This window comes from Dyadobacter psychrophilus, assembly GCF_900167945.1.
Taxonomy (GTDB): Bacteria; Bacteroidota; Bacteroidia; order Cytophagales; family Spirosomataceae; genus Dyadobacter; species Dyadobacter psychrophilus.
The window spans coordinates 1-54,189 of record NZ_FUZA01000014.1 but is presented as its reverse complement, the minus strand read 5'-3'; the positions used below and the strand labels follow the sequence as shown (position 1 = coordinate 54,189).

The following is a 54,189-nucleotide window of genomic DNA, read 5'->3' as shown; positions in this document are numbered from 1 at the left end:
TAAGCCTGTTGATGCAAAATCGAAAACAAAAAAGACTGCTACTCCGAAAAAGGAAAAGGTCGAGCCAGCTGCAAAAGAGCTTATTGCTGAAAACAAAATAGTAGTTACTACAGCCAAGACAAAATCTCCAAAAAAAGCTAAGAAGAAAACTGAGGCTCAGTTTGTCATACCCTTCTAATGAATGATAAAAAATCTAATATTTGACTTAGATCAGACACTTGTTAATACAAGTAGTGCTGAACAATTTAGAAAAACAGGTCAATGGGCAAAAGCATATTCTGCCATTCCAAATTTTATATTATATGATGGGCTGAGCGATCTATTCAAGTATCTGACAGAGAACGGATATAACATCTGCATTATAACAACAAGCCCTGGTGATTATTGTGGTAAAGTTCTTGCTCATTGGGGCATACCATATAATTATAAGATTTGCTACCATGACGTTAAAAAGAGAAAGCCCGACCCGGAATCCTTTTTAAAAGCGCTCCAATATCTAAAAGCTAGACCGGAAGACGTTCTCTCATTCGGTGACCGCGCTATTGACATTGAAGCGTCCAAAGCTGCCGGTATTCCATCTGTTGCTTGCCTTTGGGGTAGTGCTGAGAGCCAATTGTTATTAGATGCAAAACCAGATTACGCCGTCAATACACCAGCGGAAGCCTTTGAGCTGATAAAGAAATTGTGAATCGACATTTTGCAATTTTACAATGGGGGCGGGCTGCCAGACAACTAACCTATCCCCACCCTGGCAGTTAAGCGCATGCTGATTGGTATGATATAATATTGTTTCTAATATCTGCTCGCTTAGTGTTAGAAAGAAGAGCCGAATCCTGCTAATTTTTCATGATTACCTTCCTGATAATTTAAATATATTAAGTTTTTAAATGGCTGATAAATCTTTATACCCAGTTGGAAGCGTATGAGCTATGTCAAAACCATTTCCTATTAGAACGATTCTATCCATTGTCGCAAAGATGTCCTACACATTTATGATGCTTTCAATTATTTTTGACATACAAGGCAAATTTAGGATTAATATCAATTTTATGGTTGCTAATCGAAGCTTGTATCGCATCATCAATTTTATCACGATTCTCCCTTAATGCCTTGTAACTAATATATGAACCATTAGGATCATTCTCATGTCTTAAAAAAAAATCTATCTCAATATAGCCGTAGATAAGTTCACGAAGATATTTCCTTTTATCATTTTGCTGATTAATAGTAATGACGTTTTCAGCTAACTCACTAATAGATTCTAAAACATCTTTCCTCATACTTCTTCCCTTGTAAGATTGAAATAACATAAATCCCACATTTAGAAACACCATTTTTTTGTCAGAAATATTCACTTTTCTTTCAGATCTATTCATTACATCTAGAACTATAGTATTCATTGCAATACTTAAGCTTACATTCATAAACCAGTCAGCTTCCAGCATTTCGACAACTGCTGTCTTTTGCTCTCTATTATTAATATTAAACTTATCCAGTCGACTTAAAGAGGTGGGAGAGTTATGTGCATTCTTTTTATGAACTAGTAACTTTTTTTCTATAACTTCAACCTTTAAATTGTCCGGTTCGCTTATAGAAGTGAGTGGCAAGGGAGGTAATTTCTTTTCCCCAACTTGTATATCTTGCTCTTTATCCTTAATTCTGTTTTTTAAATCATCATGTCTGTTTACCGGAGTGGGCAAGGAAGGTAGTGTTTCTCTATTCTCTGGTATATCTTGCTTTCTATCCTTTCGGGCATTTTGCAACTCATTATGTTTACTAATTAAGTTGATTAGAGGAAGTTTATTGTTTTCTTCAACTGATATCTTTTGTTCTCTACCCTTATTTTTTAAATCTTCGTGCCCACTTATTGGTGTAAACAAATCTAACTGAGAATTTCCTGATAAATTAGCGTTCCATTTATCTGCCTTAAATGCAGTTTCTTTCTCATCTTTTTTAAAAAGATTGTTGTAGTCATAGCTGACACTATCCAATATTATTGTCGAGTTCTCTATTTCAGAAACATATTTAGCTGCTAGGATGTGAGAGTTAATAAAGGAATCAATTTCACTAATGGTAGGATATCGAATAAATCTTCCAATCAAATCAGATATTTTATTAAAAGCCTCATTATTGTAATCAGGTTTTTGATGAGTTAGAAATGCACTGCATAATCTGGTTAATTCTTGTCCATCAATTAGTTTAACTTTATTTGCAATAGCTGTACTTATAGCCTGGCCGGTATATGTTGAATTCGTTACGACAGCAGCATACTGGCACTTATAATATCCTTTTCCTCCCAGAACTTCGTTGATCGCTTGTACGCCGACACTTGATATTTGCCGTTTACACTGAATTGCAGTCTTCTTTGAATCCTTTATAGCTATAATATCTGCTCCAAAATCCCCCGACTTCTTAGTTATAGTGACCTGATATCCCATCTGACAATATAGATTGCCGACAAACTTTTCAAATTCCCAGCCTGTTAGTTGATTTACATGTATTTCGCCATTCTGCATTGAATAATAGTTATTCCATAAGATTCTTTTCAAAGCTTCATCTTTAATCTCTCTAATTTTTTCAGTCTTATACTTTGATAATGCCCATTCTTGCTGTGCTATCTGGCGATTTTTTTCCGTCTCTATATTTAACTTTTTTTGATTTTCTATTCTTTCAATTCTTTTAACTCGTCTATTCTCTTTGTTATTTTGGTAAGTATCATACAAATACACACATCCCTTAACAATAAATATAAGTACGCCTACTTTGAGTAATAAGAGTAAATAATATATAAATACTTCCATAAATTCTCTTATAAATGAATATCAGCTATATTAATATAGTATCGTTGTAACAGTCATTGTGAGTGGTTTAAGGCCTGCTCTGTAACATATTACCATTATTTGGGTAAATTTAGTTTACAGCCTATGCTTGTGAGTAGCTAAATAGGTAATTTAGTTGTGGTCAGTTGTCCAAATGGGAACGATAGGTTCAATACATCTTTTTGCTATAACGTAGTGCTTCCTCATTAAAACTCGATCACTTTCCTGATTATCTTAGATAATTTCGGTTCTTCGGCAAAAGCGACAGCAAAGTAGTCGTTCGGGAAGATTATGTTTTTAAAGATGATCAGTGTCACATTACCAATGTGGATCACATGAATGTTCTTTTCTTTTTCTTTACTTCCTCCGCTAATGAAGTGACCAACGGAGCCTTGTATTGCTCATATAACTCAAACAGGTACTCAATCCGGCGTGTCTCGTCGGCGAAGGCTTGCTTGCGATAGCATTGATCGACGGCCCGGTCAAGATCCTGATGGGCTTTACCTAACGCCGGCGGCATCGTCAGCGGGTCGTACAGATCGGCCAGGCTACTGCCAATAAACGAAGCCCGCACATCGAGCACTTTTTGGGCCGCCACCTCTACGTTATTGGCCTGCTTGTCAGTAGGCGAAAGTGGCCATGGAAAGTTATTATAAACAATACTTCCTGAGTACTGATACCGGCTTTCTAATCTACCACACGTGTATTTTGTCCAGGTCATATGCATGGCGGAACACAATAGGCCAAACAACATTAGACTTGGCTCGGCAATCAAATAATTCTTGTTACTCGAAACTACCTCAGGCCGCATAAAACCGATGGGAATATACTTTCTCCGCTCAGACGAAACTTCGGGAATTAAGATGTATTCTGTTTTTGGCTGTGACACAAAAAAGAAACGTCCCGGAGTAGAGGCTGCTTTCCTGGTGGGCTCGGCGGTACTGGCAAGTCTAAACTGCTTGACCTTTTCAAGTCGGGAAAGGACAAGAGGCATTTTGCGTAGTTCTGACGGGTTAACTTGCTCCAGCCACAAACACCACCGCCAGTTGCCATTGATGAATTCTTCTGAGCCAATAAATGGTCTTATGTAAGGCAATGACGCAGGTTCCGCAGCTACTAATTTATCTTTTGCCTCATCTGTCAAAAGCAGATTTCCATCGTCAGTGGGTTTATTGCCACAACGCATCTCAGGCATACCCAGAAAAGGAGTACGTCTTTTCTCCACAACCACATTTGGGCCAGCGGCCAAGTACGGGTTAATATTTGCTACAGTCTGTTCTAACGGTTCGCTGGTTGGGGTTACATAATCGTAAAGTAGCTTAGTGTTTTTTTCGGTTTTAGAAAAACCCACAATGACGCAATGAACTGCTGCTTTGCCGCGCGCTTCATTAGCCCATTTGAAAGTACGGTGAGCAAAATTTATTTTAACACCATAGACCTTGAGAAGTAGCGGCCAAAGAAGAGCCACTTGCTCTCCCTGAGTTATTGAGTTTGTGGAAACCAGGGCAACATCAATTTTAGATTCTGAATAGCTGTGTAGATATTGAGCTGCTTTCAAAAACCAAGCCGATACATAATCTAGATCGGACGCGCTTTTAATTCCTTTAAAAACATCTAGCATGTCAGCTTTTTGGCTGCTTTTTTGATAATGTTTTCCTACGAACGGTGGGTTACCAAGTATAAAATTGTAGTGGGTCGGCACCTCTCCTTCTTTGGGTTCAGGCAGTAATGATTGCCAATCGGTGCGAAGTGCGTTGCCGTGTACTATGGTAGCCGACTTACGGAGTGGAAGCCGGACGTAGTATTGCCCAAACTCTTCTGATATCCGCATGTTCATTTGGTGGTCCATGAGCCACATTGCCACCTGCGCGATCTGCGCCGGGAACTCCTCGTACTCGATGCCGTAAAACCGGTCCACATCAACTAGCACCAAGGCATTAACAGTGACGTACTGCTGCCCTTTCTGCAACACCTTGATAACCTCAATCTCCAATAGTCGAAGTTCACGGTATGTAATGATTAGAAAGTTGCCGCAGCCACAAGCCGGGTCTAAGAATCGCATGCTTGACAGCTTCCCGTGGAAGGCGGTCAATTTCTTTCGGTCGCTCTGTACGGTTCGGAATTCACGCCACAGTTCATCCAGAAACAGTGGTTTGATAACCTTAAAAATATTTTTTTCAGAGGTGTAATGCGCCCCGAGGTTACGCCGTTCTATTGGGTTCATGACAGACTGAAACAGCGAACCGAAGATAGCCGGTGAGATGCGGCCCCAATCGAGTCCACAGCAGTCTAGCAAAATTTGACGCATCGTTCGGTCAAAGGTTGGAATCATCAGGTTTTCGGCGAATAGCTTGCCATTAACGTAGGGGAATTGCGCAAGGGCGTCGTCCAGATTTCTGGGTCGTTTGTCAACGGGCGTGTTAAGGACCTGAAAAAGCATCGCCATCTGTTGCCCTAGATCGAAGCCGTCTTCGCGGGTATTCTGGGTCAGGTAATCAAGGAAGATGCCTTTATCGAAAATGCTGGTATCGTCGGCAAACAGGCAGAACAAAAACCGGACTAAGTACACTTCGAGGGTATGCCCTTCGTAGCCGACTTCTTTAAGCTTGTCGTGCAGGCTACCCATCATCTGAGCAGCCTTGATGTTAACAGGGTCTTCTTCTTTATAGGTACGTTTCTCGTAGCCCAGCATGAAACCGAACTCTTTAACGTACTGATGCAGTTCAGCCAGCGGAATTTCATGATAGCTATTTTCTTCATTCGTAGCTATCTTTTCTTCCAAGTCGTAAAGCCGAAAACGTGCGAAATCAGATACCAGCACATAGCGAGGTAATTCGTGATCTTTCAGCCCCACAAAATAGTCAACCGCTTGCTTATAGGCATCGTCTAAGCTACGGCCACGTGACTTATGTTCGACGACTAATGTACCAGTCCAAAATAGATCGACAAACCCCTTGCTCCTACCCGGGCGCTCGACGGCCTTTTCAAATTGCGCAAGTCGTCTGCGTGTTACACCAAATACGTCGAAGAAACCATCCCAAAAAGATTTGGCTTCGGCATCTTCCGATGCCTCATCTTTCCATTCGTTCGCAAATCGTAGGGCGCGGTCTTTTATTTCAATCCAGCTAAGGGCCATTCTTTGTTAATAGGGAAAAGATAAAGAGTAACAAAAAACAAATAGGGAAACTTAACACTATTAGGTCATACTGACAAGCGAATTTTGCTTTATTCATTCGGTGCTCTTGTCTTATTGGTCCGTATTGGTAGGAGCTTTCCTTCTGACGTATCACTACTCAAGGGCATAGTAATTCAAGAACCAAATCATATATATATTATTGGGAACAGATTGGAGAAGTAAATTATTTTTTGTTGAAATCTAAATTTCCGTCCCAACGCCTAATCTTCACTAAACTGTTTATAATGATCTATATATCTAGCATACCATTCTTTAGTGTGTGAATCCCATTCTTCATATTCTCTTAAATCTGGAAGCGACAAAGCGATATTATCAATTTTTGAATACGTATCTTTAAGAATAGTCATTATCTGTTCAGCCACTGGTTTGAATTCCTCAAAGTTGGAAGTCTTGGTTTTCAGTATTTTACGCATTTGGCCTTGTAGTTCTTCCAACCTTCTGAGAAGGTCCGCAACATCTGTGTTTACTATTTCTACATGAATCCTTTCTTTTAAAAGAATCTCTCTGACCATGATGGAGATATTTTTCAGATCATTTCGATCATGCAGTGACTTAATCATAGAAAGCTCCCTCTTGGAAAGCCTGACTCTGATATTTACTGATTTTCTATCATTATCATTTGACGGCTTACGCCCGGCACGTTTCGGATTGCTTGACATTCAATAAGTTAAATTATTGTCACACATAAATTAAAAAGGTGTCCTACCATTTTTCTTTTTCAGGCTAGATCTTTACGCAATGAAAAATTTAGCCAAAAAAGAAGAAGAAAAAGAAATCCGGAACATCAAACTCAGTGCCGGAAAATGGTTTCATATCGAAGCGGAAAGTCTACCTGAATCTTCTCTACCAAAATTGATAACAGGCATGATCGTTATTCAGGTAATTGCCGGCATAATGAGCATCGGAATAGCTGTGCTTGGCATAGATAAAGCAGCATCATTAGTAAGAGTATGGTGGCCATGATTTCGAAACTTTCTTTAATGGCAGGTCTTTCATTTCCCAAGACATCCAACTGGCATATCCTGATTGGCAGCTGTTAGCAGAGCTGTGCTATTAAATGGCTAACTTGTTATAATCATTTGGCCTATCTGAGCAATTGATCCGTACGCATTCAAATGCCAATTACTAACAATATGGTAATGTATGCTGTATGTCCTAAAACAAAATGTTAGGACGAAAATCAAAAGCCCATCCCGCGACCGCGTTTCTGCTTGTGCTGTGGATCTGGTTTGACTTGCTGCGATTGCTCCTTTTTAAATTCGAGGTTCTTGTCCAACCTGGCCTGTAACTGTTTAGCGGTAAAACCCACATCCTGCCCCTTGATCGGTACGCCCTGATAGCTGTAACTGGAATATTTCAGCCTATCTTCTTCGATCTTGTATTTGCACTCGATCCCTTTTTCTTTCAACCGTCGCTCCATATCTTCCGGAGTGTCAGATTCCTCTTTTAAAGCAGCCTTTATTGCCATGTTAACGACCTTTTGTGCTTCCTCCTGGTTGACAGCCACATGCCGCAATTTGCCTTCTTCCAGTTTTTCCAGCTTGGAAAAGCCCAGCTCCTGGGTGATCTCTTTACAGATCCGGACATTGCGTGCATAATTGTGCGAAGTTTCCAGTGCCTTGCTCCCATCCGTCGGCACACGGTTAATGTAAACATGGATATGCTGGTGGGGCTTGTCATGGTGCTCATAAACGGCAATCTGGTGATCCTTAGGGTCAGCGCCCATCTTTTGACAGTACCGGTTGGCCGTCTCGATCATCTGCTCCCGGGTGGGTTTTTCTTCCGGCTTCCAGCTAATAGATGAATGCCACACCGGTGTCTTGCACCGGCTGTAAGACGCCTCCTGCTGCATTTCGGCGGCAATGCCCTCTGGATCTCGCGAAACTACGTTGTGCGTCACCAGCAAATCTGCTTTGCCCATGATCTCTTTTCCTTCCACGGTATAGCCTGCCCCGTAATGGATCGCGCCTGAAAAGCTCGATCCGATCGATGTTTTGGCGATCATGCTTTTAGTATTTTTTTAAGTTGCTCCAAAACTTCAAGCAAAGGCTTCTCATAAAAGAAGCCTTTGTTGGCATAGGCCGCCAGCTGGTTCAGGTTGGTGCCGATACCTTGCAGGTTGCGCTTTTCCTCCTTCTCAAACCGCGCCTGCACTTGGTGGCCAGTGCTCAGCCGACGCAGGTATTCAGACACGCTCAGGCCGGCCAGGATCGCGTTGGCTTTGATCTGTGCATGCTCCTGTTCGGTAACCCGGACAGGGATCATTTTACCCTTGTTTTCCCGCCTGGCTGCACCGGCCTTGCGGGCTTCATAATGCGGATTCTTTTCTTGTTCTTCCATAGCTAAAAGTATAAAAGCTGTCCGTGACAGCGGGGTTTGGGGCAGCGCCCCAGCAAGTCAAGGGAGGCACGACCGGTGTGTTTGGAGATGCAGATTTGAAGCGAAGCGGAAAATTTGTATATACAAACACATGGCTTGCTTTACCTTCACACAAACAACAAACGCACGAATATAAGCGCTAGTAACTCCTTTTTTACTTTTTTATTTGTCATTTATTGAATATTATAGTTTCTGTTCTATTTTCGTTTTATAGTTGTTTAAAAAATGTCTTTTTGCTGTCCTATGGATAAGAAGTATGTCTTGCAGGCATTTGAAATGAAGCTGAAAGGTCGCTTTGATCTGCTGGCCAGGTACTATGGCGATTACCTCTTTGACATTCCCGCCCAGATCATGATACGTCAGGTCAAAGATGAGCTCGGTATTAACATCACAGAGGACGCCATCTATAACCTGAAAAGAAGACGTAAAACCAAGCAGGCCGCCCAGCTTGCCCCGCTGGTAGCTGCACCAGGCTCGCCAGTCAGCCAACCATCGGACCTGGCGGCACTCCCTCCTGCCCTGCCTGAACAGGATTTGGGTACAATCGTTGAAAAAGCCACAAAAGAACCAAAAGGGAAGAAAGATCCAGGAATGGATTTTACTGATTTCTGATATTGTACTTTATTAATAATCAATAACTATTAGCATGAAGCAAATTAATCTGGTATTACAGTCAAAAGGTGGCGTAGGCAAATCCCTGTTTATATGGTTTGTAGCACAAAACCAGAAAGAACAGAAAACAAATTTTATTGACCTGGACGAATCTACGGGCACATCCATCGGGCGTCTGGGCGCGGTAGTCGGCAAAGATCGTGTCCGGAGTTTCTCGATACTCAATGAGTACAAAAAAATGGAACGGGATGTAATTGTTGATCTGCTCGATAGGTTGTCCAAGGGAAAATCTGAAAATTATTACATGGGGTAAACTAAAGAAAGGGAGAAAAACCGTCACGACTTTCGCGTAGGATTTTTATTTACCATTAGTCCGGAATATTGAATTCTAAGGCGCTAGATTTAAATCCATGATCGAGCCCAGGTCAAACATTTTGTAGTCCTTACCATCGGAAAAGTCGTATTCCCCCACCAGGTTAATATGTGCCCAGCTGTGGGTAGAAGTTGCAAGAATTTTTTTCAATAAGATCTGCCTGTCCTGTTCGGACTCAGCTGCTACCAGTTTTTCGGATAACAGCAACAAATTATAAGTGTTCACCGCATTTGCTATCAGCCTCTTACAACCTTCTGCCGTCAATTGTTCTTTCCGGGTAGCCCAGATCAATTCCTGGTTGTTGCCAACAGTTATGGCCTTTGAAAAATTATTGCTGCTCTCAATTTTTGAAAGGGATCCGGACACCGATTTACGGATTAGTTCATCATCCATATATTGGTAGACGTATGCGGTTTTGTAGAGCCTTCCCAAATCTTTGAGAGCCTTGTAAAGCGGGTGTTGCTTCGAATATGAATTTAAACGTCTGAACAATGTGGACGCTTTGGCATAACCCAGCTTGATTGTGCAAACGAGCCTCAAAATTTCGTCCCAATGATTTTCCAGGTGGACCAGATTAATTTTGAGACCCGGAACAATCTTATAATTCAACTCACGATAAGTTCGCGCTTCGTCAATGGAATAAAGCTGTTGATGATGAAACCTTGCAAATCTGGGACGGAATTCGATACCTAAAAGGCCTGTCACAGCAAATACGGGCTCACTGTCGAGTAGGCGGGGGACGTTGCCGCCCCCAACCCCTCTAAGAACCGTACGTGAACCTTTCAGCTCATACGGCTCAAGTTCGTCTTGCGTAATGGGTAGCGTGGTAACTCTGGTGGCAATTGGCATGAACAAGCATCAGATTTCCGATATCATTACGGCCTCCAGTTAGTTTAGGCTGAATATGATGCAGGTTTGTCTGATCATCCACTTGTAGGACACCTTTGCACATCGGGCAATAACCGTTTTGTTTGCTGAGAAGCTGTGCTTCGCGCCGGCTCATGCGTAGTTGGGCCAAGTCCTGACTGCGCTGTTTGAAGTACGTTTCATCGATAAAGATGTTCGCTTTGATTCTCAGATTTTTAACTCGAATAATTGGGATGTGCTCACACTGCGGCAAGCGGGTTTGCCCGGTTACAAAGTTCCATTTCCGTTTCCCTTCGACACGCCAGTAGCGGTTTTTGATCCATCGGGCCGATTTGCGTTTATGCCGGCGCTGTGCCCACCACCAAAGCCGTTTGAAGACATGGTTGTCTAATTTCTCGAATGCCCGTTGTGAGCAAACTGTTTGATAATATTGGCACCAGCCCAGCGTCACCGGACGCAGTCCAAGGATCAGATCATCCTGTGTGCGCGCAATCATTTCCCGTACTATCTGGCTCACTTTGGTTTTTACGGATTTGAGCGCATCAGCGGTCGGTTTAATGATTACTTTCTGATCAGCATAGCGTCGTAAATGAAAACCCAGAAACTGGTAACCCTGATCAATATGCCCCAATGAGGTTTTCTGTTCATTTAATTCCAGTCCCCTCTCTGCCAGGAACTGTTTGATGCCGCCGATCGCTTCCGTAAGATATTCGGCCCGTTTAGCGGTGACGATGAAGTCATCCGCATAGCGGATTACGTGCAGGCCACTTCGTTGATAGTGTCCCCAATGGCTTTGCTGGGTGTAGCCATGGCAGGTCAGGTGGGCCGCTTTGGCGGTGGCCTGCTCTAGTCCATCAAGGGTAAGGTTGGCCAGCATCGGTGAGATCGGCCCTCCTTGCGGAGTACCCTTGGTGGTTGGGTAATATTTGCCAGCGATAATGACCCCACAGTTTAACCACTGCCTGAGTATTTGCTTATCCATTGGAATATGCTTGATTAACCACTGGTGGCTGATGTTGTCAAAGCAGCCTTTAATATCGGCATCCAATACATATGCTGTCCCTTTGCAATGGCTGTTCCATAAGTTCTCAATAGCATCATGGGCACTTCGGTACCTTCGGAATCCATACGAGCGCAGATCGGCGGCTCGTTCCGCAATCGGCTCCAACGCCTGTCCCCATAGCACCTGCATCGCCCGGTCATACATCACCGGAATACCTAACGGGCGTGTCTTGCCGTTGGCTTTGGGTATTTCTACCCGCCGCAAAGGTTTGGCCCGGTACTTTCCACGATTGAGCTGTTGAACCGCTTGCCATTTCTTTTCTGGCATGTTCCATAATTGCCCATCTACCCCCGGTGTGCTTTTTCCGTCATTCGAAGTTACTTTTCTGACAGCTAACACTTTGGCCGAAAAACTTCTTGCCAGCAGTCGCTGCAAGGCCCTGGCCCGTTTTCTGTTACCCGTCTCATACGCTTTCATAATCTTGAACTGAATGTGTCTTACATGCTTTTGCGCCTTGGCCCAGTTAATCTGGTGCCAGGCGGTTTTCATGCTTAGTGCGGTCGTTTGATCCGAAGATCTCATTGGCTTACTCACGCTAATTCAAACTCTTTTTTCGTTCATTTTTATGTAACAAACCATACAGGAAGTGGGCGTCCTTTCGGACCGGGTCAAAGCTGGAAACCCTATGTCATCCATTACAGATAACCATTCGCTTTCTCCTGTGTTCCTTTACCCCCTGCGGAATTCGGCTTTTCTTACGATCCGCTTACTCCCCTGACGGGAGACCTCATGGGGCTTACCCTGTTGCCGTTTAAACACGCTCCTGACGGCTGGTAGGCTCTGGCTATTCTCCGAGGGGGCGACAGCCCAATCAAGCAAGGAGGATACAGTCTCGCTTGTTGCCCCTTCACCTTTTGGTCACAGCGTATCAATTAGTTTTCGCTGTCTCACTCTAACGAAGTTTACCACCAGTTCACACCAAGTTAGCCATGAGCCGTCTCTTCTTAGTTCTTCCGTTGGCCACTAATTGCTACTAGAAAGCTACATTGTCCCAAAGGCTTCGCACCGGGCTGTTACCGGCCCCGCACGCTTTGGTAAGAATACCCCATTGGGCAGGGGTAGCGGAATTCTACCGCATTGCTTAATCGACCTTGCAGGTCGCACGAAACCATGCGTGTCTGTTGAATGTGCGTTGGGAATGATCACTTCATTGTGGGTCAGACCATCCAAAACGTAGTGGGATTCGGGTTCTGCTGCACTGAATACTGTCGAGTAAAATAACTGTCCAGCTTCATCCAGAAAGGAATACATGGTAACACCCCTGCCATTACCAAAGTATTTAAATGACGGAGAAGCGACCAACGACGCAACGGACACATCAAACTTTTGGCCATCACTGGAAGTATGAACAAAGTCAGCATCTTTTCTATAATGCTGGGTAAGTGGTAAGGCATTGCTAAAAGCAAGTACCTTGTCATTTGCCTGTATTACAGTCTCTGGTGAAAAATATTGAAGTGCAGTTGTTTCCAGCGAAGTGGTCCGGATTCCTTTGGACATGAACGAGAATTTACGAATACCGATATTGCACCCGAAGCCAAGAATTGCAGCAAAGAACAAATTCTCTTCCGGGCGTTTAGGGATATGATCAATTCCACCGTGAATTAGAGAAGAAATAAAGCCGCTTGCATTTTGGACGGTTGAGAGAACTTCGACTAGTGGAATGACATATTCCTGGGGATATAGCGATTCCAGATCCGTGACTTCTTCCAAACGCTTATCTTTCATCAAGTGCCAGTCACCGGCGGGATCGAAGTATACCTGTTTGTTACTGCCTGCTTCTATATGCTCATTGGTTAATTTAATCTGGGCATTCAACCTTTCATTTAATTTAACCAGGGTTTTTCGTGAATCGGCAAAAGCTGTTAAACCGGCTTGTTCAATCAGCTTTTCCTTTTCTTTATTCCAAACTGCAGACGGTATTTCATATTCGTCAAAACTGCGGTAATCATACGATGAATCGATTGGAAGCGCACCAGACTTGATATTATCTCTGATTTCCTGAAACAGGAAAACTTTATATAAACCTGTCCGTAATTTGCCTTCCGTAGTTAATACCCGCTGCTGTTGCTCCATTCCTAAAAAATTAGTTGGTACCAATGCGCGCGTTAGAATAGCACCGTTTTTTTCCTTGTAGTACTGAACTGCTGTAAGGATGTCCTTTCCAGAAGAAGTGGCACTTGGGATCAGTGCTTTTACAATATCGCTAACCTTGCCATTTAACTTGGATGCATTTTTTTCGAGCATCTGATAAAAATCTTCCCGGTCGTTTATCTTTTGGTTGGATTCCCTTAAATCTTTAAGGCGCTGCTGGTCTTCCTGTAAGAGTTTTTGAGATAACCGTTTGTTTTTAAAAAGCTGTTCAATCAAGGTTACTTTGGCCAACGGTTCCATTGTAGTATCAGCAATGATTTTTTCAATGGCACCCAAAACATCAATGTGGGTGGTGCTGCGGTGGGCTACGCTGCTGACTAGCTGCGCGGTCTGCATCCTGTTCTGATACAGTTCTTGTTTTACTAAGTTCTCACAACCATTGACATAGTTAGTAACAGAACTGTTTAAGGTCAGGATAAGTGCATCGCCCAGCATATAGTACTGGTGAATGATAAAGGAAATCAAAAGCAGATAACGGTTGGTGCTGCGTGTAGCTATCTGCGGTACCTGGTTATTGATTACATATTCGGCATAGAATTGAATGGTTGCATCCGACAGCTTTAAGCGCTTTGCAACTGGTAACAGCTGCAAATACATTGTCTTTAAACTTTGAAAGTTTGCTACACGCTCATGGATCTGTTTTGTCTCCATGGACTGTGAAACGCGCTTAAAAAATGTAATCTCATAGCGTTTCACTTTTAAATGCCTCTTGCTATCTTCTTGATAAGAACTGTGTTCAACAAGAAGCTGCTCCAAAAGTAAGATATCAGCCGCTGTTAGATATTTGCTTAAAATAGACTCTAGATTTTGCTCGAAGCTGTTAAGCGCTTTATCCAAAATAGTTTTCAGGCTTTGGTAAGTTGGAATTTCGATATGATGTGCCTGAAGGAAATCTACCATCCCTTCGAATATCAAGTATGGCCTGGTCTGTACATGGGCTAACCTCTGTGTTTCTTCGATCAAAGCTTCAACTGATAATTTTTCAAAGGCGGCAAAACCAAAATGTCCAAGAATATCTTCCCGGTGCCTAAGTGAGGTCCTTCCTTCATAATCGCTCATGTGAACCGCGTTGACATCAACCGAAATTCTTGCAGCTACGAAATCGACGTCACTTTGGTGGAAACGGCCTGATCCAAAAAAACGACTAACAATCCGGAAGTATCCGACCTGCAAAAGAAAGCCAACCTTATTCGAAGGTGTTTGCAAAGTTTTGACATATTCAGCTGCCCACTGGGGAGCATCTAAGAAGATCGACTTCTGGTCAGCATTCAAAACTGGTGGATTGTCAAATCGTTGCCGGGCTTCGGAAGTCAGGCATTCTTTTCTTGGCATGAGACGATTTGTGTGTATAAAAAAACGTTACTCAGAATGTACAAACCTGTTCTGCACTTTCGAGCTTAAAGAGTGGCCTAAAACAAGACATATTTTATCAATTTAGTAAAATAAACTTGTATACCAATCTAAGTACATTAAATTTGGTATCTTAGATGAATTAAAGTAGACAAAAGGTGAAAATTGGATATGCACGGGTATCGACCCAGGACCAAAATTTGGAAATGCAGCTAGATGCTTTGCAGAAGGCTGGGTGTGAAAAAGTATTTCAGGAAAAAGCCTCCGGAATAAAATCCGATAGACCGCAGCTCGCTGCTATGCAACAGATCCTTCGTGAAGGGGATATTATTTACATTTACAAACTGGACCGGTTAGGACGTTCTTTGAAACATCTTCTGGAAATGACTTCCGATTTTGAAAAAAGAGGAATTGGCCTGGTTTCTATTAATGATTCTATCGATACTACGACTGCCCAAGGCAGACTAATCTTTAATATTTTTGCATCCTTGGCCGAATTTGAAAGAGACCTGATCAGGGAACGGACTAAATCCGGACTGGAAGCCGCCCGTGCACGTGGGCGAAAAGGAGGACGTAGCCGTGGCCTTTCGAAAGAAGCTGAAAAAAAGGCGATGTTAGCACAAACGCTTTACAATGAACGCAAGCTGGGGGTGAATGAAATTGCTGCCGATTTGGAAATCTCTAAAATGACACTTTATAAATATTTGCGTCATCGTGGTGTTATAATTAATAGTAAAATATAGGTTGCTATATAGCTTCATTTGGCATAAGGCCCTATTCCTGTATCTCTGCATTGCGATTGAGGTATGCAAAACAGTCATTCATTGAGATGGTCTAAAAAATCTATTATAATCATCCATACTTGTAATTAACATAACAACCTTGATGTAAACCCTTCCAATTAGGTAACCGTTTTTTTACATGTTATACTTATCATGTCATCTATTCTTTTTTCTAGCTTAGGAAATTCTTTTCAAAACATCCTCGCTATTAAAAATACTACTTCACATCCTACCAAACGTACGCTCATCAATTTTCGTGAACTATTTTTTGTAAACAGAAATTCCTCAAAATTGGCCCAGAGTTTTGTGACAACTTAATGATCGCAAAACATGAAAAACAAAACGTTGCCACTGCTGGCCATCGTAATTTTGGCCGCCTGTACCGAAAAAAAACAAGGTACAACTCCTCCAGAAAAAACGGTTGAAGCTTTTAAGACCCTACATCCAAAGGCAGTCATTGAAAAATGGAATGATGAACCCCCGATCTGGGAAGCCAAATATTCCGAAGGATCTGAAAAAGGAGCCGTTTCCTTTGACCAGAAAAATGATGTCACTGAAACTGAGCTTGTCTTGTCCGAGAATGCACTGCCCAATCTTGAAGCAATTAAAGGATATATAACCGCCAACTATCCTAAGGAAAGAATTCTTCGGTGTGAGAAAATTGTCAAGACCGCTGGTGATACGACGTATGAAATCCAGATTACCGGCAAAGAGCTCATCTTCGATACCGCCGGAAATTTCATAGCAGAAGAACCCGACTGATGCCTTCCTAACCTGATCCAGTTTATGTCTTTTTTCAAATATTTATTGGTAATTAGTTTTCTGGGAAACTTACATCCGCTTGCTGCGCAACGCGACCTGACCTATTATACGAGCAGAGCCAGAGAAAATAGTCCGCTGGTCAACGACAATGTCAATCTTGGTAGAGCGAACCTGATCGAGGTTGAGCGGTTGAAAGCTTTTTACACCAAACCTCAAATTGGTGTTACTGCCACCTATCTTTTTGCCCCAATTGTATCCACCGATAACGGCCATACCCGGTTCGAACCCAATTCAAATGGTGCCAACCGTTATTTCGGTTACGACATCGGGGCGTCTAACGGCGGTCAGTACCTTGCCCAGCTTACGCTAACACAGCCTTTGTTTAACGAGCAGCGCGCCCGGATTGCAGGCGAGCAGTTTAAGGTCAGTGCGCAGATTAACCAGAATCTGGCTGCCATTTCAGGGCATGACGTGGAAAAGCTGGTTACAGATCAGTACATTTTGTGCCAGCAGGATTTAGAGCAAATCCGTTATCTGGATCAGCTTTCCCAGATGCTTCCGCAGCAGCGGGCTTTGGTTCAAAAACTTGTGGAATCAAGTATTTATAAACAATCCGATTTAAGCCTTCTGAATCTTGAATACGAAAATATGCTGGCGCAGCTGGCTGCTTTCCGGGCAAGTTACCGAAGAGACCTGATGGACCTGAACGTGTTAAGCGGTATCAACGACACGACTTTGGTTAATCTTCAACTAATAAATTTGCAACTCGCGCGCGAACCTGAAAACTCAGTATTTCTGGAAAAATACAAATTAGATAGTGCTAACCTGGCCGCACTGCAAAATGTGTTTGAGCTCAAATACAAACCGCAGCTCAACCTGAATGCAAATGCCGGACTCAATGCCATTTATGCTCCGACTATCCCCCAGCGTCTGGGAGCCAGTGTCGGGCTTACGCTTGTTTACCCCCTTTTTGATGGCCACCAAAAGGTCATTACCAGAAATAAAACCCAGGTGCTGCAAAAATCAGTTTCCTTTTCCAGACAGAATTTCATCAATCAAAATACAGTCAGGAAAGCAAAGATCCTTGCAGAACTCGGCTCTTACGGCCTTAGAGAAAGCCTTGCCCAGCAGCAACTTGCTGAATACGAAACGCTTTTAAACACTTATAAAAAGGAGATTTTAACAGGCCAGCTCTCAATCATTATCTACCTGACAACACTGAAAAACAGGGCGATTATCCAAAGGGACTACGCGCTGCTCTCTGCCCAAAAGCAGGTACTGATAAACGCTTACAATTACTGGAACTGGTAAAACCCAATTTAACTATTATGAAACGTATTCTTTTGTTCTTCCTGGTTTTACCTTTTTTGACAGATAGCTGTACTCCGGCAACCAAACCTGATGCTGCCCAGACAGAGTCTGCACCCAAAGCTCAGGTCAAAGTTATTCATGTGCGGCAAGGTTCCATTTCCGATGATTTGACCTTATTTGCTACCACCTACTACTTGAAAAGAAACATTGTGACTGCCCCGATCCCCGCCTTTATCACGGGTGTCAACGTAAAACTGGGTGATAAGGTCATTAAAGGTGATATTCTCTACATCCTGCAATCAAAAGAAAGCAGGGCGCTAGGAACAGAAGCCGTCAAGATTGATTCTACCCTTTCAGGCTTTGGCATCATCAAGGTCCGGGCATCTGCATCAGGGGTTATCAGTACTCTGGACAAACAGCAGCCGGGCGATTACGTTTTGGAAGGTGGTCCTCTGTGCACGATCGCTGAAAGCAGTGATCTGGCCTTTATGGTCAATGTTCCCTTTGAATATGCCACTTTTGCCAAAACGGGTAAGAGCTGTACAATCATCCTGCCGGATAATAAATCTTACCCGGGCACCTTTTCAACGGCGCTTACAGCGATGAATGTCTTGGCACAGACACAGACGATTCTGGCCAAAACAAAACAAAGCCTGTTTCTTCCCGAAAACATGATCGTAAAAGTGATGGTGTCCAAATCCAGTTCGACCGGCAAGCAGGTATTTCCAAAATCAGCGGTATTAACCGATGAAATGATGAGCGAATACTGGGTCATGAAACTCATTGATGACAGTACCGCCGTTAAAGTACCCATTCAGATCGGAAACAGAAACAGCGAAAACGTCGAAATCATCTCTCCTAAATTCTCGCTATCGGACCGGATTATCAGCTCGGGAAGCTACGGATTACCCGATACAGCCCTAATCAGCATCTCTAAATGAAAAAATCACTTTTTGTTCTCTTTTTGCTCTCCCTGATGCTGCTCAAAACAGCGTATGCACAAAATGCAGATATCAACCTGTTGAAGTTTGTAAACCTGCACCGGAACACGGGTACAGATGGCTTTTTCCGGGGAATAACAAATTCTGCGGCTCCTGTAAGTTTGGGCATTCCGATTGCAATGCTTGGCCTGGGATTGTTAAAGAAAGATTCTCTTTTAAAAAGAAACGCGATTTACATCGGAGTCTCGGTGATTTCTGCTTCGGTAGTGACCGATGCCCTTAAATATTTGGTTCACCGAGACCGTCCTTTTGTGACATACGCATTTATTCAAAAGGCTACGCAAGGCGGCAGCCCTTCTTTCCCCTCCGGGCACACCACCGATGCATTTGCTTTGGCAACATCGGTCAGTCTGATCTGTCCCAAATGGTATGTGATCGCCCCTGCCTACCTGTGGGCGTCCTCAGTTGCGTATTCACGTGTAGACCTTGGGGTGCATTATCCGACAGATGTACTGGCCGGTGCAATCATCGGAGCAGGCACCTCTTATTTATGTTACAAAATAAATCAGCGGTTAGCTGCCCGGCGCAAATGACAGAAATATTCAATTACCTGGACATGGCCTGGCTGATTAAAATCAATGCAGCCCACGCACCACTACTGGACCGTATCATGTGGACGGTAAGCAGCAGAATTGCCTGGGTACCTTTTTATCTTTTGATTATTATTCTTTGGATCAAAGATCTGGGAAGAAAGGCCATTGTTCATCTTTTTGTTGCAGCCCTATTGATACTGATCAGCGATCAGTTGGCTTCCTCGGTAATTAAACCCATCTTTCACCGGCTCCGACCAAGTCATACACCTGGCATTGAACATATGCTGCATTACGTGAACCAGTACCGGGGCGGTAAGTATGGCTTTGTCTCATCACACGCGATGAATGTTTTCTCGCTGAGTTTTTATATGATTTTCACGGCCCGAAAACAAGTGACAATGACTGCACTGATCATGCTTACCTGGGCATTTCTGGTGGCTTACAGCCGTGTTTATCTGGGAGTCCATTTCCCTTCGGATGTACTGGTTCCACTGATGATCAGCCCACTGCTTTCCTGGGGAGCGTCCAGCATTTATTTTCATTTAACTGCTCATTTTTTTAACGCCGGATCCATAACCGGCCAAACCCATGGAGAATAAAAATTATCTTCAAATATTCAGCAAACCCATTCTGTTTATCGGTTTGTTGCTGACGATGGCAGGTATTTTTTCTTATACCCAAATGGAAACGAACCTGTTTCCCGAAGTAGTGTTTCCAAGGATCACCCTGATTGCCGATGCCGGACAGCAGCCCATTGACCGTATGATGATCACGGTAACCAAACCTTTGGAAAGTGCGGTCAAGAAAGTAAAAGGTGTTCAGGTCGTAAAAAGCTCTACCAGCCGCGGCAGCTGTGTCATAGACGTGTTCTTTGATTGGAACACGGATGTCTATGGCGCAAAAACCCAGGTAGAAAGCCGGATCAATGAAATTAAAAACTTTCTGCCTGCTGGAGTCAGCATTGCTGCCGAAGCCATGAATCAATCTGTATTTCCAGTTTATGGATATACCCTGGAGAGTAAAAAACACAGTCTGGTCGCCCTTCGCGATAAGGCGAACCTGATCGTTCGGCCTTTATTCTCTCAGGTTCAGGGAATTTCCAACGTGGTTGTCAGGGGCGGGAAAAACAAAGAGTTTGTCATCACAACGGATCCTGTTAAAATGTCGCTGCTGGGCATTACACCTTCGATGATCAGCCTGGTTTTCAATAACAGTAACTATGTGCTTTCCAATGGACCGGTAGAAGACCTGAACCGTCTTTATCTGTCGCTAACGGATGTCAGGTTAATGGATGTGACAGAGCTTGAAAACCTAGTAATTAAAAACGACGGAAGTCGGCTGGTAAAACTAAAAGATCTTGCGAAAGTCGAAGTGAAAGAGCAGGTGGAATTTTTGATTGTCAATGCCAACGGCCATGATGCTGTGCTCATTGACCTGATCAAGCAGCCGGGTATTAATCTGATCGATTTTGCCAAAGAATGTTCTCAGAAGGCGGCAGAAATTCAAAAACAGCTTCCCCAGGGCATGGTGTTAAAACCCTATTACAACCAGGCTTCTTTTGTAGGAGATAGCATAGATAGTGTAATTAGGACGATCTATGAAGGATTATTTCTTGCCATTTTGGTTATGATCGTATTTCTTCGCTCCTGGCGGGCGAGTCTTGCTGTGATGTTAACCATTCCTGTTACGCTGGGTTTTACCATGCTGGTACTTTATCTGGCCGGCATATCGATCAACATCATGTCGCTGGGAGCAATCGCGGCCTCTATCGGACTTATTATTGATGATGCCATTGTTATTATTGAACAGATCTACCGAAAGCACGAAGACCATCCCGGTAAAGACCGGTTTAGCGTCGTTAAAGAGGCTATTCTCGAACTATTTCCTGCGATGGTCGGCTCCTCTCTGGCCACGATCGTGATCCACTTTCCGTTCCGGCTGATGAGCGGACTGGCCGGAAGCTTTTTCCGGGAACTGTCTGATACCATGCAGCTGACAATGGTTACGTCCTTTCTGGTTACCTGGCTGCTTTTACCTGTCTTTCATATGCTGATCGGCTTTAAAGAGCCTAAAAAATCTCATCATGTTACTGGTCAGCAGCAAATGAAAAATCTAAGGTGGCTCACCTGGTTTTTTAATAAACCCATTGTGGCAACCCTGCTGGTGATCGTTTTCATGTTATGCGGCTGGTGGAGCTATGGAAAGCTCGAAACGGGTTTTCTGCCGGATCTGGATGAAGGCACGATCGTGCTTGACTATTTTATGCCTGCGGGTACCTCGCTTCCCGAAACGGACCGCATACTTCGGCAGGTAGAAAAAACGATCATTGCCCATCCCGACGTGGAAACGTACAGCCGAAGGACCGGCATACGGATGTCATTTAGCACCGTACCGCAGAATTACGGGGACTATTCCATTCAGTTGAAAAAGGTGCGGACCAAAAAGACGGTTGATGTGATCGATGAGCTGCGAAAACAAATCAGTTCACAGCAACCTGTACTTAACATTTCTTTCGGACAGCGGATTGCGGATCTTCTCGGGGATTTGATGAGTACACCGCAGCCCATTGAAGTTAAATTCTTTGGTGATGATTACGCTACGCTCCAAAAAATCTCACAGCAGGCCGCAGGTATCATTTCAAAGATCAGCGGTTTGGAAGATATTAACGATGGTCTCAGAGTCGCCGGCCCGACCTTAGTTTTTACCCCTGACCAGGCGCTCCTTGCCCAATATAAAATCTCGCTGCTGGATTTTCAAAATCAACTGGCCGCCTATACCGGTGGAGTCACACTGGGGATTAATGCCAACCAGCCAGTACCTTCTCCGGCACAGGCAGCCATGACGGCGGGCATCCAGGTGGGCCAGATGCAGGACGGAGAACAGATGCGGCGGATTGTGATGCGCTTCGCTGAATTGAAAGTGAACGATCTGGAGCATATTAAAAACCAGCTGATTTTTCTTCCGGATGGCTCAACGCGCCCACTTACCTTTTTCAGCGGCGTCCAGATTGTCCCCGGAGAAACCGAGCAGCGGCGGGAAAACCTGAAATCCGCTGTGGTGCTCACTGCCAGGCTTAGTAACCTTGACCTGGGAAGTGCCATTACAGAAATCCAACAGGCACTTAACAGTAAACTTTCACTTCCCAAAGGGTATACAATTGCGTATGGGGGTGCTTACTCCGAACAGCAGCAGTCTTTCCACGAATTGCTATTGATCCTGGTTCTTGCTTCCCTGCTTGTATTCGGGGTATTCATGTTCCTTTTTAAAGAATGGCTGCTTGCCCTTTTGCTGCTCTTTATTTCGGTGATGGGAATCTGCGGATGTATTACCGGTTTGTATTTAACCAATATCCCCCTCAATGTCAGCAGTTATACGGGTATTATCATGATCGTAGGCATCCTGGCTGAAAATGCCATTTTTACAGTAGCCCAGTTCCGTGCGAATATGGCGCAGTCCGGTAAACTTGACGAATCGATCAACTATGCGATTGCGCTGCGGATCCGGCCCAAGCTCATGACAGCGATTGGCGCTATTCTCGCCCTAATGCCACTTGCCTTGGGACTCGGATTGGGCGCGCAGATGCAGCAGCCTTTGGCCGTAGCGGTTATTGGGGGATTTGTTTTCGGGCTTCCCATGCTGTTGCTGGTATTTCCAACCTTTATGCGGCTGATTTACAGAAAGCAGCTGACTGACAAATAAATTGTTGATGCCTGACGTACACAATCGTGCGCCAGGCATCGCTGTAATCATCTCAAAAGTTGTTTCCCTATGAAAAGATCACTTTGCAAAATTTGCCTGTTAGTACTTTTTATCTCCTGTAAAAAAGACCCGGTCAGCTCCGGTTCCCAATCAGATTCTTTTTCAACAGCCCTTGATAGGGGCGTTATTGAAAATAGTCAGATCAGCGAAGCTTCCGGGATTGTGACCAGCGGTTTAAGCAGCAATGTTTTTTGGACCCACAACGATTCAGGGGATACAAACCGGATTTTTGCCATTGACAGTCTGGGGAAGGGGACCAGATCAGTAACTGTGGAAGGCGGGGTCAACCGCGACTGGGAGGCCATCGCCATGACTACTTTTCCCGAAGGCCCCTTTCTTTACATCGGAGATATTGGAGATAATGACAATACGCATGGAGACTACTGCATTTACCGCATTGCAGAGCCTGCTGATGGAGTGGCAAGCACGGACAGGGCCCAAAAAATTATATTTCAATACCCGGATGGCCCGCGCGATGCAGAATGTTTACTTATCGATCACCAAAGCAAAGATATTTATATACTTTCCAAAAGGGAAAACAAAAAACGGCTCTACCGACTGGCTTTCCCACAAGTGTACGACCGGCTCCTAACAGCTGAATTTATAGCCGAAATGCCCTTTTCCCCAGGAACCGATGTAGGCTCCTACATCACCGATGGCAACGTTTCGCTGGATAATTCACAGATTATCATTAAAAGTTACCTGCATATCTATCACTGGCGACTTAAAGGCAATGAGACGATTGCTCAGGCGCTTGTGCGTCCCGCTTCGATTCTTCCCTACTCGCTAGAAGCTCAGGGAGAAGCACTAACCTTCACAAAAAATGTATCCGCTTACCTGACCCTGAGCGAAGAAAGTGACAAGAAACTACCGGTTCATTTGAATGCATATCAGCGCAAATAAGAGCTTGCTTTAAATGATTAGCCAATTAAATTTATAAATAGTATGTGGTGGACCTATGCCTTATTATCAGCTTTTTTTGCTTCTCTAACAGCCATACTGGCTAAAATCGGTGTCACGGGGGTCAATTCTGATCTGGCCACAGCCATCCGTACGGTAGTTGTTTTGATCGTTGCCTGGGGAATTGTATTCTCCCGAGGTGAACTTAAGGGCATTCATGAACTTTCAAAGTACACCCTGATCTTTCTTGTCTTATCCGGGCTGGCCACCGGTCTTTCGTGGATATTTTATTATAAGGCGCTTCAAATTGGAAAAGTATCACAAGTGGCCCCAGTGGATAAACTCAGTGTCGCCTTAACCATTCTGCTTTCGGTTCTGATCCTGAAAGAGGCATTAACCCTGAAAGCAGCCATCGGCGCTCTTTTAATCGTTGGAGGGACTTTGGTTCTGATATTATAAAATTGTGAAGCATACCGCCCACTGGCTGATCTAAGCTATTTTTACTAAATCCTAACCAGAGAATATATCAATGAAAAAAATCATCTTTTTTGTTCTGTTAGCCGCAGCAAGCACGCTTGCATCGGCACAAAAAACACCCGGTAACGTTGTTGTCGTGACCCTTGACGGGCTGAGATGGCAGGAGCTATTTAATGGCGCAGACAGCCTTTTGACATTTGACAAGGCTGCCGGTTATAATACCCGTTACATCCAAGGCAAGTTCTGGGCCGGCTCATCAAAAGTAAGAAGAGAAAAGTTGATGCCCTTTATGTGGACCCGGATCTTTTCAAAAGGAGTCTTACTGGGTAACCGCACGCTCGGCAGTCAAGTGAATGTATCCAACCCACACTGGTTTTCTTACCCCGGTTACAATGAGATTTTTACAGGTTTTGCCGACTCCACGGTAAATTCAAATGCAAAGAGCCCAAACAAAAATGAAAACGTGTTCGAGTTTCTTAACAAGTTGCCTGAATTTAAAGGCAAAACAGCATCATTTGCATCCTGGGATGTTTTCTCTTCCATTTTCAATGAAAAACGCAGCGGCTTTCTGGTTAACGATGGTTTCAGGGATTTGCCTGGCAAGCTAACCGAAAAGCAGATCGCCCTGAACCGTTTGCAACATGAACTGCCAGACCTGTTCCATGGCAGCGAAAGGCTGGATGTGACCACATTCCGAATCGGACTCGAATACATGAAAATCAACAAGCCCAAGTTGATTCATTTCGGTTTTGGGGACACTGACGAGTTTGCCCATGGCGGGCTCTACGACTTTTACCTGGATGCCGCACATAAATCGGACGCCTGGATCAAAGAGCTTTGGGAACATATTGAGTCCGATCCTTTTTATGCGGGCAAAACGACGCTGATCATCACCACGGATCATGGCCGGGGTCAGGCCAAACAGGGATTATGGAAGGACCATGGAAGGCAAGTCGATGGTTCAGATCAAATCTGGATTGCCTTAATAGGTCCTTCCATTAATTTCCAGGGAGAAAGCACTCTGAAAGCGCAGTACTACCAGGGCCAAATTGCAGCCACCATTGCAAAACTGGCAGGCAAAGAGTTTAAAGCAAATCATCCTGTGATGCAACCGCTGCCGGTCATAGCAAAATAAGCTAACCTAAAAACGCACCTTAAAACAGTGAAGACCATCTTCAAAAGAATAGCCAATCATCCAACCGTACAGATCCGTTATCTTTTTTACGATGGCAAGCCCAAGGCCGTTTCCTTTTGAAGCGCTACCTGTTTTGGCGAAGCGTTGAAAGAGCTTTTCAGCAGCCAAGACTGTGCTGGTTGCCCCCGTGTTGCTTATGATCAGTGTCGAGCCTTTTAATTCGATATGAATTACACCATACTCCCGGTTATGGGTGAGCGCATTCAAAAGCAGGTTGCTGACAAGAATTTCAACGAGCGCCATATTATATACGACCCAGTGACTTTCCAGTTTAACATGCTCAAACCGGATATTTTTTTCTGTGGCCTGATCCTCGAAAAAATCGATTGTTTTTTCAATGACCAACGCAAGATCAAAACGTTCGGCTGTGTGATAGGACTGATGATCAATTTTTGATAAAAGAAGCAGGTTTTTATTCAACCGGTTTAACCGGGCCAGTAAATCGTACAACGGAGACAGCGCCGCCAGCTGGCTGGCTGTCAGGTCAGGCAGCTGTAAAAAACTATCAAGCTTTGCATGCAGCACAGCCAGGGGTGTCTGAAGTTCATGTGCTGCATTTTCAATGAATTCCTGCTGGTTTTCATAGGTTACTTTACTACGATCGATCAGGTTCTGGACGGACTGGTTAAGCCTTGAAAACTCTTGAATGGCAGGATCCGGCAGATCAGGTTTGTGGGTTTTATCAATTTCGTACTGCTCAATCGAATCCAGGGTATTATAAAAAGGGAGCCAAAGCCGGTTTGAATAATATTTTGTGATATAGAACAGGCCCGCCAGAAGCACGACCAATAGACCGCTGTAAAGCAAGGCGAGACTCATAATCAAATCCTCCGATTCTATCAAATCATTTTTGACCGACAAAGTGTAGGGAAGGTTACCTATTTTGACCGGCGACAACAAAACCCGGTAGGGTTCCAGTTCTGTGATCAGACTGTCATAATAAAACTGAAAAGACAGCGAATCGCCCTTAATAACAGGTTCTTTCAGGATTTTCATATCCCTGTTAAAGCGGTTCCACTGATCGATCTCCGATGCATTCAGGCCTGGTAATATATGCAATTTAAACTCATCAGCTCTGAGCACCAAGCCTTCATCCACATCGTCCAGATGCAGCTTTTGTATCAAGAAATAGAAAAACGGAGTACTCAGTAAAAGAATCAGCACAGCATACAGACCATACCCTCTCAGCGTTTGATGTAAAAGTTTACGCTTTACATTATCCATTGATAACCAAGCCCGTAGACTGTTTTGATGTAATCTTTTGAACCGGCAGTAATTAGTTTTTTCTTTAAGTTCTTCATATGTGTATAGACGAAATCATGGTTATCCAGCATGTAGGCCATATCGCCCGATAAATGCTCGGCTAGCGATGATTTGGAAAGTATCCTGTTTTTGTTGGCTATCAGATACAGGATCAGTTCGAATTCTTTTTTTGTCATTTCTACCAACTGATCATTAACCTTGACTGATTTTGCCATCATATCAATCTGGATCTCATTCAATTGAAGCATATTATTTCCTTCAAAATGTTTTCTTCTGAAAAGAGACTGGATCCTGGCCAGCAGCTCAGACAAATGAAAAGGCTTGGTCAGATAGTCATCCGCTCCAAGCTGAAGTCCTTCGAGCCGGGTTTCCAAGGTATCCTTGGCCGAAATGATAATCACCCCTTCCGTCTTGTTTTGCTTTCTAAGTTCTGTGAGCACTTTCATCCCGTTTCCATCCGGCAGCGACAGGTCAAGCAGGATACAATCATATTCAAAAAGAGAAATATTTTCCAGTGTTGTCTCAATGGTATTTGCCCACTCGCAGGTCATATCATTACTGGTCAGATACGTTTTCACATCGTGGGCAAATCCGGCTTCATCTTCTATAAGCAATACTTTCATTTTGAAAGTTATAATTAATTTACAATTATTTTCATGTACAATACCACAACTCCGGGTAGAAAATACGTCCCTATTCCTGTCTTTTGTGTCAGCTTACGGCCCCAGTAGACATTTACTCAATTTTTTGCAGCATCGCTTTTGATGTATCCAGATTCCATTGCTTCTTTTTGCCTAAATTCTGCTGGCAATATTTCGTGTGGAATTTGTGTGATTCCAAAAGATCGATGGAGCCTGTAAGCCATTTTTTATCATCGATTTTGCCAACCCGCAGTTCAGTTTCTTTTCGCATCAATCCGTCACGGTAAAAGAAATCTTCTGTGCCTAAATGATACAGGTCCGCATCGCAGATAATCTGCTCGAGTAGGGTCTGCGGTCTTTGCGGTAAAATTGTTGCCAGGATGCACTGCTGAATCTGCATCAGCATGTCTGCATCCGGCAACCTTTCACTTAGATATTTACCAGCCAGCTCGGCACTTTTGTACTCATGCCCCGCAGCACCGACAGTCAAATAGCCCAGATCATGAAACCAGGCTGCGGTGCTTACAACAAAGGTATCTGCTTCACTGATTTGATAATAAGCACACAATTCCTGCACATGGGTGACTACCTGCAAGACATGGTTTACAGTATGAAAAAATAACGTCTGGTCTTCAAAGCTTTCATAAAGGCTGACAATAATGCATTGTATTTCAGTCAAAAGTTTGCGGGTCGCCATAACTATTTTCAAATATGGATCAAACCTAGTGGCCAATTTTGAAGAATTTCTGGATGATATCCGCGGCAATCATAACCGGTGACTATTTACTGGGAAACCCGGTCTGGTAATACTATTTCCATGCGATGACCAGCAGTCCGGCAACAATCAGAATAGCCCCTGCTACTGTTTTGATTGAAAGCGGCTCTTTCAATATCCAAACTGACAAAAGCAGCGCAATCACGATACTTCCTTTATCTATCAAAGCAACCTGGGAGACCGGACCTACCTTAATGGCACGGTAGTAAAAGATCCATGACAAACTTGTCGTAATACCTGAAACGGCCAAAAATAGAACCGCAGATTTGTCCAGGTTACGAAACTGCCTGACATCCTGGAAAAATAAAGCATTTGCCCATATCAATATAAAAACGACAATTGTCCGGACGGCAAGTCCGGTATCGCCGCTTACATTTTTAAGCCCAAATTTGGCAATGACCGAGGTGAGACCCGCAAAGAGCATCGAAATAACGGCATAAGAAACCCATTTTTCCATAACATTATTGATTGGACTGGTAAACGATTTGATAGGTATCAGGGTTTTCTAAAACCATGAAAGTGTTTTTGAGAAGGTCATCATTGAGCCCGATAAATGATGCCAGCTGCTGCGGCTCACCAGTTACTTCGATACAGACCGGCAATCTGGGCGGCACAATCTCGGTCGTTGCAAAAACGAGTTTGGTATCCTTTAAAAATCCGGCCCGTACCGGAAACATAATAGCCTGACGTATGCCGGACTCTTTTGCCTTCTTTAATATAAAGTTTGCCAGATTATTGCGCCACAGCCGCTGCCAGAAGGTTAAACCCGGAATGCCTTGGCCGGTCCCAAGGTAAATGCGCAGTGTAGTTTGCCTGAGCAAAATAAAATCAGTGTTTTCCATGAGCAGTTTTTTTAGGGTTAGACCTTAGGTCAGCCAAGTTTTTACCTTCATGCTGGCTGTATAGGACGTGTTTGGATTGGCCAATGAGTTGGGAGCCATAAATGCCGCGGTGTCCGGAAAAGAAGTAGGCAATTATACATGCGATAGCAACATACACGCCGCATTCGGCGCCAAATAATTCAATGCCCATCAGTATACATGCAACTGGTGTATTGGCTGCACCTGCAAAAACAGCTACGAACCCCATTGCCGCCAAAAGCCCTGTAGGCAATGGGATAAAATAAGAAAGTGCATTTCCAAGGGTTGCGCCTATAAAGAATAATGGCGTGACTTCACCACCTTTGAAAGCTGCCCCCAAAGTGAGTGCTGTGAAAATGATCTTAAGCATAAAATCATACGGTGGCAGCTGCGTTGTGAAAGATTCTAAAATGACTGGGATACCAAGACCTATGTACCTGGTGGTCCCAAGGCCCAGTACAGCAAGGGCAACAATGGCGCCACCAAACATGGGCCGGAAGGGTGGAAATGAAATTTTTCTTTTGAAGATACTGCTTATAAGATGGGTAAGGCTGCTGAACAGAACTGAGCAGGCACCAAAGATACATCCGGCGATTACAGCATATAATACCCTTGAAACAGAGAGGTCAGCCACTAATGGAATATGGTAATGTGTATGTCCCACATGCCAGGCTTTTGTAGTCATATCGGCAAGTATGGCAGAAGCAAAAGCTGGGATTAACGCCTCATATGTTATCCGGCCAATCAAAAATACTTCAAGACCGAATATGCCTCCTGCAAGTGGTGTGCCAAACACCGAGCCAAAACCTGCGGCAATTCCTGCTATGAGAATGAGCCTGCGGTCCCGTGGGCGCAGCCCGAAGATCCTTGTAAACTGGTCTGCGATAGATCCCCCGATCTGCAGAGCGGTACCTTCCCTGCCGGCTGACCCACCAAACAAGTGCGTGGCAATCGTCCCGATCAGAACGAAGGGTGCCATTTTTAAAGAAATGATTTTGGAGGGACGGTTGATGTTTTCCAGCAAAAGATTGTTTCCTGCTTCGAGCTCTTTTCCAAAATAATGGTACATGCATCCGACGACAAATCCTGCCAGCGGAAGCAGTGAAATGATCCAGACGTGACTTTCTCTATAATGGGTAGCCCAGTCCAGACAAACTAGAAATAATGCAGATGCAGAACCAACCAGAACGCCGACTAATGCTGATAGCAGAAGCCATTTCACCGTAAAAAATACAATGGCGTTGCGCCAGAAAAAAGAAGCGAGATTCTTGGGAAGACGGAAACGGAAAGCTGACATTTTATATATACCTATTAGATGAACAAAATTACTTTTTGATCCTAATAGGCGCCATCAGCCGTGTTAAGGCGGTTTCCGCAGGAAGACACCATTTCCTGTAATTGTATACAAAGTAAAGAAAGATACGGCAATATAGCAAGAGATCTTGCTTATCAGTAAAATCCATGTAATATTTCGGACAACCAAAGATTATTATAAGTTGTGTTCTTGATTCGCGTCAAGGCTCAGAATTGAATGTACCATATTACGGAACGATAAAAATATTACATCAAAGTCGTGACGGTTTTTCTCCCTTTCTTTAGTTTACCCCTACATTGATTTTGGTGCACCTGAATCGGCTGAATTCCTACGCCTGCTGCAAGAAGATGACCTGGCTGATGAACTGCGCAGGGAACTGGCAGATAGGGACACTATGCTGCGTTTATTTGTCATTGTTGCAGGACGTGATGCCCTGGCTTCCTGCGTAAATTATTACAACGCGGTGTCTGCTGGAATTGCCGGGCAATTTCCTATAACAATGGTGGTCAATATGGGCACTTTTGGCGGTAAAGAAACAGCTGAAAAGGCGGTTGAAAAACTTAAAGAGCTTGGGATAGATTGCAAACAATTTGGTGACCTGGGTAGTGGTGGTGCTGTTAAGGAAATAATAGACCTGATCAGCCAGCCTGATCCGGACCCGGCATCCCTGGGTATGATGTCCAGGATCATGTACCGTAAAAAACAGCAGGAAATACAGGAAATTATTAGCTAATGGAAAAACATACAAACCTCGCCGCGGAACGCCACAGGCTGGCACTCCGCTTTAACTTATCAGAATCAGCAATTGAGCCCGAGATCGTACCACTGATGTTGGCTGTCGAGAAATCCGTTGACAAGATTGAACAGGCCGCTGCGAAGGTGAATGAAACGATCAAGCCGGTTACTTATAACAACCACTACGGGTATAACGCTTCTGCCTGGACTATATGGTGGGGGAACCTGTCTACCGGCATTGGTCAAAACATCGTGGCGGTAAGCTTGGTATTTTCCGCTTTTCTTTTATGCTGTCTGGGCGCCTTTATGATAAAAGATGCCATGGCTGATAAGGAGAAAATTGAGCTTGCTGAAACGAAGTGGAATTTCATTTCCAGGCACTTTGTACAGAATGAAAACGGAGAACTTTTCATTCCAAAAGAAAACTATCTGGTCACGGAGGACAAAAAAGGCATTATACTCATTAACCGTGAGGAATAAATGGTAGACTAACTTCTTAATTAGCATATTTATGGCCCAAAAAGAATCAAATGGCGTTTATGATATCAATCTTCTATTTAAAGATGTATCGGATGATATCCTCACAACATTTCTGGAAGGAAAATTAAACTTAAAAGAATATGCTAAAAGCGAGCTTAATAACAGAGGACGTCCTTTTATTAAAAAAGCTAAAAAAGACGGAAATAACAGAAATTTAGATGCTTTCCTACAAGCATCAAATGAATTCTTAGCTATTTGTGACAATATATATGGTCTGTATCTTGACAGTACTCAGGGTTACAATTCTATCTTTGATGGTATTTTACAGGATCAAAAAAATGATCATTTAAAGACAGACGAATATACTTATGTGTATGCAAGCCCAGACGGCTTTGATAGAAACAGTTATGTTTTACATAAATCAACCTTGGGCAAAGTCAAAAATAGAAACTCAATAAACGGAGAAAACTACCTAAGCCTGGCAGCGTATGCAATCGTTTTAATATTTGAGCACTGGGAAAGAGAATATAGGGAGAAAATAAGCGTTGCCGTAGACCAAGATAGAGAGCTAATTCAGTTTGACGTTTTAGGAAGCATGAGATTATTCAGAAATGACATATTACATAACAACAGAATTATCACAGAAAAAACTGCAAAAGACTTAAAAAGCTTTGATGTAAAGGCTGGTAATAGCATTAATATCACGTTCTATGACCTTAGTAATTTGATCACAAGAATTAAAGAGTCGTTGACCGTGTACTGTATTAAGGTATTTGATCACGATCCTGATTTTGAGATTACTGAATACATTCCGGAGCGAGAATAAACATGCCTAAAATCCAACATTGGCTTTATTTAACAGCAAAATTACCTCAGCAATAGTAGTAAACTAGTGTTTTTATCTTGTCTATATCAACCATTTCTATATCAAAAAATGCTTTGGCGATTACATATTAGACCCGATCCTAAAAACGGGAAGACACATGACGACGTTGTTGATTATTGCATAAAAAATAACATCTCTGGGATAGGTTGGCCGGTTTCTGAGGAAGTTAAAAGCCCAAGTGAATACGAACAGGCAGTACGTAAAAAGTATAACGGGTCTGTTCCATCCGTTATCTTTGCTAATAAACCTGTTCCAGGAGAATATATTTGGGCACGCGATCTGAATGGGAAATACTACTTAGGATGCATTAAATCTGACTGGTTCTATTCAAATGATCCATTGCATATAGAATTGGATATTCCCAATCAGAGAGAGTGTGAATGGATTGAGATTGGAAGCGAAGAAAATATTCCTGGAAAAATTATTGCCTGCTTTCGTCCGGCTAAATCTTTCCAGGCAATCCACGAACCACTAATGCACCAATTTACTAAATGGGCCTTTTCACGTGAAATTGACAGAAATAAATTTGAAACTGATTTAACAAGTGAAGGAATTACTGAGGCAACATTTTTTAAATTTATCGGTGCCGACGACTGTGAAGATGTTGTCGGTCTTTATCTCCAAAAGATTAAGGGGTATTGCATAATTCCCAGTTCGTGCAAACCAGCAACCATTGGATATGAATTCATTCTAAAACATTCAATCACATCACAAACAGCTGTCGCCCAGGTAAAACAAGGGAATGTAGGGCTTGATGAACGGCTTCGAGGGATTGCTGACCACATTTATTTGTTCTCAACTAACGGAAAAGTTCAGGCTGATTCTGATGATGTCACAGTACTGTCAGCAAGTGAGTTATTCTATTTTGTCTGCAAGCATAGAAATATATTGCCTTCCAGAATCAATTATTGGCTTGATTTTCTGACTTAATCTATCAAGACACAGCATTAAACCTTTTTGGAACGTGGCTTAGGCTTTTGGATGTTCTGAAACGACCGATGGGTGTTCCCTGCTGCCGGTCTGTAATCCAGCTTCAATTCGTACATGTGCTTTTCGTTCATATCTTTGAACTCGTGGTACTGATAGGACATGTCGCCGTGCTTCCAGTCGGGCATCTCCCCCATTAGGTCAAGCATTGCACGCTGCCCGTTTCCGTTACTGTCCAGATGACAATAATGATGGATAGTTCCGGCCAGCAGCGTGTTCAGATATTCGGCTGCTTTATGGATCATTGCATCACCATGCATCACGATAAAGTTATATGTGCCGATCTCGCTATGGTCGGTCGTGATGAACGTCAGAAAGTCCATCATGGAGTAAAAAGCCAGCCACGTCTTTGTATGCCAGTCCTCAGTTTTATGATCGCTGTTACGTGCCCGGATCACGGAAACGCCCTTCCCTCCTACCGTGGTTTTCTTATAGCCGCTGGTCGAGAAAAGTTTCGATCGGACCTCGTAACCCTCCTGCTCGTTAATCATTCCGAAGCCATAAAGCAGAGATTTGGGATCTTCTCGCAGGGCGAATTTAATATCGGTCAGGTAAGGCGCAGCTCGTTCAGGATTGATCCCGCGGCTGGCCAGGTGCTTTGCATGGGCAGTCAGCTCACGGCGATTGTACGGCTCGAAATCATCAACAGCGACCAGCGTGTAGTGAGGCAATTCGGGTTCCATTTTTTTGAACTGCACTCTGTCGGGCTGGACAATATAGCCCGAACCCATGACCCCCGCAATATATCCGATGGATGCCGAAACGTCACGGGCATTCTTGTATGTGATCGGCCAGTCGATTATGTTCCCTCCTACCCCCAGCCCGTGGTCATACCAGGCAAACCGGTCCCGCGTCAGCACGAAGCTAGCGTGGCTCTCTTCCCGGATGGCATACCAAAGGCGCCCGGCTTTCAGCTTGCCGGTGTAGCCCTGGCGATCCAGGAACTCATCGAGTGGGATGGATTTGGCATCTTTGATGTTCATTTATCCTCTACCTTAAAATGGTAAATTTCCCAACACGCAAGATTGGGACACTTATGATTTCTAGCAGCATGCTTTAAAATACGAATATGTTTACGGTATTCTGGCATTGAATTGACGCTAGTCCATGCGTCAGGATTTTTCTCGCCAGCAGCGATCAATATTGTTCTATCAACCGGGCATAATGGTGGCATTTTGATTTTCCCAATCAACCACATAATCTTTAAAAATACCGAAAGGCTCTTTTGAGAATGAGAAATTTTAAATCCGTTTTCATCAAAGTACGCATGATATCTTTCATTCATCAAAGACTGTAACTCCAAAATATCATTCTCATATTCTTTGACTGTTACGACATCAATATACTTTCTAGATATTCTAAGCAGTTCGCTCGAACAAAAAGCTTTGATCTCTTTTCTTCGAAACGTGCTGGCGTCCTTATTATAAATGGGATTACGTTGTAGAGCCGCATCAAATGAGCTTGATAAAGCGGCTTCAACAGTTTTAGTCGGATTATATTTCTCAATAAATCTCAACTTCTTTTCAAAAATCTCAGGCGTGCTACACATGATATAGATAAAATCAATAACTAAGAAGTTAGTTCACCGCCCCCCTCTTTCCCTCATCAGTTTTCAACAATTTTTTCAGCTAATAATAGTATTTTTTATTTGTTTTTAAATAAAGGGTTGTGGGACAAAATCACGGTGCCTTTCTCGAGTAAATCACGGTGATTTCAACGACAAAATCACGGTGCATAACCTACTTATCCACAAGCTTTTACACAGACTTATCAACATAAAATTGCTATTGTACCGTGGTTTACTCGTTATTTAATATTTAATATACTGATTTACTGATAGTTATGCTTATTATTGAGACAAAAACACGGCAATACCGTGAAATAGTCGTTATTCTGGATATAATTAACTTATTAACAATTATTTAGCAAACATAAATAGCTGCTGCGGAATTGGAGTTGGACTGTTGTGCAGCAACATCCCGCGCGTGCCTTTTTGCTCGATCTTAGCGTCTGTATACAAGGTTCTTACCAAGTCCCAGGTCTTCTTGAAATTTGTCCTAAAATCAGTCATCCGCGTATATTCACCCCCAAACTGGTCTTTTAACGTTTTCCATGCCAGAAACTGCGGTTTCCCCTTTGGAATGCGGTGCAGACGGTGCGCGAGAAAGCAATACAGATCAATGGCGGTCGCGTTATTGCTCAGGGCGGCAAGGTGAAGCTTTGGAAGCGGCACAGCATGCTCGACCAGATTTTTAAAATACTGCTCCGACAATTCGATCTGTTCTGGCCAGCGTTGCTGGTTGCTGTCCTTGAATACGGTAAACCGGCTTACGATCGGCATGTTGGTGTTATCCTGCCACTCTGCCCCGTCAAAGGTCAGACGCATGATGGAATTAGATAGTCGCGCAATTTGATCTCGTACGCCCGATATTTGGCTCCCTCCGTCCGTCATTCCGATTTCCTTGACAAATTGTGTCAGATTGTTCGAACTCACGTCTATGACCCGATTTTGGGTCTGCACGGCGATGGCGTTCAGGTTCGCCAGGATGATGCGGGCCTTCGTACCGTATGGGAGTCCGATATATTCGTTTTTGTGCGTGGCAGGGTTCATCACCGGCAGCGGGATCACCGTCATAGTGAACTTGCCGCTTTCAGTCTCCCAGACCTCACTCGGAGTCAATGGCTCCCGGCGCGGCAGGAACACCTGACACATGGCCGCAGCCTGAAAGAGCATTTCACGGTCGTCCGGTTCTTCCTGGTAAGCTTCATAAATGAGCTTTGACCTGCGAACAGCAACTTTTGAGGTTCCGTCTGGTTTTGGTTTAACATCTTTTTCTACGTCTTTTTTAGCACTCATTTAGCGTTTACTTTAACGTTAAAAATAATGTTAGTTTTAACGCTCTATTGAACGCTATATTTTCGGCGTTCCCGCTCGATTTTCTCCTGTACGGCTTCAATAACCCAATCGTGCACGGATATCGAGATCTTGCGGCTGCGGCTTCTGGCCGGGCGTTTGTCGCGCAGTTCCTTGATCTTTTCCATTTCATCAACCGTCATAATTAGCTTAATGCTTTTGGTTGAATTTAGATCTGCAGATTCAGATTTGCTCTCCACCGTAGTTTTGCCGCCTTTATTGACAACAGCTTCGATCTGTTGTTCCGATACCTTCTTCTTAGGCGGTGACGTTGATATTGACATGACTAATGCGTTTAAAAAGTTCAGTAATTTCGTTAATGGCTTTTAGGTCGGCCTTCTCCCCCATTTCAAAAACTGTCAATCCGGCTGATCCGGAGTTTGGATATGCCTTACGGTTTTTGACCGGACAATCTATGAATGTCATCTGCTCGATGGCCGACAATGCTTCCGCTGATTCCCGGTTATCCGCTGAAGTTATATCCGCACGGTTCAGGAATGTGTACGCAATTAATGGCGTCGCGCGCGTCGCCTGTATTTCTTCCAGAATTTCAGTGAATTTAGCCAGCGTCCAGATATCATGGCTGCGTGGCTGGATCGGGATGATTGCAACATCGGATGCGAACAAAGCAGCACGTTGACTGGTCGTGTCTCGCCCCCCTGTATCAATCACAATATGGTCGTATTTTGACTTCATGGTTTCGACCTGTTTGCGCAGATTTGCACCTACAAGCTGCACCAATGTATAACCGACATTTCCATCAAGAGTTTGCTCACGCCATGCGGTAAAATCGCTTGCGGTGCCCTGCTCGTCAGCATCAATCAAAAGGACATCAAAACCCTGTTTAGACAGCCACACGGTAAAATGCTCCGCAATTGTGCTGCGGCCACTCCCACCCTTTTCGCCTGCGGTTGTGAAGATCATGATACGTTTGTTTAGACATTAATTTTAACGCCAAAATAGATGTTTATTTTGGAATAGCAAAATATGTTTAAAACAAAGCCATATTTAACGTTTATAAGGTGGTTTTTTTAACGTCAAAAACAAAGTTTATTTTAACATGTTTTGTAACGCTTAATAAAAGCTTCAAATGTCACATGCAGATACGCTTCCATTTGTATATTTTTGTATACTACTCAAACCTCTCTCTAAAATGAAAAGATTTACCCTTGCGCTCCTCCCGATCCTTTGTCTTACATTATGGGCTTGTCCTAAAGATGACCCGAAAGACGATCCAAAACCTGATCCAGCAAAAGAAACAAGAGTGTCTTTATTAGAAAAGCACAAAAATGGGATATATCTGCTGTTTGGAAGTAAAAATACAAATCCAAGTAACGATCTGACTGAATTCAAAAATCCTGAATGCGGTGTGATTAGTGAATTCAAGAATTTGAAATTTACCCTGGTTGATGATATACCGAATGACAACCACTCTTGCGGCAGTAAAATTCTGGATGGTTACCTGACGCTCAATATTGGAACATCATTAGTTATTGATGTTTCATATTATTCCGATATCAAAAGCATTAATATGCGTGTAGTAGATGGCTGTACACCTGGTATGACTGTTTCCCTAATTGATATGGATGGAAAGATAATTGCCGAAAAAGTTACTTCTTACGCTGACTACTTTGCTAATTTTCGAACTCGGGAAGGATTGGATCTTAGTAAAATTAAAGAGATCAGAATATTTAAAAAATGTGAAGGTGGACCTGCCAATATAGACATATTACCATACTGAAATAAATCGTTACTTAGGTCTATTTAATCAAGAAAGGTGCGCAATTGCCAGCTTTCTTGATCCGTTGTGATTTGCTTGTTCATGCGTGCGGCTTTGTGGTAAACGCTCATAGGGTAGGAGGGACGAAGTGCTTGTCCCATTCTACAAATGGGATACTCAGCGTTGGGTGCTGGACTTTTCCAGTTCGCGATTGAAACATTTCTCAATTCTGGCAAATCCATACCGAGGTCGCAAAGTCCGAAAGCAATGTCATAATAAGGATCCAATTCGGATAGGAGCCATGATGGCGCCACAAGCATTGTAGAAAATACATCCGCGCTAAGAAAAAATGATGTCTGAACTAATGCAGATCACTAACTTGTCGGACTAGGTGGATCAATTCGGGGTAGAAATGGTTGATCATGAATTCTCTTCCTCAATTTTTCAATGCATTTGTGGACATTTCGAGCTGATTCAAGGGATTCTTTCATTCCGTGGTTGTATAGGGTAATTTATACTCTCTGATTAATGGCAAGCATAAGTAACTTCTTGAAATACAGTGATATATATATTATTAAAAAATCCAAGATTTAGTTAAAGTATGAGGTATTCAGGTGTCGGCACAAGCCTTCAATATCTGGGTATATTGATTGATTATTAATTCCAAGAATTGATACTTTTTGTATTAGAGTGATCTTATCATTCGGCTTAACAATGACCTTTCTAACCATATGCTTCATATCGGCATTCTCTTCAAGTGGTATGAATTTACCTAGCTTTGAAGAACATTTATGTACAGTAAACCATCCGGCTTGGGCAACTATCCTGTCGTTGTTCATAGGAGGCCGTAAAATTCGAGTGTGAGTAATTTTAAACGGCGATTCATTCGCTTCATAGTCTACTAAAAAATTTTTGCTAGCTTCTAGGATATAAATTACTGAATCAGTGCTGGACAGAGACCTGCAAGCAAACCACAGGGCTATAAGTGGATTGCTCGACCAATCTAGAAGTCTTGTCCTTAAACCAAAATGTTGTGCAATAACAAGCCATTCCCAATCCGTTTTGGGCTCTCTTGAAAGCAAAAGTGGTGCGCGACGTTTCAGCTCTCTCAACATATCCTCTTCAGTTTTGACTAAACTTTCATCGTTTCTCTTATCATCGCGAGCAATTGAAGGCAATAAAGGCTTGTCTTGATCTTGACCACGAAAAAGTAAAATGTCGTTTGAGGACGTTAATGGCTCAATGATTTTCAAGTATTGATCTAGAGTAGAAATTTGGGTTGCATACATAAATGAAAAGTTCGTCTAGCTTATAACAAATTAAAAATACGATCTCTAAATTACTTAATTTCTGACGTTAACATAGGTTGAAAAAACCCCAAAACTTATATTAGGTTGACATGTAGTGTTTTAGTTTACACCTGTTATGACGATTCTTACGTCAAACATAGGTGTCGGGGTTGGAGGTAATTGGTCGAATGACCTGTTGAACATCAAATGTTTTACAGGGTTAATCAAATAAATTGATAGTCGCAAATAACGTCCGATCCGTGCGACTGTTTTAAATCATGATCAGCAGGGATGAGTGTCTCACGTCCGAGGGTTTTCTGAGACACAGTATCAACGACTGGTTATCAAGATCATCATTACTTTCCTATAAATAGGCTTTCTGTTCAACAGTTAAAGCAGTATCTTCCTGTCTCAGTACATCTGGATAAGAAGAATGGTATTAAGAAATATTAAAGAGCGGTGTAGCTGTATGAAAGCGTCAATATACGTAGGGTACGAGGAAATCGGAAAGACTAACTTTTCAGTCACAGACGAAAGCATGGGTGCCATTGGGGGCAATTTGTTTCCAAATGAAAATTACGAAAAGTACAAACACCAAATTCAAAGACACTTTGACAAGAAGGGCATTTCTAATATCGAAGACCTTAATTACAGAATTGTTCTGGAAGACAATACTGAATTGAAACCATCAGGAGGTATTGGCATCATTGACTGCGTTGATTTCAGCGAAATACTTGTTGAATCGGCAGGTTTAGACCTTTCCAAGATTCTGAATAAGCTAAAAGACGCAGATGGTATTAATTAACTCCACATTATTCTACACTTTTCAAGTAAGAGAAGGTTGGAATTCACAATAAAGCGTAGTCTCAGGAAACCTCCGTTTTGAGAGACTGGTTGATATATCAACTTACTATATGTTTAGTTATACAAAAGTGTCTTAAATTGTTGTCTCATATTTCTTTGTCGCTTTTTCGTACCTTTGATTGAATTAGTGAGACAAACAATATGATTTTTGGATATGCAAGGGTTTCCACTCAGGACCAGAACCTAGACCTTCAAATTGACGACCTAAAAAAGTTAGGGTGCGAACGCATCTTTCGCGAGAAAGTGTCATCCGTCAAAGAGCGGCCGGAACTTAACAAGCTTTTAGATACAGCTAGGGCAGGGGACACCATTGTCGTCTGGAAGCTCGACCGGCTCGGCCGTTCCTTAAAAGACCTAATCCATTTAGTTAATGAATTCCAACAAAACCAGATTGGCTTCCGGAGCCTGAACGATGCTATTGATACAACCACAGCACAAGGCCGGTTGATCTTTAACATCTTTGCTTCACTGGCCGAGTTCGAACGTGACTTGATACGGGATAGAACAAAGGCCGGCTTGTCAGCTGCCAGGGCACGTGGTAGAATGGGAGGGAAGCCTAAGGGATTAAACAAGGAGGCCCAGTCCAAGGCACATGCTGCCAAAGCGCTTTATGACAAGCAGGATAAAACTGTGGCCGAGATTGGCAAAGTCCTTGGGATTAGCCGGGCAACAGTATATCGTTATGTTAAGGAGGTGGAACATGGGCTCGCGACAGCAAACACAAAATAACCACAACAGCAAGTGGTATCCACTTTCCATGCATGTGTATTTGCTTTGCTGGCCCTTTTTGTTTGGCATCTGATTTATATATTGCACACTGCGTTATTCACCAATCCAAACCCATTAATGAAAGCTAAAAGTATCCGCTTCTTTTCACCACAGGAAAATGAGCAAAAAGTAGACAAGAAAGCAAAGGCAAAATCACTTCCCAAAGGCTATATTTCCGCTGCTGGCAAGATCGTGTTCCCGTCATTGACCATTGAAGAGCTGGGGATTGAACCCGATACAACCAGGTTCCTGGTAGGCACTGATGACGGCAAACGTAAGATCAAAAACCTTTACCTGGTTCCCACAAATCAGGATGGCGCTTTTTCTATCACACGCTCCGGTCGCGGCTATTCCTTGCCCCTTGATTTAATCCTTAGTAAAGGAGGTATCGATTATGGTAGTCAGAAATATGTGTTCACCGCTTCAATCTTTCAGCATGAGGGTTCAGTTGGCTACGCACTGGAAATCTCACCTGAGCAGGCATCTGAAAAAGTACCCTATACCGGCAAACCACGGGGACGCAGGCCAAAGGATAGCCAGCAAACAGATGATCAGCCCGTAGAATAATCAGGTACCCTTGCCGGTATCCACTAAACGTTAATCACTTTGCCGGTCTCCGGCCTAAGCCATTATGCATCATACAGCATTTTTAAGTGAGTGGGGCAACAACGCACTTGACTTTTCCAAAAAGGGCCCGTCCGGGATCTTGCCAACAACCCATTTCATTGTTACTGCCCTTATCATCGGCAGGGCAGATGTTGAAAATGTCCTAGCAGTGCTTAAGGCGGTTAGTAAACGTCACTTCGATGGTGGACAAATTGACTCAGAAAAGACCGGTAATAACCATATTAAAAGGAAAGAAGTGCTGGAAGACCTGGAAGAGTTGCCATTCCAGGTTTTCTCAGTTATCATCGATAAGCGCCAGTTGATAGGGGAGGGGCTCCGCTACAAAGGCTCCTTTTTCAAGTTCCTGCATGGCCTGGCCGACCGGGAGTTGTTTAGGATCTTTCCGGATTTGGAAATGGTTGCCGACCGAACCGGGGATGAAACCTTTATGAAAGGCTTTATTAGTTATGTGCAGCAGAACCATATCGCCAACCTTTTCAACGAATCCTCCTTTGGCTTTGTGGCCGCTAACGATAGCCCAATTGTCCAGCTCGCCCATTTTATTGCAGGGACGCTCGCGCGCTGCTACGATGAAACAGAAATCACTGATCAAAGAGGGGAGTTTATCCAAATTCTCAAACGCAAGGTTTTAACCATCAGGTTTTGGCCGGATGCCTTTGCCCATAACTTGATCAATCAGCCACAGCCGGGCCCCAGTTTCGATCCGCTTTTATCGGAGCTCAGCGTCAACCTGGCCAATGATTTTCTGCATCGCAAATCCGTCGACAAGGCCCCCCAGGCCATCGACCAGGTAAGCAGCCTGAGCTACCTGCTTTTTCATTTCCGGCATATTAGCCCAACGCGTTACATCACCAGCTTTGAGCTCATAGAGCATATCAGGGCCAGAAGGGGAAAGAATGTTTCGCTTCATTATTTTCAAACGAAAGTGATTGCTCCACTCCGGGACGCCGGTGTGCTGATTGCCAGTAGCTCGCGTGGATATAAGCTGCCTGCAAGCCAGCAAGACTTATATGATTTTATAGGCCATAGTAACACGATCATCGAGCCCATGCTTTCACGCGTAAAACGGTTCCGTGACCAGATCTATATGGCGACCGATGGCAAGATCGATGTGCTCGCTGCCGATGAGTATAAAGTGATCCGTAAAGTAATTGATTGATAAAAGTCGTTATTGAGCATTTTTGAAGGTCGGTTGTAAACAGGTTAGAAGGGCGCAGTTTGTACTTAATGACACATCTTACCAAGTCAACAAAGCTTTTGCTTACTCGAAGCATGGAAATACACTAGCGCTCACTTCAGTATAATTCTGTTACTGCAAGTGGAACAATTACAAGCTTACAACTAGACATTCAAGTCCAGAGATCATTCAGGAACTGCCGTTAGTTAAATCAATCGCACCGGCGGCTAACTGCATTCGTGCATTGGCTTTGGTATAAGGTAAATAGCCGGAAATTGACTGGCATGACTGATTATCAATTTATCCGGGAGATCAAAGAATTCAAGCTCGACCACTTTATGGCTTATATGGGATGGATTGGAAACAAGCCCCATAAGATTTACACGCGCGAAGACCCGTTGCTATTCTTTGTCTATGATGAATACACTGACAGGCTCTTCGAATTCAAACTAAGGGACTCGGGCAGTTTAAATAAAGCCACCATTTATAACTGCCTCGTTAAAGCTTACCTGGCCTTGCCTGACAGAGAAATTTAATGTTTCGAAGCAATGTAGGCCTGCCTCAATAATATGGTTAATTTGACCGGCGGAATTTACAGCTCTATAAAAAGTCGGGTAGTATGAAGTGATCAAAGCTAACCTTCCCAGGACCATGCAATACAAACCATTTGACGGAGCTCAGAAATGATGAAAGTGCTTGTAAAGTCATTTTCGAGCTTATGACAGCGGGGGCCGGACCTACTGAGTTTGGCTTTGTGGAAGACTCTGAGCTGGGTTATTTTCAAACAGACCTGCTAGATTAACAGACGAACTGTTCTGCCGAAGCCAGGGCATGGAGCTCCATCATAAGAAACAGAGGAATGCCACTATCTGTCTGAGACACCAAAAATGAAATTTCGGTACAACCCAAAATGATACCTTGTGCACCGCAAATAATTAAATCTTGCAGGATCCGGCTAGATTCCTGCCGGTCCGGGGCCAAGACCTTTCTCTGGGCTAACTGCTTACCCACGATGCTCGCTAGCGAAGAAAATTGCCGTTCGGATTTCTAAGCAGAAAGACGTTGACTGAATTTTAACTGACGATGTCGAACTTCGCGAACAAATGATTAATAACACATCAAGCCTGTTGACAAAAGCTAGGTACAATGTAGAGGAATATCGAAAGTGGTTGGCGTCAGCATAGGTGTAGATTAGCTATTTACTTCCACGGAGAAACATGAATATACAACTAGAATCAAAAACAATATATATAACGCAAAGATTAAATTGGATTTAGTCTTTTCTACGAAATATTGTCTGTCAAGGCCTCTTTTCAATTTCTTATAATCCCTTTGTGAATAGTTGTCGACAATCGACTGAAAAGTTATGTCAGTAGGTAAATTTTTTGATATATGTTGTTCAAATTCAGCTCTTAATTTCCCTGAAAAGATGCTCGTATAAACGTTATATTCTGATTTATATTTGGCGATTTCATAGATCACTTCTTTAAGCTGAACCTCATTTTGTTTTCTTTTTTCATAAAATTCGAATAGTGTTTCAGAAAGCTCCTGGTAATTGCCCTCGTTGTTGCTTCTCTTTCTATCGTAGATTTCTATATTCCTATTTATAACTTGTATGTACGATTCAATACCAGCCTGTTCTTTCTCTTTTCTCAATATTGCCCCGTTCTTTTCCAACTGTTTATTCTGTAACCACATGTCTAACAGTTTCCAGTTCAACTGACGTCCAGTGACCTGTTCAGCTTCAATCCGATATGCATCTTCGTGCTCATTAATTTCGTTGTGTAACTTAATTTCTTCGTTAATAATTTTTTGCTTGATGGCATCTTGATGCTCAAACATTTTTTTTAAACGAAGTTCTTCCTCTGTTGCTTCGAGTAGTTGCTGTTTTCGAATTTCTTCCTTACGCGTTGTAGTGGCTAGTTCAATGTCTTGTCTAATTATTATATCTTTCTTTAACTTTTCAAATTCCTTTTCTTTTTCATAGTATGCGTTTGGGAATAATTCCACTTGGGCCACGACTCCTTCTGGCTGTTTAGGGGAGTGAATTTGTGGTTGTATTGCGTCGGATTCGTAAAGTTCCTCACATTTAAGTTGTAATAAAAAATGAATAGTTTCTAAGGTTAATCTGGAGCTATTTACATCAGGGCTACCATTTTTAAGTACTAATAACAGCGCTTTTGTAAACATCGTAAGGTTGCCTTCCCGAGTTACCATTGATACTTCATCCTTTGATGAAGACGCTAAGATCGAGATTCCCTTTGTCGCTATTCGTTTTTTCGCAAGGTTAACTTTTACTAATTCGAAATAAGACCCTTGCATTTGTGAAGCTAGTCCGGCAGAGAAGCAAGCATCTAATATAATGACGATTCTTAACCATGCTGCGTATTCGCCAAAAACGGAATTCAGCGCGCCGGCTTGTATGCTTGACCATGCTTTGTGTGAATTAGTAGTGTCTTGAATGGCCAAATAGTATTCATTTTTTTCGAATGCTCCATGCCCTACATAGTACATTATTAAATCAGTTACGCTGGTACCTTCTTCGCGCAACTCATCAACTCTTGTTCGAATAAAGTTTCCTATATCCTTTAGGATACTACTACTACTGCGGGGGTCGTTAAAACGATTCAGCAGATTATCAGGATTTATATTAAAGCTTGATTTTCTCAAAAAATACCTACTTATTTCATCCGCAGCATTCGCGAATGCAATATTACTCTCAAATGACGATTTTGGAAATTCGCTAGCGCCTAGGATTATCACTAGAACATCCGATCGAGGAGTAGAATATCCTTCCTGGTCAAACCTCTGTATGGCCATTTCGTAGGAATTTTTCGGTTATGTCTATTGCTTGGAGTCCCGTAAAACCTTTTACGTCTAGTTTCATTCCGTTTGGGCCTTCAATGACAATTCTTGTGTCTCTATACTTAGTGAGAATAGCCTGTATCCCTTTCGCAATACCGCGTGCAAGTGCTAGTGCAGCGGGTGTGCCCAAAATTAATAGGACCGTTGCGCCTGCATCCTGAGTTCTAGCATTGTCTCTTGTTTGTTCTACCTGTATATCTTCGCCGAGACTCCGGATGAGAGTGGTCAGTTCTGATGCATATTGGTTCGCGTCTTTTGCAACCACATCTTCAAATTTTATTATGTATTGATTTTCCATCTAATTTTAGCTACAAGGGTTGATTATTAGGTATTTAAAGACTTTTGGGAGATAAGTATACTTGCCGATTCTTATCTTTAATGGCAGGCTTAAATAAACTTATAGGTCTATGAGCAGTTGTCTAGGCCGCAATCCGTCGAATTATTGGGTCTAACTGTCGGCCGTCCTTGACAAGCAAACCAAGAAAATCCGCCATCGTTCTGATAACGTGTCCCAGATATTTCCACTTAATATTTCTCATATCGTCCACATGTAATAGGTCGTATGTATGTGGACAAATTAACTAATGCACCGGACAAACTAAAATCAGTGAAAAAATATGTATCTTAGGTATAGGTCAGTAGAATACTAAATATGAGACGACAGCCAAAACTGATAGCCGGTGTTGACATCTCGAAGTACACTCTTGATATAGCACTTATTTCAGATAAAAATGAAACTGCATCCTTCAAGATAAACAACTGCGCGGCAGACCTTCGTAACTTCGTAAGAGGTATAAAGGAACAGTTTAAACTAAGAAATGCTGATCTGGCGTTTTGCGCGGAGAATATGGGACTTTATGGTATTTTTCTTACGGATGTACTAATTAAAATGCACATTCAGCTCTTCCTAGAATCACCGCTACAAATCAAACGATCGTTAGGGCTTCACAGGGGGAAAACTGATAAGGCAGATGCTATTCGGATTGCGGAATATGCCAGAAAAAATTTCACTTCACTTCGTGAGTGGACACCACCCCGGCCCTGTATTAATAAAATGCAGGAGCTTCTTACAATAAGAAAACGTCTTTTAAAAGTGAAGGTAATTTTAAAAGGAAACTCCAAGATTGAGCGTCACTATCTGGATTCAGTTTCTGCAGAAAATCTTGCAGCGCATAGCTTTCGAAGTCTGGATGCCGTCACTAAAGACATTTCTGCGATCGAAAGTCAGTTAACTACTATAGTTCAATCTGATGAAACACTATCTCACTTGTATGACCTGGTGACTTCTGTACCAGGTATTGGTAATGTCATTGGGATTCATCTACTTATTTACACCAATGAATTTAAAGATTTTGCAAATCCAAAAAAATTTGCAAGCTTTTGCGGTGTAGCTCCATTTCCATGGTCATCTGGTATTAGTGTTTTAGGAAAAACAAAAGTATCATTCTATGCCAACAAAGAGCTAAAATCACTATTACATATGGCTGCAATGCAAAACGTCAAAAAAACAGATAGTTCGCTAGCAAAGTATTATCAAAGGAAAGTAATGGAAGGCAAGAACAAGATGAGTACCCTTAACGCACTTCGAAATAAATTAATCCATCGTATCTTTTCCTGTGTTATGAACAATAGAAGATATGAGGAGCGCGTGAGTTAACAGATATTCTCGAGCAAAGATTTATTGCCAAAAATTAATGGCGCATAGCTTACCCTTAGTCGAAATGATATAATTATCCTAAGAGCAACAGAATGTTTCTCCCACAAGTAATAGTTGCAGGTTGCGGGCCGTTTAATTTAAGGTCTCTGGGCGAAACCATCCACATACTTAAACATTGAGCGGCCTAGTCACTGAGGAATTACTAATGGGCGTTTAAGGCCAGAAGAGCCTAACAGAAATATAAGTTTACCTCAGGCGCAACGATGAAGTAATGCGCCGTAGCCAGAATTAGGAATTACCTGTTTTGAGTTTTGGTGATTACGGAGTTGCAGGCCGCTTGATATTAATAAAGACAACAAGTTACTGTCTGAAAAACGAAGCACTTACACCATGGAGACATTGGATTTTGCTAGTTTCAAAGCACTTGTTACGTATGATAAATAACCTTTGATGCATGGCTGCTGGCGCTGTCGAATATATTTCTCTGTATCTGTGGCTATTTCGCTTGCCAATATAGATAAGGATGCGCTCACGTTGTCCCATCGACTTGGGCAAGTGGACTTTAACTTTAACACACATTAATCACTGACAACTATGGCCATGCGGACATTAAAATCAAAGGATATTGAAAATGTCAAAATCAATATTTGAGGTATTTCATCCAGGCGGATCGTATATCTGAAAGGGGACTATGAGGTATCCTGGCTTTTATAATAATATTGTTTCTGATACTCATTCTGTCAAAAGTAGGGCTATTACCTTTGATATTAAACAGTGTCAAAGATGTGCCTGCTTTTCTAAAAAAATGGCTTTCAGGTCTTAGTTCTCGTGTCATCAATGTTAGGTCATGAAAGGCAAAGTGTTATCAATAACCGGTTACTTCTTTGCCGTCAGTTTAATAATCACCGTTTGACCGAATCCAGCACTTCCGCTTAGTGTCAAAATATTTGGGGCATCTAAGTAAAACGCAGGATCGGCCGTATCTATCATTCGTTCTGAAAACCGATCCATTACCTTCGCAAATGCAACCAGACTTTCGGTTGTAGCCAACCCATCTTTATTAAATTGAAGGGGGAAGGTATCGTTCTCTTTGACAAATTGCCCTAATAGCAATCTCCATTCCGCTTTTGTTAGCGACATAAAGTGCCGTTCATGAAGGAATCTCGCCAAAACGATTATTTTCTTTTGGCGGCTATTTAATTCCCGTATGGGATATAGGTTTATCAGCATAATGAATGATCAACTTATTTATAGTAGCGTCAATGAACTAACTGATAATCAAGCCTTTTAATTATAATATACATTTGAGGCATAATCCTCGCATTTTACAGTTTTAAGAGGTAGCCGCCTTAGATACTCAGAATATCGAAGGTTTGCTACAAATAGTACGAAATCATGTTAAAAATTGCCTTTAATCGATTTAAACATAGAATTTCAGAAATAGTTATGAATTATATTTTAAGGTTTTTGATAAAAATCTTAAAATTTCTGAAAAAAAGTTACATTGGAAAAATCCAATTTATCATGTCAAACAAATTAACTTTTTTGCAAAAACTAATTGTCATAAGTTATCACCAACTACGTTGTTGTAATTTGACAAAAAAGTGTTTTTCTCGACAAAAACAAATATTTGAGTGATATTTTTTCGATATTTTTAAAATAATTGCACACAAAAAACACCGCTTTTTTTGCTCTGTGGCGCGTCCTGGTAAAATTATAATGGTGGACATGCCAAACCAGGAGAAGTCCTCTCAGATCTGAAATTTAGCAGGAAGAATTAGGTTTTTTCACTATCTTTGAAACACTAGCGAATGCATCAGATGAGTACTAGCTGGTGTCCGGTCTATGAAAGATAAAATGACATGACCTCTAATCGAATGTATAGCAAGCTCCGTGATGGAGCGAAGTAAGTAAGAATGAAGATTACGAAGATATAAAAATTGATCCATGCTTAAAGCGCAAAAAGCTCCATAGGTTAGCACCCTACGAAGCCTTTACGTCTTAAAAATGGTTGGTATCAGATTGGACTTGGACCTCCAACTGGTACTCTGATGAATGCGATTGCTTATAAACAAAGGTAAGAACAGGATTTTCTACTGCAAATTTAAACCCTTGTTTTTCAACTTCGTCACTGCCTCTATCAATTTTACGCTGAGCAGAGCACAGGTTTTACTATATAACAAAAACGCATTTTGACGCTAATTTAATTCATTGATAAACTATCAGTTACGCACTGATCCACCAGTCTGATCCTCACGATTGAGGATCCTGACTATGAATTAATTTTGTTTTACAGTAAACAACTTGTGTCATGCGCCTCAAACAAACGCGTATCCATGATGTGAACATCTTTCTTCACGCACTTCCAGATGGAAGTAAATTCCAGATTTCTCTGACAGACGTAGAACTCCATCACAAGGTACTTTCAGCTATTGGGTTCAGTTCACAGTTAAATCCGGGCGAAAGATTATTACCCAGGCCAAGGGGCCCCGTATCGCTTTTTAACTCTGAGGGCCGACAGGATCCTCAAAAGGATCAAAAAATGATACGATGCTACAGAGATGGCATGATCAAGGATTGGCATGGGCGATGGCACCATGTTGAAATTCCGTATAAACGCTATCCGCGTATTACAGTTCCTGCTCCTGGTGAAGAATTGACGGTAGATGTTAAGGATGGAAAAACAGTTGTCGTATCGCGAACACTGGAATATCGTCCGAATGATGCCAGGCAAAATGAAGCCATCAAGCATACGATCAACTTATTTCTAGAACTGTTTGGGGAATGCGATATTCTTTCAGACAAGTTACTACAAATTCACAAGTTTAAGATCGAGCGTAGGAACTGGCGTGTATTGCCAACCGGTGAGTACCCTTGGGAGAGAGCGAAAGATATTCTTAAAGATATCACCAAATCCCTTTCAAATGCACAACGTAGGCTAGTTGATTATCGCTTTAAGCATATTTCGGGATTCAACCCGAGTAAACTTATTATTGGTGAAGCTGGCTTTGACGGGTACGTTATATTCTGTTTCGAAAATCTCAACCTCTATCTCCTCGAAAGTAGGTTCACAGACAATGCGACATACATATTTGGCGAAGATTGGGAATCCTTGTGTCAGCTAACAAAGGCTGAGATCTTAGACGAACATCTTCAAAAATACCGACTTGTACACAGAGGCGGTTGGCCACAAAAAATAGCTGGATTGCTGAATCTTCGGCAAAAAGCAGCATAATATTTAGCAGTTACGGGCTATTCCGTAACTGCTTTTCATCCATTTTTTAAAAAATTCACAATCATGCCTAAGAAAACAATATATCGGAGATCAGACAACGGGCAGTTGACGACAAAAGAATACGCAGAAAGTCACCCTAAGACCACAGAAAAGGAACGGGTAAATGTGCCTAATAAGAATACAAAAACGAACTAATAAAATACTATTAATTTGATATAAAGCATGTTAGCATTCGAATCGCTAACATGCTTTTTTATCATCCATTTCTTGATCATCCTTTATCCGACAGTCCAGTCCCCCCAAAATTAAATTTAACCCAGGCTTTCCCCAAGCGGTCACGCACAGTCCGGACAGACATATTTTATCTTGCGCCCACCTTCTTTTTGTGCAGCTTGGCCGTGGCTTCATCGTCGCCGGCATTCCACGCAACCCAGCTCAAAGAGCACTGTTAGGTCCGATGTAGTGCGACATCTTTTGTCCAGTCTCTTTTGCCACCAGGTGCGCCGATGTCACTCGGAACCAAACCTATTTTACCATGTCGTATAACTACTGCATATGCTAAGTAGGGTAGGGCTTCGCCACATATCCATGTGATGTTCACATGTAGACGGCGTATGCATGTGAACAAATTAAATGTATAACTACACACTGAAGTGTAAAGTATATCCGATCATTAAAAGCTATGAAAGCTGTAAGGCTCCTTATAGCCCGCCTTATGCATCTTCACAGCTTCTTCAATCCTGCGCTGTCGTAAATGCCTCAATCACGCTCTGCAACAACAATAATAAAAGACTTCTACTGTGTGGCCGTCGTGGTCGATTTCCAATAATTGCATTTGTTCTCACCTTATGATAACCCTGTATAGGATAGGGTGTACACAACTTATTCAGAAAAAACTAAAATACTTATTTGAAAAATGATCGTGTTATTAAATTACAGCAATAATCTACTTTGAAAGCATGGACAAACCAACTGATATGACCTTTTCGGAGCTGGAAGCTCAAATTGAACAGCAGATTGCAGACATACACGCCTGTATAAAAAATATAAGCAATCTGACCCTTATTCAGGAAGCCGAAAAATATGTAGACATAATAGAGAGCAACATCCAGTACTATACGCAAGAGATCTTGTCTAGTAAGCTAAGTCTTGCCGAAACCGAGTTCTCAGTAGATGAGGAAACGGTTGCTAATCGTGGTGGTGATGAATACCAAATATTTAAAATTACACCCTTGTTAAAACAGGAGAAGGCTAAGAAAGCTGAAATAGAGGCCGAGGTTGAAAGACTTAGAACTAAGTCAAAGCACTACCTGAGAAAGAAAGGAGAAAACAGAGAACGCAGAATCTTTGCAGACCTTGAGTGCATAGCTGCTATTACTGAAACTATTGGTAACTGTGCTAACAACATAACCACTCTTCGAAAAATCATCCCGCTTAAAAGTGAATACCTATCGCTTGAAAGAAGCATATCAAGCGATCAAACTTTACTTATTAAAGAGACAAAGGAGCTTGAATTTTTAGGCGACAATTATCAATTCTTTAAGGAGTTGTATGATACAAACTTTCACAGTGTAAATGAAAGTAAAAAACAGCTTTTGCTCGATAAGCAACGCTTTAAAGCGATTTCTATGGAGCTTAAGGTTTTGTTTGATAGTCTCATTTATTAGCTAAGTGTGGCTTAGTAACGAGGGTTAAAGGATATTTGAAAGCTTTGCCTAGGTATTTACCAGGTAGGATGACCGTATCATTCATATCTAAAACCTATTATATAGCATTTTAGATGACTTATCGAATAAGTCAAAAACTGGCTAGTCAAACGGCAGATTGCTAAGCTGCTGGGTACTGGTATTTGCTCAGAACAACAAATTTAAGATGGAAACCGGGATTACACGCAAATTATTAATGTGCTGATAACTAAATGAATTAATATATTTCGGTTACATTTGTTCAAAAATTACTTTGCATAGTACAAAATCCCCCTTCTAAAAAATATGAAACTTAAAGAGGCAATCGCAGCTTGCGAAATTGATGATAAAAAGCCAGTTAATGCATTTGGTGTTTATCAGCCCTATCACCAAGGTCAAAACCCCAAATTTGATGATTTTAGTAAAGAAATTCTTAAGGTCAAGAATATGGAGGATTGGATTATCAAAGAGGTATCTCTAGCATTAGATGCTCGCTTCAACTCGGGCTTTATGATCGCTGTTGTACCTTCGCATGATCCAGAAAAGCACATATCTGGGATAAGAAAGATCGCCGAATTTTTGTGCAAAGATGGAAAACGTGGAAATGCCACAAAATGCTTGGTTAGACATACAAAAGTTGCTAAAATGGCTTCTGGCGGGAACAGGCAGGCGCAAGTTCACACAAACTCTATAAAAGTTGAAAATCCGGAGCTTATTAAAGACAAATTTATTATCTTGTTAGATGATGTTACAACAACAAATAATTCGTTATTCGCTTGTAGAGACATTTTAATGAAAAACGGTGCGAAAGGTGTATTCCCCTTTGCACTTGCTCAAACAGCTTCAAATCAATAGTTATGCAGATAAATAGTGACACCGTATTAAAAATTATGAGTCTACCGAATGTAGGCCGTAAAACAGCGTTCAAGCTGCTGAACGCTTTAACTTATAATATTAGCTCTGACAATGACCTGATCGATTTTATTAGGGAAAATGCGAATTTTCTCAGAAACCCATTAGTACAAGCTGATTTTACCAAAGCATTTGATAGAGCTGATGACACCATAAACAAATCACTGAATTCGGGTATCCGAATTATAAATTATTATGATCCAAATTTTCCAATATTGTTAAAAAATCTGGACGATGCTCCATTGCTTGTTAATGCAAAGGGCAATTATACGGACCTTAATTTGAAGCCCTCCGTTGCTATCATTGGAACGAGAGATCCATCTGATCACGGTATGAAGGTTGGAGTTCGCCTTGGTGAAGTGTTTGGAGGAGCTGGGTTTAATGTTGTGAGCGGCCTAGCTATTGGATGTGACACAGCTGGCCACACCGGATGCTTAAACAAATTTGGTTATACAACTGCTGTTTTGGCTCATGGTTTGGATAGCCTTTATCCAGCAAAAAACAAATATTTAGCGGAGAAGATATTAGATCAGGATGGTTTGTTGATCTCAGAGTATACAATTGGCATGAAGGCACAATCGAACTTCTTTGTTGAGCGCGATAGGATACAGGCCGGTTTGTCTCAAGCTGTTATTGTCGTTGAAACTGATATCAAAGGTGGTACAATGCACACGGTTAAATTTGCTGGTAACAATAAACGGATCGTCGCTACTTATAACCATGATCCTAAATATCTGTCACATCCAAAGACACAAGGGAACCAGTACCTAATCAAAAATGGCACTGCAAAGCCTCTATCTACGCCTGAAAGCATTGAAAATTTAAAATCAACGCTCTTGGATTTCTATCACATGCTGCACCCAAGTATCGAGGTTGTTAAGCCTGCTGCGGCTGTTTCCCTTGCACCGACAGCCTCACCGATTGAAGCAAAAGCGCCGGAAGTTGTAGTGGAAGCGATTGTTAAGCCTGTTGATGCAAAATCGAAAACAAAAAAGACTGCTACT

At 42.4% G+C, this 54,189-nt stretch carries 54 protein-coding genes and 1 riboswitch; of the genes, 30 read left to right on the top strand and 24 right to left on the bottom strand.

Annotated features, from left to right (window positions below):
* Positions 1-181 precede the first annotated feature (181 nt).
* Positions 182-688 (top strand): HAD family hydrolase, encoded by a 507-nt coding sequence (locus tag B5X68_RS27345; RefSeq protein ID WP_082217957.1) that lies wholly within the window; start codon positions 182-184, stop codon positions 686-688.
* Positions 689-1,001: 313 nt separating this feature from the next.
* Here the strand turns inward: B5X68_RS27345 and B5X68_RS27340 are convergent, their stop codons facing one another.
* The 3 genes from B5X68_RS27340 to B5X68_RS27330 form a co-directional block, all read right to left on the bottom strand.
* Complete coding sequence (locus B5X68_RS27340) at positions 1,002-2,801, bottom strand: restriction endonuclease (protein WP_082217956.1); 1,800 nt, start codon at positions 2,799-2,801, stop codon at positions 1,002-1,004.
* 349 nt (positions 2,802-3,150) lie between these two features.
* Entirely contained in the window at positions 3,151-5,955 is a 2,805-nt protein-coding gene (locus B5X68_RS29320; protein WP_082217955.1) for a DNA methyltransferase, read from the bottom strand.
* Between the two features lie 260 nt (positions 5,956-6,215).
* Positions 6,216-6,674, bottom strand: a complete 459-nt coding sequence (locus B5X68_RS27330; RefSeq protein ID WP_082217954.1) for a plasmid mobilization protein — start codon at positions 6,672-6,674, stop codon at positions 6,216-6,218.
* Positions 6,675-6,753: 79 nt separating this feature from the next.
* On the opposite strand from B5X68_RS27330, the gene B5X68_RS27325 reads away from it, so the two are divergent.
* On the top strand, positions 6,754-6,978 hold the full coding sequence (locus B5X68_RS27325) for a hypothetical protein (RefSeq protein ID WP_082217953.1): 225 nt from the start codon (positions 6,754-6,756) through the stop codon (positions 6,976-6,978).
* A gap of 217 nt (positions 6,979-7,195) precedes the next feature.
* On the opposite strand, the gene B5X68_RS27320 is transcribed toward B5X68_RS27325, so the two are convergent.
* Together B5X68_RS27320 and B5X68_RS27315 are read right to left on the bottom strand one after the other, a co-directional pair.
* Complete coding sequence (locus tag B5X68_RS27320; protein ID WP_082217952.1) at positions 7,196-8,020, bottom strand: relaxase/mobilization nuclease domain-containing protein; 825 nt, start codon at positions 8,018-8,020, stop codon at positions 7,196-7,198.
* Positions 8,017-8,355, bottom strand: a complete 339-nt coding sequence (locus B5X68_RS27315) for a plasmid mobilization protein (RefSeq protein WP_082217951.1) — start codon at positions 8,353-8,355, stop codon at positions 8,017-8,019. The genes B5X68_RS27320 and B5X68_RS27315 overlap by 4 nt, the downstream gene beginning before the upstream one ends.
* 264 nt (positions 8,356-8,619) lie before the next feature.
* On the opposite strand from B5X68_RS27315, the gene B5X68_RS27310 reads away from it, so the two are divergent.
* Positions 8,620-9,006: a hypothetical protein gene (locus B5X68_RS27310; RefSeq protein ID WP_141110444.1), complete on the top strand. Its 387-nt coding sequence runs from the start codon at positions 8,620-8,622 to the stop codon at positions 9,004-9,006.
* A 34-nt stretch (positions 9,007-9,040) separates the two neighbouring features.
* Positions 9,041-9,319 carry a P-loop NTPase family protein gene (locus B5X68_RS27305; protein WP_082217949.1) on the top strand — a complete coding sequence of 93 codons (279 nt, stop codon included), beginning with the start codon at positions 9,041-9,043 and terminating at the stop codon, positions 9,317-9,319.
* A gap of 75 nt (positions 9,320-9,394) precedes the next feature.
* On the opposite strand, the gene B5X68_RS27300 is transcribed toward B5X68_RS27305, so the two are convergent.
* The 3 genes from B5X68_RS27300 to B5X68_RS27290 form a co-directional block, all read right to left on the bottom strand.
* Positions 9,395-10,228 carry a Tn3 family transposase gene (locus B5X68_RS27300; protein WP_082217948.1) on the bottom strand — a complete coding sequence of 278 codons (834 nt, stop codon included), beginning with the start codon at positions 10,226-10,228 and terminating at the stop codon, positions 9,395-9,397.
* Positions 10,176-11,798, bottom strand: a complete 1,623-nt coding sequence (gene ltrA / locus B5X68_RS27295) for a group II intron reverse transcriptase/maturase (protein WP_170916747.1) — start codon at positions 11,796-11,798, stop codon at positions 10,176-10,178. The genes B5X68_RS27300 and ltrA overlap by 53 nt, the downstream gene beginning before the upstream one ends.
* 492 nt (positions 11,799-12,290) lie before the next feature.
* Entirely contained in the window at positions 12,291-14,792 is a 2,502-nt protein-coding gene (locus tag B5X68_RS27290; RefSeq protein ID WP_082217946.1) for a Tn3 family transposase, read from the bottom strand.
* A 176-nt stretch (positions 14,793-14,968) separates the two neighbouring features.
* Between B5X68_RS27290 and B5X68_RS27285 the strand changes: the two genes are divergently transcribed.
* The 10 genes from B5X68_RS27285 (at position 14,969) to B5X68_RS27240 (ending at position 25,470) form a co-directional block, all read left to right on the top strand.
* On the top strand, positions 14,969-15,553 hold the full coding sequence (locus tag B5X68_RS27285) for a recombinase family protein (protein ID WP_082217945.1): 585 nt from the start codon (positions 14,969-14,971) through the stop codon (positions 15,551-15,553).
* Positions 15,554-15,922: 369 nt separating this feature from the next.
* Positions 15,923-16,354 carry a hypothetical protein gene (locus tag B5X68_RS27280; protein WP_082217944.1) on the top strand — a complete coding sequence of 144 codons (432 nt, stop codon included), beginning with the start codon at positions 15,923-15,925 and terminating at the stop codon, positions 16,352-16,354.
* Between the two features lie 24 nt (positions 16,355-16,378).
* A complete protein-coding gene (locus B5X68_RS27275) occupies positions 16,379-17,665 on the top strand; it encodes a TolC family protein (protein WP_082217943.1) in 1,287 nt (428 codons plus the stop codon).
* A gap of 17 nt (positions 17,666-17,682) precedes the next feature.
* Positions 17,683-18,606 carry an efflux RND transporter periplasmic adaptor subunit gene (locus B5X68_RS27270; RefSeq protein ID WP_082217942.1) on the top strand — a complete coding sequence of 308 codons (924 nt, stop codon included), beginning with the start codon at positions 17,683-17,685 and terminating at the stop codon, positions 18,604-18,606.
* Positions 18,603-19,199: a phosphatase PAP2 family protein gene (locus tag B5X68_RS27265; RefSeq protein ID WP_082217941.1), complete on the top strand. Its 597-nt coding sequence runs from the start codon at positions 18,603-18,605 to the stop codon at positions 19,197-19,199. The genes B5X68_RS27270 and B5X68_RS27265 overlap by 4 nt, the downstream gene beginning before the upstream one ends.
* A complete protein-coding gene (locus B5X68_RS27260; RefSeq protein WP_170916746.1) occupies positions 19,196-19,798 on the top strand; it encodes a phosphatase PAP2 family protein in 603 nt (200 codons plus the stop codon). Before B5X68_RS27265 ends, B5X68_RS27260 begins: the two co-directional genes overlap by 4 nt.
* Positions 19,788-22,898 (top strand): efflux RND transporter permease subunit, encoded by a 3,111-nt coding sequence (locus B5X68_RS27255; protein ID WP_082217939.1) that lies wholly within the window; start codon positions 19,788-19,790, stop codon positions 22,896-22,898. The genes B5X68_RS27260 and B5X68_RS27255 overlap by 11 nt, the downstream gene beginning before the upstream one ends.
* Before the next feature lie 69 nt (positions 22,899-22,967).
* A complete protein-coding gene (locus B5X68_RS27250; RefSeq protein WP_082217938.1) occupies positions 22,968-23,861 on the top strand; it encodes a hypothetical protein in 894 nt (297 codons plus the stop codon).
* Positions 23,862-23,903: 42 nt separating this feature from the next.
* Positions 23,904-24,317 (top strand): EamA family transporter, encoded by a 414-nt coding sequence (locus tag B5X68_RS27245; protein WP_082217937.1) that lies wholly within the window; start codon positions 23,904-23,906, stop codon positions 24,315-24,317.
* A 70-nt stretch (positions 24,318-24,387) separates the two neighbouring features.
* Entirely contained in the window at positions 24,388-25,470 is a 1,083-nt protein-coding gene (locus tag B5X68_RS27240) for an alkaline phosphatase family protein (RefSeq protein WP_082217936.1), read from the top strand.
* 6 nt (positions 25,471-25,476) lie between these two features.
* Here the strand turns inward: B5X68_RS27240 and B5X68_RS27235 are convergent, their stop codons facing one another.
* From B5X68_RS27235 to B5X68_RS27210, 6 genes are all read right to left on the bottom strand, one after another.
* Positions 25,477-26,754, bottom strand: a complete 1,278-nt coding sequence (locus B5X68_RS27235) for a sensor histidine kinase (RefSeq protein WP_082217935.1) — start codon at positions 26,752-26,754, stop codon at positions 25,477-25,479.
* Positions 26,742-27,416, bottom strand: a complete 675-nt coding sequence (locus B5X68_RS27230; protein ID WP_082217934.1) for a response regulator transcription factor — start codon at positions 27,414-27,416, stop codon at positions 26,742-26,744. Before B5X68_RS27230 ends, B5X68_RS27235 begins: the two co-directional genes overlap by 13 nt.
* Before the next feature lie 112 nt (positions 27,417-27,528).
* Positions 27,529-28,143, bottom strand: coding sequence for an HD domain-containing protein (locus B5X68_RS27225; RefSeq protein ID WP_141110443.1), 615 nt, complete (start codon positions 28,141-28,143; stop codon positions 27,529-27,531).
* A gap of 100 nt (positions 28,144-28,243) precedes the next feature.
* On the bottom strand, positions 28,244-28,666 hold the full coding sequence (locus tag B5X68_RS27220; RefSeq protein WP_082217932.1) for an EamA family transporter: 423 nt from the start codon (positions 28,664-28,666) through the stop codon (positions 28,244-28,246).
* A 4-nt stretch (positions 28,667-28,670) separates the two neighbouring features.
* Positions 28,671-29,051, bottom strand: coding sequence for a DUF190 domain-containing protein (locus B5X68_RS27215; RefSeq protein WP_082217931.1), 381 nt, complete (start codon positions 29,049-29,051; stop codon positions 28,671-28,673).
* The gene (locus tag B5X68_RS27210) at positions 29,038-30,366 is read right to left on the bottom strand and encodes a voltage-gated chloride channel family protein (protein WP_082217930.1); all 1,329 of its coding nucleotides are present in this window, start codon (positions 30,364-30,366) and stop codon (positions 29,038-29,040) included. Before B5X68_RS27210 ends, B5X68_RS27215 begins: the two co-directional genes overlap by 14 nt.
* Before the next feature lie 38 nt (positions 30,367-30,404).
* Positions 30,405-30,471: riboswitch (Fluoride riboswitch) on the bottom strand.
* Positions 30,472-30,778: 307 nt separating this feature from the next.
* Here B5X68_RS27210 and B5X68_RS27205 point away from each other — a divergent pair.
* From B5X68_RS27205 to B5X68_RS27190, 4 genes are all read left to right on the top strand, one after another.
* Positions 30,779-31,117, top strand: coding sequence for a hypothetical protein (locus B5X68_RS27205; RefSeq protein ID WP_082217929.1), 339 nt, complete (start codon positions 30,779-30,781; stop codon positions 31,115-31,117).
* Positions 31,117-31,599, top strand: coding sequence for a hypothetical protein (locus B5X68_RS27200; RefSeq protein WP_082217928.1), 483 nt, complete (start codon positions 31,117-31,119; stop codon positions 31,597-31,599). The genes B5X68_RS27205 and B5X68_RS27200 overlap by 1 nt, the downstream gene beginning before the upstream one ends.
* Before the next feature lie 31 nt (positions 31,600-31,630).
* Positions 31,631-32,425 (top strand): hypothetical protein, encoded by a 795-nt coding sequence (locus B5X68_RS27195; protein WP_082217927.1) that lies wholly within the window; start codon positions 31,631-31,633, stop codon positions 32,423-32,425.
* A 108-nt stretch (positions 32,426-32,533) separates the two neighbouring features.
* Positions 32,534-33,415, top strand: coding sequence for a hypothetical protein (locus B5X68_RS27190; RefSeq protein ID WP_082217926.1), 882 nt, complete (start codon positions 32,534-32,536; stop codon positions 33,413-33,415).
* 17 nt (positions 33,416-33,432) lie between these two features.
* Here B5X68_RS27190 and B5X68_RS27185 read toward each other — a convergent pair whose 3' ends face one another.
* From B5X68_RS27185 to B5X68_RS27165, 5 genes are all read right to left on the bottom strand, one after another.
* Entirely contained in the window at positions 33,433-34,455 is a 1,023-nt protein-coding gene (locus B5X68_RS27185; RefSeq protein WP_082217925.1) for a DUF8464 domain-containing protein, read from the bottom strand.
* On the bottom strand, positions 34,452-35,021 hold the full coding sequence (locus B5X68_RS27180; RefSeq protein ID WP_082217924.1) for a hypothetical protein: 570 nt from the start codon (positions 35,019-35,021) through the stop codon (positions 34,452-34,454). The genes B5X68_RS27185 and B5X68_RS27180 overlap by 4 nt, the downstream gene beginning before the upstream one ends.
* Positions 35,022-35,390: 369 nt before the next feature.
* Entirely contained in the window at positions 35,391-36,329 is a 939-nt protein-coding gene (locus tag B5X68_RS27175; RefSeq protein WP_082217923.1) for a replication protein RepA, read from the bottom strand.
* Positions 36,330-36,373: 44 nt separating this feature from the next.
* Positions 36,374-36,670 carry a hypothetical protein gene (locus B5X68_RS27170; protein WP_082217922.1) on the bottom strand — a complete coding sequence of 99 codons (297 nt, stop codon included), beginning with the start codon at positions 36,668-36,670 and terminating at the stop codon, positions 36,374-36,376.
* Positions 36,645-37,310 carry an AAA family ATPase gene (locus B5X68_RS27165; protein WP_082217921.1) on the bottom strand — a complete coding sequence of 222 codons (666 nt, stop codon included), beginning with the start codon at positions 37,308-37,310 and terminating at the stop codon, positions 36,645-36,647. The genes B5X68_RS27170 and B5X68_RS27165 overlap by 26 nt, the downstream gene beginning before the upstream one ends.
* A 229-nt stretch (positions 37,311-37,539) precedes the next feature.
* Here B5X68_RS27165 and B5X68_RS27160 point away from each other — a divergent pair, with 229 nt between their 5' ends.
* Positions 37,540-38,127: a hypothetical protein gene (locus tag B5X68_RS27160; protein WP_082217920.1), complete on the top strand. Its 588-nt coding sequence runs from the start codon at positions 37,540-37,542 to the stop codon at positions 38,125-38,127.
* A 23-nt stretch (positions 38,128-38,150) separates the two neighbouring features.
* On the opposite strand, the gene B5X68_RS27155 is transcribed toward B5X68_RS27160, so the two are convergent.
* Together B5X68_RS27155 and B5X68_RS27150 are read right to left on the bottom strand one after the other, a co-directional pair.
* Entirely contained in the window at positions 38,151-38,426 is a 276-nt protein-coding gene (locus B5X68_RS27155) for a DUF2958 domain-containing protein (RefSeq protein ID WP_082217919.1), read from the bottom strand.
* Positions 38,427-38,696: 270 nt separating this feature from the next.
* Positions 38,697-39,395, bottom strand: a complete 699-nt coding sequence (locus B5X68_RS27150) for an FRG domain-containing protein (protein WP_082217918.1) — start codon at positions 39,393-39,395, stop codon at positions 38,697-38,699.
* Positions 39,396-39,864: 469 nt separating this feature from the next.
* Here B5X68_RS27150 and B5X68_RS27145 point away from each other — a divergent pair, with 469 nt between their 5' ends.
* The 5 genes from B5X68_RS27145 (at position 39,865) to B5X68_RS27125 (ending at position 43,367) form a co-directional block, all read left to right on the top strand.
* The gene (locus B5X68_RS27145) at positions 39,865-40,200 is read left to right on the top strand and encodes a hypothetical protein (protein WP_141110442.1); all 336 of its coding nucleotides are present in this window, start codon (positions 39,865-39,867) and stop codon (positions 40,198-40,200) included.
* 200 nt (positions 40,201-40,400) lie between these two features.
* Positions 40,401-40,988 carry a recombinase family protein gene (locus B5X68_RS27140; protein WP_082217916.1) on the top strand — a complete coding sequence of 196 codons (588 nt, stop codon included), beginning with the start codon at positions 40,401-40,403 and terminating at the stop codon, positions 40,986-40,988.
* 117 nt (positions 40,989-41,105) lie between these two features.
* Positions 41,106-41,594, top strand: coding sequence for a hypothetical protein (locus tag B5X68_RS27135; protein ID WP_082217958.1), 489 nt, complete (start codon positions 41,106-41,108; stop codon positions 41,592-41,594).
* A 64-nt stretch (positions 41,595-41,658) separates the two neighbouring features.
* On the top strand, positions 41,659-42,813 hold the full coding sequence (locus tag B5X68_RS27130; protein WP_082217915.1) for a DUF3800 domain-containing protein: 1,155 nt from the start codon (positions 41,659-41,661) through the stop codon (positions 42,811-42,813).
* A 302-nt stretch (positions 42,814-43,115) separates the two neighbouring features.
* A complete protein-coding gene (locus B5X68_RS27125; RefSeq protein WP_082217914.1) occupies positions 43,116-43,367 on the top strand; it encodes a hypothetical protein in 252 nt (83 codons plus the stop codon).
* Between the two features lie 655 nt (positions 43,368-44,022).
* On the opposite strand, the gene B5X68_RS27115 is transcribed toward B5X68_RS27125, so the two are convergent.
* Positions 44,023-45,651 carry a caspase family protein gene (locus B5X68_RS27115; RefSeq protein ID WP_082217912.1) on the bottom strand — a complete coding sequence of 543 codons (1,629 nt, stop codon included), beginning with the start codon at positions 45,649-45,651 and terminating at the stop codon, positions 44,023-44,025.
* Complete coding sequence (locus B5X68_RS27110) at positions 45,632-45,994, bottom strand: hypothetical protein (RefSeq protein ID WP_082217911.1); 363 nt, start codon at positions 45,992-45,994, stop codon at positions 45,632-45,634. The genes B5X68_RS27115 and B5X68_RS27110 overlap by 20 nt, the downstream gene beginning before the upstream one ends.
* Positions 45,995-46,348: 354 nt before the next feature.
* On the opposite strand from B5X68_RS27110, the gene B5X68_RS27105 reads away from it, so the two are divergent.
* On the top strand, positions 46,349-47,353 hold the full coding sequence (locus B5X68_RS27105) for an IS110 family RNA-guided transposase (RefSeq protein WP_082217910.1): 1,005 nt from the start codon (positions 46,349-46,351) through the stop codon (positions 47,351-47,353).
* 876 nt (positions 47,354-48,229) lie between these two features.
* Here the strand turns inward: B5X68_RS27105 and B5X68_RS27100 are convergent.
* The gene (locus B5X68_RS27100; protein ID WP_141110441.1) at positions 48,230-48,493 is read right to left on the bottom strand and encodes a hypothetical protein; all 264 of its coding nucleotides are present in this window, start codon (positions 48,491-48,493) and stop codon (positions 48,230-48,232) included.
* Positions 48,494-49,664: 1,171 nt separating this feature from the next.
* Between B5X68_RS27100 and B5X68_RS27090 the strand changes: the two genes are divergently transcribed.
* The 5 genes from B5X68_RS27090 to B5X68_RS27070 all read left to right on the top strand — a co-directional run.
* On the top strand, positions 49,665-50,588 hold the full coding sequence (locus B5X68_RS27090) for a hypothetical protein (RefSeq protein WP_082217907.1): 924 nt from the start codon (positions 49,665-49,667) through the stop codon (positions 50,586-50,588).
* Positions 50,589-50,651: 63 nt separating this feature from the next.
* Positions 50,652-50,783 carry a hypothetical protein gene (locus B5X68_RS29380; protein WP_262485887.1) on the top strand — a complete coding sequence of 44 codons (132 nt, stop codon included), beginning with the start codon at positions 50,652-50,654 and terminating at the stop codon, positions 50,781-50,783.
* A 764-nt stretch (positions 50,784-51,547) separates the two neighbouring features.
* Positions 51,548-52,255: a hypothetical protein gene (locus B5X68_RS27080; RefSeq protein WP_082217905.1), complete on the top strand. Its 708-nt coding sequence runs from the start codon at positions 51,548-51,550 to the stop codon at positions 52,253-52,255.
* Positions 52,256-52,579: 324 nt separating this feature from the next.
* Positions 52,580-53,128: a phosphoribosyltransferase gene (locus tag B5X68_RS27075; protein ID WP_082217904.1), complete on the top strand. Its 549-nt coding sequence runs from the start codon at positions 52,580-52,582 to the stop codon at positions 53,126-53,128.
* A gap of 2 nt (positions 53,129-53,130) precedes the next feature.
* Positions 53,131-54,189, top strand: a 1,059-nt coding sequence (locus B5X68_RS27070) for a DNA-processing protein DprA (RefSeq protein ID WP_082217903.1), incomplete at its 3' end; no start/stop codon positions are given.

What these genes read in the sequence shown, in the direction of transcription:
- B5X68_RS27345 (WP_082217957.1), top strand. Translation starts at nt 182, where the DNA reads ATGATAAAAAATCTAATATTTGACTTAGATCAGACACTTGTTAATACA.
- B5X68_RS27340 (WP_082217956.1), bottom strand. Translation starts at nt 2,801, where the DNA reads ATGGAAGTATTTATATATTATTTACTCTTATTACTCAAAGTAGGCGTA.
- B5X68_RS29320 (WP_082217955.1), bottom strand. Translation starts at nt 5,955, where the DNA reads ATGGCCCTTAGCTGGATTGAAATAAAAGACCGCGCCCTACGATTTGCG.
- B5X68_RS27330 (WP_082217954.1), bottom strand. Translation starts at nt 6,674, where the DNA reads ATGTCAAGCAATCCGAAACGTGCCGGGCGTAAGCCGTCAAATGATAAT.
- B5X68_RS27325 (WP_082217953.1), top strand. Translation starts at nt 6,754, where the DNA reads ATGAAAAATTTAGCCAAAAAAGAAGAAGAAAAAGAAATCCGGAACATC.
- B5X68_RS27320 (WP_082217952.1), bottom strand. Translation starts at nt 8,020, where the DNA reads ATGATCGCCAAAACATCGATCGGATCGAGCTTTTCAGGCGCGATCCAT.
- B5X68_RS27315 (WP_082217951.1), bottom strand. Translation starts at nt 8,355, where the DNA reads ATGGAAGAACAAGAAAAGAATCCGCATTATGAAGCCCGCAAGGCCGGT.
- B5X68_RS27310 (WP_141110444.1), top strand. Translation starts at nt 8,620, where the DNA reads ATGTCTTTTTGCTGTCCTATGGATAAGAAGTATGTCTTGCAGGCATTT.
- B5X68_RS27305 (WP_082217949.1), top strand. Translation starts at nt 9,041, where the DNA reads ATGAAGCAAATTAATCTGGTATTACAGTCAAAAGGTGGCGTAGGCAAA.
- B5X68_RS27300 (WP_082217948.1), bottom strand. Translation starts at nt 10,228, where the DNA reads ATGCCAATTGCCACCAGAGTTACCACGCTACCCATTACGCAAGACGAA.
- ltrA (WP_170916747.1), bottom strand. Translation starts at nt 11,798, where the DNA reads ATGAAAACCGCCTGGCACCAGATTAACTGGGCCAAGGCGCAAAAGCAT.
- B5X68_RS27290 (WP_082217946.1), bottom strand. Translation starts at nt 14,792, where the DNA reads ATGCCAAGAAAAGAATGCCTGACTTCCGAAGCCCGGCAACGATTTGAC.
- B5X68_RS27280 (WP_082217944.1), top strand. Translation starts at nt 15,923, where the DNA reads ATGAAAAACAAAACGTTGCCACTGCTGGCCATCGTAATTTTGGCCGCC.
- B5X68_RS27275 (WP_082217943.1), top strand. Translation starts at nt 16,379, where the DNA reads ATGTCTTTTTTCAAATATTTATTGGTAATTAGTTTTCTGGGAAACTTA.
- B5X68_RS27270 (WP_082217942.1), top strand. Translation starts at nt 17,683, where the DNA reads ATGAAACGTATTCTTTTGTTCTTCCTGGTTTTACCTTTTTTGACAGAT.
- B5X68_RS27265 (WP_082217941.1), top strand. Translation starts at nt 18,603, where the DNA reads ATGAAAAAATCACTTTTTGTTCTCTTTTTGCTCTCCCTGATGCTGCTC.
- B5X68_RS27260 (WP_170916746.1), top strand. Translation starts at nt 19,196, where the DNA reads ATGACAGAAATATTCAATTACCTGGACATGGCCTGGCTGATTAAAATC.
- B5X68_RS27255 (WP_082217939.1), top strand. Translation starts at nt 19,788, where the DNA reads ATGGAGAATAAAAATTATCTTCAAATATTCAGCAAACCCATTCTGTTT.
- B5X68_RS27250 (WP_082217938.1), top strand. Translation starts at nt 22,968, where the DNA reads ATGAAAAGATCACTTTGCAAAATTTGCCTGTTAGTACTTTTTATCTCC.
- B5X68_RS27245 (WP_082217937.1), top strand. Translation starts at nt 23,904, where the DNA reads ATGTGGTGGACCTATGCCTTATTATCAGCTTTTTTTGCTTCTCTAACA.
- B5X68_RS27240 (WP_082217936.1), top strand. Translation starts at nt 24,388, where the DNA reads ATGAAAAAAATCATCTTTTTTGTTCTGTTAGCCGCAGCAAGCACGCTT.
- B5X68_RS27235 (WP_082217935.1), bottom strand. Translation starts at nt 26,754, where the DNA reads ATGGATAATGTAAAGCGTAAACTTTTACATCAAACGCTGAGAGGGTAT.
- B5X68_RS27230 (WP_082217934.1), bottom strand. Translation starts at nt 27,416, where the DNA reads ATGAAAGTATTGCTTATAGAAGATGAAGCCGGATTTGCCCACGATGTG.
- B5X68_RS27220 (WP_082217932.1), bottom strand. Translation starts at nt 28,666, where the DNA reads ATGGAAAAATGGGTTTCTTATGCCGTTATTTCGATGCTCTTTGCGGGT.
- B5X68_RS27215 (WP_082217931.1), bottom strand. Translation starts at nt 29,051, where the DNA reads ATGGAAAACACTGATTTTATTTTGCTCAGGCAAACTACACTGCGCATT.
- B5X68_RS27210 (WP_082217930.1), bottom strand. Translation starts at nt 30,366, where the DNA reads ATGTCAGCTTTCCGTTTCCGTCTTCCCAAGAATCTCGCTTCTTTTTTC.
- B5X68_RS27205 (WP_082217929.1), top strand. Translation starts at nt 30,779, where the DNA reads ATGCTGCGTTTATTTGTCATTGTTGCAGGACGTGATGCCCTGGCTTCC.
- B5X68_RS27200 (WP_082217928.1), top strand. Translation starts at nt 31,117, where the DNA reads ATGGAAAAACATACAAACCTCGCCGCGGAACGCCACAGGCTGGCACTC.
- B5X68_RS27195 (WP_082217927.1), top strand. Translation starts at nt 31,631, where the DNA reads ATGGCCCAAAAAGAATCAAATGGCGTTTATGATATCAATCTTCTATTT.
- B5X68_RS27190 (WP_082217926.1), top strand. Translation starts at nt 32,534, where the DNA reads ATGCTTTGGCGATTACATATTAGACCCGATCCTAAAAACGGGAAGACA.
- B5X68_RS27185 (WP_082217925.1), bottom strand. Translation starts at nt 34,455, where the DNA reads ATGAACATCAAAGATGCCAAATCCATCCCACTCGATGAGTTCCTGGAT.
- B5X68_RS27180 (WP_082217924.1), bottom strand. Translation starts at nt 35,021, where the DNA reads ATGTGTAGCACGCCTGAGATTTTTGAAAAGAAGTTGAGATTTATTGAG.
- B5X68_RS27175 (WP_082217923.1), bottom strand. Translation starts at nt 36,329, where the DNA reads ATGAGTGCTAAAAAAGACGTAGAAAAAGATGTTAAACCAAAACCAGAC.
- B5X68_RS27170 (WP_082217922.1), bottom strand. Translation starts at nt 36,670, where the DNA reads ATGTCAATATCAACGTCACCGCCTAAGAAGAAGGTATCGGAACAACAG.
- B5X68_RS27165 (WP_082217921.1), bottom strand. Translation starts at nt 37,310, where the DNA reads ATGATCTTCACAACCGCAGGCGAAAAGGGTGGGAGTGGCCGCAGCACA.
- B5X68_RS27160 (WP_082217920.1), top strand. Translation starts at nt 37,540, where the DNA reads ATGAAAAGATTTACCCTTGCGCTCCTCCCGATCCTTTGTCTTACATTA.
- B5X68_RS27155 (WP_082217919.1), bottom strand. Translation starts at nt 38,426, where the DNA reads ATGCTTGTGGCGCCATCATGGCTCCTATCCGAATTGGATCCTTATTAT.
- B5X68_RS27150 (WP_082217918.1), bottom strand. Translation starts at nt 39,395, where the DNA reads ATGTATGCAACCCAAATTTCTACTCTAGATCAATACTTGAAAATCATT.
- B5X68_RS27145 (WP_141110442.1), top strand. Translation starts at nt 39,865, where the DNA reads ATGAAAGCGTCAATATACGTAGGGTACGAGGAAATCGGAAAGACTAAC.
- B5X68_RS27140 (WP_082217916.1), top strand. Translation starts at nt 40,401, where the DNA reads ATGATTTTTGGATATGCAAGGGTTTCCACTCAGGACCAGAACCTAGAC.
- B5X68_RS27135 (WP_082217958.1), top strand. Translation starts at nt 41,106, where the DNA reads ATGAAAGCTAAAAGTATCCGCTTCTTTTCACCACAGGAAAATGAGCAA.
- B5X68_RS27130 (WP_082217915.1), top strand. Translation starts at nt 41,659, where the DNA reads ATGCATCATACAGCATTTTTAAGTGAGTGGGGCAACAACGCACTTGAC.
- B5X68_RS27125 (WP_082217914.1), top strand. Translation starts at nt 43,116, where the DNA reads ATGACTGATTATCAATTTATCCGGGAGATCAAAGAATTCAAGCTCGAC.
- B5X68_RS27115 (WP_082217912.1), bottom strand. Translation starts at nt 45,651, where the DNA reads ATGGCCATACAGAGGTTTGACCAGGAAGGATATTCTACTCCTCGATCG.
- B5X68_RS27110 (WP_082217911.1), bottom strand. Translation starts at nt 45,994, where the DNA reads ATGGAAAATCAATACATAATAAAATTTGAAGATGTGGTTGCAAAAGAC.
- B5X68_RS27105 (WP_082217910.1), top strand. Translation starts at nt 46,349, where the DNA reads ATGAGACGACAGCCAAAACTGATAGCCGGTGTTGACATCTCGAAGTAC.
- B5X68_RS27100 (WP_141110441.1), bottom strand. Translation starts at nt 48,493, where the DNA reads ATGTCGCTAACAAAAGCGGAATGGAGATTGCTATTAGGGCAATTTGTC.
- B5X68_RS27090 (WP_082217907.1), top strand. Translation starts at nt 49,665, where the DNA reads ATGCGCCTCAAACAAACGCGTATCCATGATGTGAACATCTTTCTTCAC.
- B5X68_RS29380 (WP_262485887.1), top strand. Translation starts at nt 50,652, where the DNA reads ATGCCTAAGAAAACAATATATCGGAGATCAGACAACGGGCAGTTGACG.
- B5X68_RS27080 (WP_082217905.1), top strand. Translation starts at nt 51,548, where the DNA reads ATGGACAAACCAACTGATATGACCTTTTCGGAGCTGGAAGCTCAAATT.
- B5X68_RS27075 (WP_082217904.1), top strand. Translation starts at nt 52,580, where the DNA reads ATGAAACTTAAAGAGGCAATCGCAGCTTGCGAAATTGATGATAAAAAG.